Source organism: Isoptericola sp. b408, assembly GCF_030588085.1.
GTDB classification, from domain to species: domain Bacteria; phylum Actinomycetota; class Actinomycetes; order Actinomycetales; family Cellulomonadaceae; genus Isoptericola; species Isoptericola sediminis.
Genome location: NZ_JAUQYQ010000001.1, coordinates 900,213 through 955,075, shown reverse-complemented (window position 1 = coordinate 955,075; position 54,863 = coordinate 900,213). Strand labels below are relative to the sequence as shown.

At 70.9% G+C, this 54,863-nt stretch carries 61 protein-coding genes, 1 tRNA gene and 1 riboswitch (1 of these 63 only partly in view); of the genes, 9 read left to right on the top strand and 53 right to left on the bottom strand.

Features of this window, described 5'->3' with window-relative positions; translation table 11 throughout:
• Nucleotides 1-256: the 5' portion of a 50S ribosomal protein L13 gene (gene rplM, locus Q6347_RS04510; protein ID WP_171246384.1), read on the bottom strand. The gene continues 194 nt to the left of window position 1, outside the view; 256 of the gene's 450 nt are visible here — the first part of the coding sequence; it begins with the start codon at nucleotides 254-256; the stop codon falls past the left edge of the window.
• A gap of 252 nt (nucleotides 257-508) precedes the next feature.
• Here rplM and Q6347_RS04505 point away from each other — a divergent pair, with 252 nt between their 5' ends.
• Nucleotides 509-922 (top strand): DUF5709 domain-containing protein, encoded by a 414-nt coding sequence (locus Q6347_RS04505; protein WP_304602513.1) that lies wholly within the window; start codon nucleotides 509-511, stop codon nucleotides 920-922.
• 237 nt (nucleotides 923-1,159) lie between these two features.
• Here the strand turns inward: Q6347_RS04505 and truA are convergent, their stop codons facing one another.
• Nucleotides 1,160-2,071, bottom strand: coding sequence for a tRNA pseudouridine(38-40) synthase TruA (truA, locus tag Q6347_RS04500; protein WP_304602514.1), 912 nt, complete (start codon nucleotides 2,069-2,071; stop codon nucleotides 1,160-1,162).
• Between the two features lie 40 nt (nucleotides 2,072-2,111).
• On the opposite strand from truA, the gene Q6347_RS04495 reads away from it, so the two are divergent.
• Nucleotides 2,112-2,858 carry an ROK family protein gene (locus Q6347_RS04495; protein WP_246246427.1) on the top strand — a complete coding sequence of 249 codons (747 nt, stop codon included), beginning with the start codon at nucleotides 2,112-2,114 and terminating at the stop codon, nucleotides 2,856-2,858.
• On the opposite strand, the gene Q6347_RS04490 is transcribed toward Q6347_RS04495, so the two are convergent.
• From Q6347_RS04490 to Q6347_RS04255, 48 genes are all read right to left on the bottom strand, one after another.
• Nucleotides 2,745-3,569: an alpha/beta fold hydrolase gene (locus Q6347_RS04490; RefSeq protein WP_304606772.1), complete on the bottom strand. Its 825-nt coding sequence runs from the start codon at nucleotides 3,567-3,569 to the stop codon at nucleotides 2,745-2,747. The genes Q6347_RS04495 and Q6347_RS04490 overlap by 114 nt on opposite strands.
• Nucleotides 3,570-3,707: 138 nt before the next feature.
• Entirely contained in the window at nucleotides 3,708-4,229 is a 522-nt protein-coding gene (gene rplQ / locus Q6347_RS04485; protein ID WP_171246388.1) for a 50S ribosomal protein L17, read from the bottom strand.
• A gap of 76 nt (nucleotides 4,230-4,305) precedes the next feature.
• Complete coding sequence (locus Q6347_RS04480) at nucleotides 4,306-5,319, bottom strand: DNA-directed RNA polymerase subunit alpha (RefSeq protein WP_171246389.1); 1,014 nt, start codon at nucleotides 5,317-5,319, stop codon at nucleotides 4,306-4,308.
• 137 nt (nucleotides 5,320-5,456) lie between these two features.
• The gene (rpsK, locus tag Q6347_RS04475; RefSeq protein ID WP_171246390.1) at nucleotides 5,457-5,861 is read right to left on the bottom strand and encodes a 30S ribosomal protein S11; all 405 of its coding nucleotides are present in this window, start codon (nucleotides 5,859-5,861) and stop codon (nucleotides 5,457-5,459) included.
• A gap of 80 nt (nucleotides 5,862-5,941) precedes the next feature.
• Nucleotides 5,942-6,316, bottom strand: a complete 375-nt coding sequence (gene rpsM / locus Q6347_RS04470) for a 30S ribosomal protein S13 (RefSeq protein WP_304602516.1) — start codon at nucleotides 6,314-6,316, stop codon at nucleotides 5,942-5,944.
• A gap of 160 nt (nucleotides 6,317-6,476) precedes the next feature.
• The gene (rpmJ, locus tag Q6347_RS04465; protein WP_171246392.1) at nucleotides 6,477-6,590 is read right to left on the bottom strand and encodes a 50S ribosomal protein L36; all 114 of its coding nucleotides are present in this window, start codon (nucleotides 6,588-6,590) and stop codon (nucleotides 6,477-6,479) included.
• Nucleotides 6,591-6,672: 82 nt separating this feature from the next.
• Nucleotides 6,673-6,894 carry a translation initiation factor IF-1 gene (gene infA, locus Q6347_RS04460; RefSeq protein WP_020016137.1) on the bottom strand — a complete coding sequence of 74 codons (222 nt, stop codon included), beginning with the start codon at nucleotides 6,892-6,894 and terminating at the stop codon, nucleotides 6,673-6,675.
• Nucleotides 6,895-7,117: 223 nt separating this feature from the next.
• Nucleotides 7,118-8,008, bottom strand: a complete 891-nt coding sequence (gene map / locus Q6347_RS04455) for a type I methionyl aminopeptidase (protein WP_304602517.1) — start codon at nucleotides 8,006-8,008, stop codon at nucleotides 7,118-7,120.
• Nucleotides 8,009-8,032: 24 nt separating this feature from the next.
• Nucleotides 8,033-8,590 (bottom strand): adenylate kinase, encoded by a 558-nt coding sequence (locus Q6347_RS04450; protein WP_304603078.1) that lies wholly within the window; start codon nucleotides 8,588-8,590, stop codon nucleotides 8,033-8,035.
• Nucleotides 8,591-8,670: 80 nt separating this feature from the next.
• Complete coding sequence (secY, locus tag Q6347_RS04445) at nucleotides 8,671-9,969, bottom strand: preprotein translocase subunit SecY (protein WP_171246394.1); 1,299 nt, start codon at nucleotides 9,967-9,969, stop codon at nucleotides 8,671-8,673.
• Between the two features lie 339 nt (nucleotides 9,970-10,308).
• Nucleotides 10,309-10,785: a 50S ribosomal protein L15 gene (gene rplO / locus Q6347_RS04440; protein ID WP_171246395.1), complete on the bottom strand. Its 477-nt coding sequence runs from the start codon at nucleotides 10,783-10,785 to the stop codon at nucleotides 10,309-10,311.
• A 2-nt stretch (nucleotides 10,786-10,787) separates the two neighbouring features.
• Entirely contained in the window at nucleotides 10,788-10,970 is a 183-nt protein-coding gene (gene rpmD / locus Q6347_RS04435; protein ID WP_171246446.1) for a 50S ribosomal protein L30, read from the bottom strand.
• A complete protein-coding gene (gene rpsE / locus Q6347_RS04430) occupies nucleotides 10,970-11,638 on the bottom strand; it encodes a 30S ribosomal protein S5 (RefSeq protein ID WP_171246396.1) in 669 nt (222 codons plus the stop codon). The genes rpmD and rpsE overlap by 1 nt, the downstream gene beginning before the upstream one ends.
• A 34-nt stretch (nucleotides 11,639-11,672) precedes the next feature.
• The gene (gene rplR / locus Q6347_RS04425; RefSeq protein ID WP_171246397.1) at nucleotides 11,673-12,044 is read right to left on the bottom strand and encodes a 50S ribosomal protein L18; all 372 of its coding nucleotides are present in this window, start codon (nucleotides 12,042-12,044) and stop codon (nucleotides 11,673-11,675) included.
• Nucleotides 12,044-12,580 carry a 50S ribosomal protein L6 gene (gene rplF, locus Q6347_RS04420; protein WP_171246398.1) on the bottom strand — a complete coding sequence of 179 codons (537 nt, stop codon included), beginning with the start codon at nucleotides 12,578-12,580 and terminating at the stop codon, nucleotides 12,044-12,046. Before rplF ends, rplR begins: the two co-directional genes overlap by 1 nt.
• A 20-nt stretch (nucleotides 12,581-12,600) precedes the next feature.
• Nucleotides 12,601-12,999 (bottom strand): 30S ribosomal protein S8, encoded by a 399-nt coding sequence (gene rpsH, locus Q6347_RS04415; RefSeq protein WP_171246399.1) that lies wholly within the window; start codon nucleotides 12,997-12,999, stop codon nucleotides 12,601-12,603.
• Nucleotides 13,000-13,076: 77 nt separating this feature from the next.
• The gene (locus tag Q6347_RS04410; protein ID WP_013837851.1) at nucleotides 13,077-13,262 is read right to left on the bottom strand and encodes a type Z 30S ribosomal protein S14; all 186 of its coding nucleotides are present in this window, start codon (nucleotides 13,260-13,262) and stop codon (nucleotides 13,077-13,079) included.
• 1 nt (nucleotide 13,263) lies between these two features.
• Entirely contained in the window at nucleotides 13,264-13,836 is a 573-nt protein-coding gene (gene rplE / locus Q6347_RS04405) for a 50S ribosomal protein L5 (protein WP_171246400.1), read from the bottom strand.
• Nucleotides 13,836-14,177: a 50S ribosomal protein L24 gene (gene rplX, locus Q6347_RS04400; RefSeq protein WP_171246401.1), complete on the bottom strand. Its 342-nt coding sequence runs from the start codon at nucleotides 14,175-14,177 to the stop codon at nucleotides 13,836-13,838. The genes rplE and rplX overlap by 1 nt, the downstream gene beginning before the upstream one ends.
• 2 nt (nucleotides 14,178-14,179) lie before the next feature.
• Entirely contained in the window at nucleotides 14,180-14,548 is a 369-nt protein-coding gene (gene rplN / locus Q6347_RS04395; protein WP_171246402.1) for a 50S ribosomal protein L14, read from the bottom strand.
• Between the two features lie 136 nt (nucleotides 14,549-14,684).
• The gene (gene rpsQ, locus Q6347_RS04390) at nucleotides 14,685-14,969 is read right to left on the bottom strand and encodes a 30S ribosomal protein S17 (RefSeq protein WP_171246403.1); all 285 of its coding nucleotides are present in this window, start codon (nucleotides 14,967-14,969) and stop codon (nucleotides 14,685-14,687) included.
• A gap of 7 nt (nucleotides 14,970-14,976) precedes the next feature.
• Nucleotides 14,977-15,216: a 50S ribosomal protein L29 gene (gene rpmC, locus Q6347_RS04385; protein ID WP_246246410.1), complete on the bottom strand. Its 240-nt coding sequence runs from the start codon at nucleotides 15,214-15,216 to the stop codon at nucleotides 14,977-14,979.
• A complete protein-coding gene (rplP, locus tag Q6347_RS04380) occupies nucleotides 15,216-15,635 on the bottom strand; it encodes a 50S ribosomal protein L16 (protein WP_171246404.1) in 420 nt (139 codons plus the stop codon). The genes rpmC and rplP overlap by 1 nt, the downstream gene beginning before the upstream one ends.
• A 3-nt stretch (nucleotides 15,636-15,638) precedes the next feature.
• Nucleotides 15,639-16,472 (bottom strand): 30S ribosomal protein S3, encoded by an 834-nt coding sequence (gene rpsC / locus Q6347_RS04375; RefSeq protein WP_304602518.1) that lies wholly within the window; start codon nucleotides 16,470-16,472, stop codon nucleotides 15,639-15,641.
• Nucleotides 16,472-16,840 (bottom strand): 50S ribosomal protein L22, encoded by a 369-nt coding sequence (gene rplV / locus Q6347_RS04370; protein ID WP_171246406.1) that lies wholly within the window; start codon nucleotides 16,838-16,840, stop codon nucleotides 16,472-16,474. The genes rpsC and rplV overlap by 1 nt, the downstream gene beginning before the upstream one ends.
• A gap of 54 nt (nucleotides 16,841-16,894) precedes the next feature.
• Nucleotides 16,895-17,176, bottom strand: a complete 282-nt coding sequence (rpsS, locus tag Q6347_RS04365; protein ID WP_171246407.1) for a 30S ribosomal protein S19 — start codon at nucleotides 17,174-17,176, stop codon at nucleotides 16,895-16,897.
• A 15-nt stretch (nucleotides 17,177-17,191) separates the two neighbouring features.
• Nucleotides 17,192-18,028: a 50S ribosomal protein L2 gene (gene rplB, locus Q6347_RS04360; protein ID WP_171246408.1), complete on the bottom strand. Its 837-nt coding sequence runs from the start codon at nucleotides 18,026-18,028 to the stop codon at nucleotides 17,192-17,194.
• Nucleotides 18,029-18,059: 31 nt separating this feature from the next.
• Nucleotides 18,060-18,362: a 50S ribosomal protein L23 gene (gene rplW, locus Q6347_RS04355; RefSeq protein WP_171246409.1), complete on the bottom strand. Its 303-nt coding sequence runs from the start codon at nucleotides 18,360-18,362 to the stop codon at nucleotides 18,060-18,062.
• The gene (gene rplD, locus Q6347_RS04350) at nucleotides 18,359-19,057 is read right to left on the bottom strand and encodes a 50S ribosomal protein L4 (RefSeq protein WP_304602519.1); all 699 of its coding nucleotides are present in this window, start codon (nucleotides 19,055-19,057) and stop codon (nucleotides 18,359-18,361) included. Before rplD ends, rplW begins: the two co-directional genes overlap by 4 nt.
• A gap of 5 nt (nucleotides 19,058-19,062) precedes the next feature.
• Entirely contained in the window at nucleotides 19,063-19,716 is a 654-nt protein-coding gene (rplC, locus tag Q6347_RS04345) for a 50S ribosomal protein L3 (RefSeq protein WP_171246411.1), read from the bottom strand.
• 14 nt (nucleotides 19,717-19,730) lie between these two features.
• Nucleotides 19,731-20,039, bottom strand: coding sequence for a 30S ribosomal protein S10 (gene rpsJ / locus Q6347_RS04340; protein WP_013837837.1), 309 nt, complete (start codon nucleotides 20,037-20,039; stop codon nucleotides 19,731-19,733).
• A gap of 460 nt (nucleotides 20,040-20,499) precedes the next feature.
• The gene (gene tuf / locus Q6347_RS04335) at nucleotides 20,500-21,696 is read right to left on the bottom strand and encodes an elongation factor Tu (RefSeq protein WP_171246412.1); all 1,197 of its coding nucleotides are present in this window, start codon (nucleotides 21,694-21,696) and stop codon (nucleotides 20,500-20,502) included.
• Between the two features lie 126 nt (nucleotides 21,697-21,822).
• Nucleotides 21,823-23,928, bottom strand: a complete 2,106-nt coding sequence (fusA, locus tag Q6347_RS04330) for an elongation factor G (RefSeq protein WP_171246413.1) — start codon at nucleotides 23,926-23,928, stop codon at nucleotides 21,823-21,825.
• Between the two features lie 116 nt (nucleotides 23,929-24,044).
• On the bottom strand, nucleotides 24,045-24,515 hold the full coding sequence (gene rpsG, locus Q6347_RS04325) for a 30S ribosomal protein S7 (RefSeq protein ID WP_171246414.1): 471 nt from the start codon (nucleotides 24,513-24,515) through the stop codon (nucleotides 24,045-24,047).
• Nucleotides 24,515-24,889 (bottom strand): 30S ribosomal protein S12, encoded by a 375-nt coding sequence (rpsL, locus tag Q6347_RS04320; protein WP_106267324.1) that lies wholly within the window; start codon nucleotides 24,887-24,889, stop codon nucleotides 24,515-24,517. Before rpsL ends, rpsG begins: the two co-directional genes overlap by 1 nt.
• Before the next feature lie 596 nt (nucleotides 24,890-25,485).
• On the bottom strand, nucleotides 25,486-29,367 hold the full coding sequence (locus Q6347_RS04315; protein ID WP_304606771.1) for a DNA-directed RNA polymerase subunit beta': 3,882 nt from the start codon (nucleotides 29,365-29,367) through the stop codon (nucleotides 25,486-25,488).
• 57 nt (nucleotides 29,368-29,424) lie between these two features.
• Nucleotides 29,425-32,937 carry a DNA-directed RNA polymerase subunit beta gene (gene rpoB, locus Q6347_RS04310; protein WP_304602520.1) on the bottom strand — a complete coding sequence of 1,171 codons (3,513 nt, stop codon included), beginning with the start codon at nucleotides 32,935-32,937 and terminating at the stop codon, nucleotides 29,425-29,427.
• A 470-nt stretch (nucleotides 32,938-33,407) separates the two neighbouring features.
• A complete protein-coding gene (gene rplL, locus Q6347_RS04305) occupies nucleotides 33,408-33,797 on the bottom strand; it encodes a 50S ribosomal protein L7/L12 (RefSeq protein ID WP_171246417.1) in 390 nt (129 codons plus the stop codon).
• 81 nt (nucleotides 33,798-33,878) lie between these two features.
• On the bottom strand, nucleotides 33,879-34,409 hold the full coding sequence (gene rplJ, locus Q6347_RS04300; RefSeq protein ID WP_171246418.1) for a 50S ribosomal protein L10: 531 nt from the start codon (nucleotides 34,407-34,409) through the stop codon (nucleotides 33,879-33,881).
• A gap of 325 nt (nucleotides 34,410-34,734) precedes the next feature.
• Entirely contained in the window at nucleotides 34,735-37,281 is a 2,547-nt protein-coding gene (locus tag Q6347_RS04295) for a CHAT domain-containing protein (protein ID WP_304606770.1), read from the bottom strand.
• Nucleotides 37,282-37,312: 31 nt separating this feature from the next.
• Nucleotides 37,313-39,070: a S8 family serine peptidase gene (locus Q6347_RS04290; protein ID WP_304606769.1), complete on the bottom strand. Its 1,758-nt coding sequence runs from the start codon at nucleotides 39,068-39,070 to the stop codon at nucleotides 37,313-37,315.
• Nucleotides 39,071-39,125: 55 nt separating this feature from the next.
• Nucleotides 39,126-39,623 carry a hypothetical protein gene (locus tag Q6347_RS04285; RefSeq protein ID WP_171246421.1) on the bottom strand — a complete coding sequence of 166 codons (498 nt, stop codon included), beginning with the start codon at nucleotides 39,621-39,623 and terminating at the stop codon, nucleotides 39,126-39,128.
• Complete coding sequence (locus tag Q6347_RS04280; protein WP_246246411.1) at nucleotides 39,614-40,222, bottom strand: RNA polymerase sigma factor; 609 nt, start codon at nucleotides 40,220-40,222, stop codon at nucleotides 39,614-39,616. The genes Q6347_RS04285 and Q6347_RS04280 overlap by 10 nt, the downstream gene beginning before the upstream one ends.
• Before the next feature lie 251 nt (nucleotides 40,223-40,473).
• Nucleotides 40,474-41,181 (bottom strand): 50S ribosomal protein L1, encoded by a 708-nt coding sequence (gene rplA, locus Q6347_RS04275; protein ID WP_171246423.1) that lies wholly within the window; start codon nucleotides 41,179-41,181, stop codon nucleotides 40,474-40,476.
• A 153-nt stretch (nucleotides 41,182-41,334) separates the two neighbouring features.
• Nucleotides 41,335-41,766 carry a 50S ribosomal protein L11 gene (rplK, locus tag Q6347_RS04270; RefSeq protein WP_304602523.1) on the bottom strand — a complete coding sequence of 144 codons (432 nt, stop codon included), beginning with the start codon at nucleotides 41,764-41,766 and terminating at the stop codon, nucleotides 41,335-41,337.
• Nucleotides 41,767-41,863: 97 nt separating this feature from the next.
• On the bottom strand, nucleotides 41,864-42,661 hold the full coding sequence (gene nusG / locus Q6347_RS04265; RefSeq protein ID WP_171246425.1) for a transcription termination/antitermination protein NusG: 798 nt from the start codon (nucleotides 42,659-42,661) through the stop codon (nucleotides 41,864-41,866).
• 61 nt (nucleotides 42,662-42,722) lie between these two features.
• Nucleotides 42,723-42,971 carry a preprotein translocase subunit SecE gene (gene secE, locus Q6347_RS04260; protein ID WP_216077399.1) on the bottom strand — a complete coding sequence of 83 codons (249 nt, stop codon included), beginning with the start codon at nucleotides 42,969-42,971 and terminating at the stop codon, nucleotides 42,723-42,725.
• A gap of 141 nt (nucleotides 42,972-43,112) precedes the next feature.
• Nucleotides 43,113-43,188: transfer RNA gene (locus Q6347_RS04255), tRNA-Trp, on the bottom strand.
• A gap of 187 nt (nucleotides 43,189-43,375) precedes the next feature.
• Between Q6347_RS04255 and Q6347_RS04250 the strand changes: the two genes are divergently transcribed.
• From Q6347_RS04250 to Q6347_RS04225, 6 genes are all read left to right on the top strand, one after another.
• Nucleotides 43,376-44,281 (top strand): ABC transporter ATP-binding protein, encoded by a 906-nt coding sequence (locus Q6347_RS04250; RefSeq protein ID WP_304606768.1) that lies wholly within the window; start codon nucleotides 43,376-43,378, stop codon nucleotides 44,279-44,281.
• Nucleotides 44,278-45,129, top strand: a complete 852-nt coding sequence (locus Q6347_RS04245) for an ABC transporter permease (RefSeq protein WP_304602526.1) — start codon at nucleotides 44,278-44,280, stop codon at nucleotides 45,127-45,129. Before Q6347_RS04250 ends, Q6347_RS04245 begins: the two co-directional genes overlap by 4 nt.
• Nucleotides 45,116-46,360: a sensor histidine kinase gene (locus Q6347_RS04240; RefSeq protein WP_304606767.1), complete on the top strand. Its 1,245-nt coding sequence runs from the start codon at nucleotides 45,116-45,118 to the stop codon at nucleotides 46,358-46,360. Before Q6347_RS04245 ends, Q6347_RS04240 begins: the two co-directional genes overlap by 14 nt.
• A complete protein-coding gene (locus tag Q6347_RS04235; protein WP_304606766.1) occupies nucleotides 46,357-46,983 on the top strand; it encodes a response regulator transcription factor in 627 nt (208 codons plus the stop codon). The genes Q6347_RS04240 and Q6347_RS04235 overlap by 4 nt, the downstream gene beginning before the upstream one ends.
• 20 nt (nucleotides 46,984-47,003) lie before the next feature.
• On the top strand, nucleotides 47,004-48,020 hold the full coding sequence (locus Q6347_RS04230) for an adenosine deaminase (RefSeq protein WP_171246427.1): 1,017 nt from the start codon (nucleotides 47,004-47,006) through the stop codon (nucleotides 48,018-48,020).
• Between the two features lie 142 nt (nucleotides 48,021-48,162).
• Nucleotides 48,163-49,179 (top strand): L,D-transpeptidase family protein, encoded by a 1,017-nt coding sequence (locus Q6347_RS04225; RefSeq protein ID WP_304606765.1) that lies wholly within the window; start codon nucleotides 48,163-48,165, stop codon nucleotides 49,177-49,179.
• A 19-nt stretch (nucleotides 49,180-49,198) separates the two neighbouring features.
• Here Q6347_RS04225 and Q6347_RS04220 read toward each other — a convergent pair whose 3' ends face one another.
• Complete coding sequence (locus Q6347_RS04220) at nucleotides 49,199-50,413, bottom strand: UDP-N-acetylmuramate dehydrogenase (RefSeq protein ID WP_369810802.1); 1,215 nt, start codon at nucleotides 50,411-50,413, stop codon at nucleotides 49,199-49,201.
• Complete coding sequence (locus Q6347_RS04215; protein ID WP_304606764.1) at nucleotides 50,410-51,678, bottom strand: MFS transporter; 1,269 nt, start codon at nucleotides 51,676-51,678, stop codon at nucleotides 50,410-50,412. Before Q6347_RS04215 ends, Q6347_RS04220 begins: the two co-directional genes overlap by 4 nt.
• A 97-nt stretch (nucleotides 51,679-51,775) precedes the next feature.
• On the opposite strand from Q6347_RS04215, the gene Q6347_RS04210 reads away from it, so the two are divergent.
• Nucleotides 51,776-52,858: a LacI family DNA-binding transcriptional regulator gene (locus Q6347_RS04210; protein WP_304602531.1), complete on the top strand. Its 1,083-nt coding sequence runs from the start codon at nucleotides 51,776-51,778 to the stop codon at nucleotides 52,856-52,858.
• 15 nt (nucleotides 52,859-52,873) lie between these two features.
• On the opposite strand, the gene thiC is transcribed toward Q6347_RS04210, so the two are convergent.
• On the bottom strand, nucleotides 52,874-54,622 hold the full coding sequence (gene thiC / locus Q6347_RS04205; RefSeq protein WP_304606763.1) for a phosphomethylpyrimidine synthase ThiC: 1,749 nt from the start codon (nucleotides 54,620-54,622) through the stop codon (nucleotides 52,874-52,876).
• Nucleotides 54,618-54,724: riboswitch (TPP riboswitch) on the bottom strand. Its footprint overlaps the gene before it by 5 nt.
• Nucleotides 54,725-54,863 lie beyond the last annotated feature (139 nt).

Below are 54,863 nucleotides of genomic sequence, written 5' to 3'. Positions count from 1 at the left end.
AGCTCAGGCCACCCGGGTAGCCGGAGTGGCGGTAGGCCCGCTTCTTCTCGTGCTTGTTGCCGGAGAGCGCCACCTTGTCCGCGTTGATGACGACGACGAAGTCGCCGCCGTCCACGTGCGGGGCGAAGGTCGGCTTGTGCTTCCCGCGCAGGAGCGTGGCGACCTGGCTGGCCAGACGGCCCAGCACGACGTCAGAGGCGTCGACGACGTACCAGTCACGCTGGATGTCGCCGGGCTTCGGGGTGTAAGTACGCACGGTTGCGTCACCTTTTCATGTTCGGTGTCGTCGGGCGAGAAGCGCCGCCCGATGAAGACAGCTGTTGTGCGCGGGTGCCCCGGAGGCGTCCTGGCCGTGCGCGGTCTGGCGGTGGGATCGCCGACCACGCGGACGCTGGGGCATAGCACAACGACTGTTCAGTTTAGCGGTGCGTTCCAGCGAGGGCAAAGCGACCTCGGTCACGTCCGGTCCGGGCTGCAGACTTCGGTGCGGGGGTGCACGGTAGAAGGCATGAGCGAGGACACGACGGGCACCAGACCTGACCCGGAGACCCTGGCCGAGGGCGACAACGACCAGCTGTCGGCGGAGGACACCCTGCTCGACCGGGGCACCGAGAACATCCTCGACGAGGGGTACTCCCCGCCGGAACGACCGCGGGCGAACCACTGGGGCGAGACGGCCTGGGAGGAGATCACGGGTGAGCCGCTGGACCAGCGGCTGGCGGAGGAGCAGCCCGACGACTGGGAGCGCGACCCGCTGACCCACCCCGACACCACGCGGGCCGGGCGGCTCGTGGCCGACGACGACGCCGACCCCAGCCAGGACGGCTACCGGTCCAACGACCTGTACGGCACCGACGCCGGCGTCGACGGGGCGGGTGCGAGCGCCGAGGAGGCCGCCGTGCACTGGGTCGAGGAGCCGTAGGCCCGGACCGCGAGCCACGCCGCACGACGCCGTGAGGGAACAGCGCGACCCCGGCACGCCGGTGCGCGCAGCCGGGGTCGCGATGCCCCCGGAGGACGGGCTCCCCCAGTCGACCATCCCCGGAGCTCTGGCCGGACGGAGTCTCCTCGGTCGCGGCGTCGAGTCCGCTTCCAGCCTACGCAGCGCGGGACCACGGAGGTCGCGTCCGTCGGGTGAAGGCGGGGGTGAAAAGGTCGCTCAGCGCGGCCCGACCTCGTCCGGTCGACGACGGGCCCGGATCCGTCGCGCGCGCAGGCCGAGCTCGGCGGTGACCGGGTAGGCGACGTGCTCCAGGGTCAGCCCGCGCGCCGGGGCGACGGCACCGGCGGCGGCCCGGTCGCCGGCGGCGAGCACGGACGCGGCGTCGGCCGCGGGCCGCCGTCCCTCCCCCACCGCGAGCGACATGCCCACCAGCGCCCGGACCATCGAGTGGCAGAACGCGTCCGCCACGACCTCGGCGACGACCAGTCCGGCGTCGGGGCCGTCCTCGGGACGGGACCAGGCGAACCGCGTCAGCTCCCGGATCGTGGTCGCGCCCTCGCGCGGCTTGCAGAATGCCGCGAAGTCGTGCAGGCCGGTCAGGGGCCGCGCCGCCTCGTCCATGGCCGCCACGTCCAGCGGTCGCCGGTGCCACAGCACGGACTCGCGCCGCAGGGGATCGCGCAGCACGTGCTCGTCGGCGATGCGGTAGCGGTAGGTCCGTGACAGGGCGGAGAAGCGGGCGTCGAAGCCGGGCGGGGCGACCTCGGCCTCCCGCACGACGACGTCGGCCGGCAGGACCCCGGCGAGGCGGTCGACCAGCGCCCGCCCCGGGTCCCGGTCCGACCGTCCCGGCATGGCGTCCCACCGGTCGCGCGGCACGTCCACGTGCGCCACCTGACCGCGGGCGTGCACGCCCGCGTCCGTCCGGCCGGCGACGGTGAGGCGCGGCCACGGCAGCTCCAGCGGGCCCGTGCGCAGGATCGTCGCGAGCGCCTCCTCCAGGACGCCCTGGACGGTCCGCAGGCCGGGCTGGGTGGCCCAGCCGGCGAAGTGCGTGCCGGCGTAGGCGAGGTCGAGGCGGACCCGCACGGTCCCGACCTCGACCTCCGGCGCGTTCGTGATGCTCACCCGGCCATTGTGCCCGGATGATGGTCCCGTGCCCGACCTCATGACTCTCGCCGTGGACTGCGGCGGCGGCGGCATCAAGGCCACCGTGCTCGACGACGCCGGCACCGCGCACGCCGACCCCGTGCGCGTGCCGACGCCCTACCCGCTGCCGCCCGACCTGCTGGTCGACACCGTCGCGGACATCGCGGCCGCCCTCCCCCGGGCCGAGCGGGCCACCGTGGGCCTGCCGGGGATGATCCGTCACGGCGTGGTGGTGCACACCCCGCACTACGTGACCCGGTCCGGACCCCGGTCCCGGGTGGACCCCGACCTCGTGGACCGGTGGCGCAACGTCGACCTGCGGGCCGCCCTGCACGCCCGCCTCGACGTGCCCACGCTGGTCCTCAACGACGCCGAGCTGCACGGCGCCGGCGTGGTGGCCGGCAGCGGCGTGGAGCTCGTGCTCACCCTCGGCACCGGCCTCGGGTCCGCCCTCTTCGACGGCGGCCGGCTGGCGCCGCACCTGGAGTGGTCCCGCGCGCCCCTGCGCCGGGGCACCACGTACGACCAGTACGTGGGTGAGCCGGAGCGACGACGGCTCGGCAACGGCCTGTGGTCGCGCCGGGTGGTCACCGTCGTCGAGGGGCTGCGCCCCGTGTTCTGGTGGGACCGCCTGTACCTCGGCGGCGGCAACTCACGGTGCCTGGGCCCGGCGGCGCTCGCGCGGCTGGGCGACGACGTCGTCGTGGTCCCGAACACGGCCGCCCTCGTCGGCGGTGTCCGGGCCTGGGACCTCGCCGAGGGCTGAGCGCGCCGCGGCGTGCGCCTCGAGCAGCACCCGGGAGAAGGCCACCGGGGCGTCCAGGCTCACCAGGTGCTTCGCACGCGGCACGACCACCAGCCGGGCGTCCGCCCCGGTCGACCGCGCCGCGGCGAGCAGCGAGCGCTCCTGACCGCGGAAGTGGTCCCACTGCCCGTTGACGAGGAGGACGGGGCTGTCGGCCCGCCGCAGCGCCTCCCGGACGTCGATGCGGCCGACCTCCTCGAGCACGTCCCCCATGACGTCGAGCGCGAAGCCTCCCGCCGCGAGGTCGACGGCGGACTCCGGGTCGACCAGGGCGCGCACGAAGGTGTCGTTCAGGTGCGCGCCGCTGTCCCCCCACCGTTCGATCCGGCGGGCCAGCACGAGCCACCCGGCGCGCAACGGAGAGGCGGGGTCCGTCGAGCACGACGCCGCGACGAGTCCGGCGACCTGCTCGGGGTGCCGGGCACGGTGCTCGATCCCGACGTACCCGCCGAGGGACAGGCCCACCACGAGGGCCCGACCGCCGACGTCGTCGACGGCGTCGCGCACGGTGGCGATCGCACCGTCCAGGGTGAACCGTGTCCCCCGCCGCGCGCCGTGGCCCGGCAGGTCCGGCGCGACGGCGGGGATACCGGCCGCGGCGAGCGTCGCCAGCTGCCGGCGCCACATCGTGCGCGACGTGCGCGAGCCGTGCAGGAGGACCACCGGGAGCATGTCCCCACCGTAACCAGGCGCCGCCGGGCGCACGCGGCGGGCGTCGCTGTCGACGGGTGGCACCGTGAGCACGACGAGGGCCCCGCACCATCGGTGCGGGGCCCTCGTGCGTGCAGCCGGCCGGGAAGCCGGAGGACGTCAGTCCTCCTTCTTCTCCTCGGTCGTCGCCTCGGTGGACTCGGTCGCCTCGGCGGCCTTCGTCTCCTCCGTGGTGTCGGCAGGCTTGTCGTCGGCCTTCTTCGAGGCGGCCGACTTCTCGGCGGCCTTCGTGGCCTCCTTGACGACGGCCTGCTTCGGGCTCACGGGCTCGGTGATGAGCTCGATGACCGCCATCGGGGCGTTGTCGCCCTTGCGGTTGCCGACCTTCGTGATGCGCGTGTAGCCACCGTTGCGCTCGGCCATGGCCGGAGCGATCTCGGTGAACAGCGTGTGCACGACGGACTTGTCGCGCACGACCCGCTGGACGCGGCGACGGGCGTGCAGGTCACCGCGCTTGGCGAAGGTGATCAGACGCTCGGCGACCGGGCGCAGGCGCTTGGCCTTCGTCTCGGTGGTCGTGATGCGGCCGTGCTCGAAGAGGGCGGTCGCCAGGTTCGCGAGCATCAGCCGCTCGTGCGCCGGGCTCCCGCCGAGCCGCGGACCCTTGGTGGGGGTAGGCATAACTGGTTCTCCTTGGGTGTCGTTCCACGCCGCGCGGCCCCGTCATGTCGAGCGGTGCCGCTGCGGGCGCGGTGCGTCAGTACGGCTGCTCGTCGGTGTACGAGGTCTCGTCGTCCCCGCCGGCGAAGTACTGCGCCGAGGGGTCGAAGTCGAGCGGCGAGTCCTTGAGAGCAAGGCCCAGCTCCGCGAGCTTCTCCTTGACCTCGTTGATCGACTTGGCACCGAAGTTGCGGATGTCGAGCAGGTCCGCCTCGCTGCGCGCCACGAGCTCACCGACCTGGTGGATGCCCTCGCGCTTGAGGCAGTTGTACGAACGGATCGTGAGGTTGAGCTCCTCGATCGGCAGCGCCAGGTCCGCGGCCAGCGCGGAGTCCGTGGGCGACGGGCCGATCTCGATGCCCTCGGCCTCGACGTTCAGCTCGCGGGCCAGGCCGAACAGCTCGACGAGCGTCTTGCCGGCCGAGGCGAGCGCGTCGCGCGGGGCGATCGCGTTCTTCGTCTCGACGTCGACGATCAGCTTGTCGAAGTCCGTGCGCTGCTCGACACGGGTCGCCTCGACCTTGTACGTGACCTTGAGGACGGGCGAGTAGATCGAGTCCACGGGGATCCGACCGATCTCGGCGTCCAGGGTCTTGTTCTGCGCGGCGGACACGTAGCCACGACCCCGCTCGACGGTCAGCTCGATCTCGAGCCGGCCCTCGTCGTTGAGCGTGGCGATGTGCAGGTCGGGGTTGTGCACCTCGACGCCCGCGGGCGGGACGATGTCCGCCGCGGTCGCCGCACCGGCGCCCTGCTTGCGCAGGTACATCACGACCGGCTCGTCGTTCTCGGACGAGACGACGAGGTTCTTGATGTTGAGGATGATCTCGGTGACGTCCTCCTTGACACCCGGCACGGTGGTGAACTCGTGGAGCACACCGTCGATGCGGATGGAGGTGACCGCCGCGCCCGGGATGGACGACAGCAGCGTGCGACGCAGCGAGTTGCCGAGCGTGTAGCCGAAGCCGGGCTCGAGCGGCTCGATGGAGAAGCGCGAACGGTACTCCGAGATGACCTCTTCGGTCAGCGAGGGGCGCTGTGCGATGAGCACTGTGATGGTCCTTTCAGTGTGCGTCCGCCATATGACGCATCACGGATCCGCGGTCTACGCGGTCCGGACGGGACTCGGTCCACCCGCCCGGGCAGGGCTGGAACCGACCGGGCACGAGGCCCGGTCGGTTCGAGGGGTCAGACGCGGCGGCGCTTCGGGGGACGGCAGCCGTTGTGCGCCTGGGGCGTGACGTCCTGGATCGAGCCGACCTCGATACCGGTCGCCTGCAGCGAGCGGATCGCGGTCTCACGACCGGAGCCCGGGCCCTTGACGAAGACGTCGACCTTCTTGACGCCGTGGTCCTGGGCACGGCGCGCAGCGGACTCGGCGGCCAGCTGGGCGGCGTACGGCGTGGACTTGCGGGAGCCCTTGAAGCCGACGTGGCCGGCGGAGGCCCACGAGATCACGGCGCCCGACGGGTCGGTGATCGACACGATCGTGTTGTTGAAGGTGCTCTTGATGTGCGCCTGGCCGTGCGGGACGTTCTTCTTGTCCTTGCGACGCGGCTTGCGCGCGGCGGTCGAGCGGGACTTGGGAGGCATATGCGTTGATACTCCTGGTCTGAGGTCGTCGGACCGGGGCGAGGGTCAGCGGTGCTGACCCGCTCCACGGACTGCTGACGTCAGCGGGACTTCTTCTTGCCCGCGACGGTGCGCTTCTTGCCCTTGCGGGTACGCGCGTTGGTCTTGGTGCGCTGACCACGCACCGGCAGTCCGCGACGGTGACGCAGACCCTGGTAGGTACCGATCTCCACCTTGCGGCGGATGTCGGCCGCGACCTCGCGGCGGAGGTCACCCTCGAGCTGGTAGCTGCCCTCGAGGTGGTCGCGCAGCGCGACGAGCTCGGCGTCGCCGAGGTCCTTCACGCGCGTGTCCGGGGAGATCCCGGCGGCCGCGACGGTCTGCTCGGCGCGGGTGCGCCCGACGCCGTAGATGTAAGTGAGTGCGACGACGACCCGCTTCTCGCGCGGGAGGTCGACGCCGATCAGACGTGCCATTCCTGGCGACTCCTGTCCTTCGTCCAGAGGTCTGCCGCACCACCCTCCCGCGAGGACCGCGGGCCCCGGCCCCTGGACCGGAGGTTCGGCCGCTCGATGAGCGGCTCCGTGATGGTGCGCTGAGCCACGGCGTCCGAGGACGGCGCGGCGACGGGCGTGATCAGCCCTGGCGCTGCTTGTGGCGCTGGTTCGAGCAGATCACCATGACGCGACCGTGCCGGCGGATCACCTTGCACTGGTCGCAGATCTTCTTGACGCTCGGCTTGACCTTCATCAGTGTTCCTCTGCCGCCGGACGCCCGGGCCACCAGGGCCGGACGCTCGCGCGGCGATGTCGATCGGGTGGGGGGATGACGACTACTTGTAGCGGTAGACGATCCGGCCACGGGACAGGTCGTACGGGCTGAGCTCCACCACGACCCGGTCCTCGGGGAGGATCCGGATGTAGTGCTGCCGCATCTTGCCCGAGATGTGGGCGAGGACCTTGTGACCGTTGCTCAGCTCCACGCGGAACATCGCGTTCGGCAGCGCCTCGATCACGCTGCCCTCGATCTCGATGACACCGTCCTTCTTTGCCATGTCCTCCGCTAACTCTCGTCTGTGTCTTTCGACGGACTGCAGCCACGCCCGTCCGACCGCGGTCGGGGCACGAGACGGATCTCGCGAGGACGTGGATCGCGTGCTTCCGTTGGCCAGGGCCGCGCCCCGTCGCTCTCGACGAGCGGGGGACGGGGCACACGAACGGACTACACCCGACTAAATATCGTACCCCATCGATGCGACCTGGCAAGCCTGGCGTACGTCACACCGGGGCCGGGCCGTCGAGGTCGACGGGGACGACCTCGAACGGCGCCAGACCGGCACGGCCGAGGTCCGGGGCCGTGAGCACGGCGATCCCGTCCTCGAGCACCGCGACCGTGTGCTCCCAGTGCGCGGCCCGCGAGCCGTCGCCGGTCACGACGGTCCAGTCGTCACCCAGCACGCGGGTGACCTCCGACCCCCGGGTCAGCATCGGCTCGACCGCCAGGCACAGGCCGGGGCGCACGCGGGGGCCGCGGTCCGTCGCCCGGAAGTTGAGGACCTCGGGCGGCTGGTGCATCGCGGTACCGATCCCGTGGCCCGTGTACTCCTCGACGATGCCGTAGGACGTGCCCGCGAGGTCGCCCGCCGTCTCGGCGGCCATCTCGACGGCGTCGCCGACCTCCCCCACACGCCGTGCGGAGGCCAGGGCGGCGATACCCGCCCACATGGCGCTGCGCGTCGCCCGCACGAGCGCGGCGTCGTCGGCGTCGAGCTCCACCGCACCGGCCTCGTCGGGGCCGAGCGCCCCGTCCGGGCCGACCTGGAAGGAGATGGCGGAGTCACCGTGCCAGCCGTCGACGATCGCGCCGCAGTCGACGGACACCAGGTCCCCGACCGCCAGCACGCGCGGGCCAGGGATCCCGTGGACGACCTCGTCGTTCACCGACGTGCAGATCGTCGCGGGGAAGCCGTGGTACCCGAGGAACGACGGCGACGCCCCGGCCGCCGCGATCGCGTCGGCGGCCACACGGTCGAGGTCAGCCGTCGACGCCCCGGGGCGGGCGGCGGCGCGCACCTGCGCCAGCGTGTCGGCGACGACCAGGCCGGCGCGACGCATCCTGAGGATGTCGTCGCGCGACTTCAGCTCGATCCGGGGACGGGAACGGAACACCTCGTTCAGCCTGCTCGCTGCCCGTCAGCCGAACTGCTGCTCGAGCGAGGTGACGATCCGGTCGGTGACCTCCGAGATCTCACCGATGCCGTCCACCTGCACCAGCAGGCCGCGCTCGGCGTAGGCAGCGGTCAGCGGGGCGGTCTCGGCCTCGTAGATGTCCAGCCGGCGGGCGATCGCCTCCGGCGTGTCGTCCTCGCGACCCTCGACCTCGGCGCGCTTCGAGATGCGCTGGAGCAGCTCCTCGCGCTCGGCCGTCAGCTCGATGACCCCGTCCAGCTCCCAGTCGAGCTCGCCGAGGATCGCGTCGAGAGCCTCCACCTGGTGCGCGTTGCGGGGGTAGCCGTCGAGCAGGAACCCGCCCTTGACGTCCTCCTCCCCGAGCCGGTCGCGGACCATCGAGTCCGTGACCTCGTCCGGGACGAGCTCGCCCTTCGAGGAGTACTCCTGGGCGAGCCGGCCGAGCTCCGTGCCGCCCTTGATGTTCGCCCGGAAGATGTCACCGGTCGAGATGGCGGGGATCCCGAAGACCTCGGCGAGCCGAGCGGCCTGGGTGCCCTTGCCCGCGCCCTGCGGTCCCATGATCACCAGGCGGGTCACCCGTGCCTCGGGACGCTGGGAGCCGTGCAGCTCGCGACGGGTGGTCGGGGTGGTCGTCTCGGTCAACGGAGGAACCCTTCGTAGTGGCGCTGCTGGAGCTGGGAGTTCACCTGCTTCACGAACTCCAGCCCAACACCGACGATGATGAGGATCGACGTCCCGCCGAACGGGATGTTCGTGGTCACGCCGAGGAACACCAGCACCAACGTCGGGATGAGGGCGACGATGGCGAGATACAGCGAGCCGGCCGACGTGATGCGGGTGATCACGTAGTCGAGGTACTCGGCCGTGGGGCGCCCGGCACGGATGCCGGGGATGAAGCCCCCGTACTTCTTCATGTTGTCCGCGACCTCGTCCGGGTTGAACGTGATCGACGTGTAGAAGAAGGCGAAGAAGATGATCATCGCGATGTACAGCGCGACGTAGAGCGGCTGGTCCTGCTGCGCCAGGTTGTTCGAGACCCACACGACCCAGTCCGCCGTCTGGTCGCCGAACTGGGCGATCAGTGCGGGGATCGCGAGGATCGACGCCGCGAAGATGACCGGGATGACGCCCGCCATGTTGATCTTGATCGGGATGTAGGTGCTCGTGCCGCCGTACATCCGGCGCCCGACCATCCGCTTGGCGTACTGCACCGGGATGCGGCGCTGGGACTGCTCGACGAACACGACCATGCCGATGACCAGCACGATCACGGCGATCATGATGATGAAGTTCAGCGCGCCGTTGGCACCGCCGGCGATCGACCAGAGGGCCGTCGGGAAGCTCGCCACGATCGAGGTGAAGATCAGCAGGGACATGCCGTTGCCGATGCCCTTCTCGGTGATGAGCTCGCCGAGCCACATCACGAGACCGGTGCCGGCCGTCATGGTGATCACCATGAGGGCGGCGGTGACGAACCGGTCGTCGACCACGACGTCGAGGTTGCAGCCCGGGAACAGCAGCCCGGTGCGGGCCGTGGTGACGATGGTGGTCGACTGCAGGATGGCCAGGGCGATCGTCAGGTAGCGGGTGTACTGCGTCAGCTTCGCCTGACCCGACTGCCCCTCCTTGTGGAGTGCCTCGAACCGCGGGATGACCACGCGCAGGAGCTGCGTGATGATGCTGGCGGTGATGTAGGGCATGATCCCCAGCGCGAACACCGACAGCTGCAGGAGTGCGCCACCACTGAACGTGTTGACGAGACCGAGCAGCGAGGTGCTGTCCTCGAGGGAGGCCACGCACTGCTGGACGTTGCCGTAGTCGACGCCCGGCGTCGGGACGAACGACCCCACGCGGAACAGCGCCATGATCGCGATCGTGAACAGCAGCTTGCGCCGCAGGTCCGGTGTCCGGAAAGCCCGGCCGAATGCGCTGAGCACCTATCCTCCTGACCCGCCGGGGCGGGATGTCGTGTCGCCGGTCGCCCGACGAGGTGTGGCGCGCGACGCCCGCGGGACGGCCCCGCGACGTCGAGACGCCGACTCGGTCGTGGTCCGGCCGGGATGCTCCGACACCTCGGCACGCGGGGCGTGCAGAAACGGACCGTGACGGATTCTACGTGTCCCGGTGAGTGATCTGGACCACTGATCCCGGTCGAAGGTAGCAGACCAGGACAATCCGACTCCCGGGACGTCGCTCCTCGAGGTGATCGTCACCCCCACCCCGAGGAACGCGCAAGGGCCGGTGGCGCGACTGCGCCACCGGCCCTGCGACGGACCTCAGTCCTCCGAGACCGAGCCGCCGGCCGCCAGGACCTTGTCCTTGGCGGAGCCGGAGATCGCGTCGACCGCGACGTCCAGCTTGACGGTGATCTCGCCCGTACCGAGAACCTTCACCGGCTGTCCGGAGCGGACCGCGCCCTTGGCGACGAGATCGTCGACCGTGACGGAGCCCCCCTCCGGGTACAGCGCGGCGAGCTTGTCCAGGTTGACGACCTGGTACTCGACGCGGAACGGGTTCTTGAAGCCACGCAGCTTCGGCAGCCGCATGTGGAGCGGGATCTGCCCGCCCTCGAAGCCCGCGGGCACCTGGTAACGAGCCTTCGTCCCCTTGGTACCGCGACCCGCCGTCTTACCCTTCGACGCCTCACCGCGACCCACACGGGTCTTGGCGGTCTTGGCGCCGGGGGCCGGACGCAGGTGGTGGACCTTGAGCGGCTTCGACTGCGCGCCGTTGTCCTTGGTGCTGTCGGCCATGATCAGTCGACCTCCTCGACGGTGACGAGATGCGCCACCGTGGTGACCATGCCACGGATCTCCGGACGGTCCTCCTTCACGGCGATGTCGCCGATCCGCTTGAGGCCGAGGGACCGCAGCGTGTCACGCTGGTTCTGCTTGCCGCCGATGGCGGACTTGACCTGGGTGACCTTGAGACGGGCCATCACGCACCCACCTTCTCGTCGGACTTCTTCTCCGCCTGCTCGGCCCGGCCGGCGGCCTGGGCGCGGAGCAGCGGAGCCGGTGCGACGTCCTCGAGCGGCAGACCGCGGCGAGCCGCCACGGCCGCCGGCTCCTCGAGACCCTTCAGGGCCGCGACGGTGGCGCGCACGATGTTGATGGCGTTCGACGAACCGAGCGACTTGCTCAGCACGTCGTGGATGCCGGCGCACTCCAGCACGGCACGCACCGGACCACCGGCGATCACACCGGTACCCGGGGAGGCCGGACGCAGGAAGACGACACCGGCCGCCTCCTCGCCCTGGACCTGGTGCGGGATGGTGCCCTGGATGCGCGGGACGCGGAAGAAGTTCTTCTTCGCCTCCTCGACACCCTTGGCGATCGCCGAGGGCACCTCCTTCGCCTTGCCGTAGCCGACACCGACGGTGCCGTCGCCGTCGCCCACCACGACCAGCGCGGTGAAGCTGAAGCGGCGGCCGCCCTTGACGACCTTGGCGACGCGGTTGATCGTCACCACGCGCTCGACGAAGGCGTTCCGGTCGTCACCGCGGTTGTTGCTGCGGCGGTCGTCGCGCCGGTTGGAGCGGCGACCGTCGTTCTTGGACTCGTTGGCGCCCTGGGGGGCGCCGGTGTTGCGCTGCCCTGCAGCCATCAGAGGATCCTCATCTTCCGTGCGAACGTGGTCATCACAGCGCCAGACCGCCTTCGCGCGCGCCGTCGGCGACCGCAGCCACCCGACCGTGGTACTTGTTGCCGCCACGGTCGAAGACCACGGCGTCGACACCGGCAGACTTCGCACGCTCGGCGACGAGCTCGCCGACCTTGCGGGCCTTGGCGGTCTTGTCGGCGTCCATCGCACGCAGGTCGGCCTCGAGCGTCGAGGCGGAGGCCACGGTCTTGCCGACCGTGTCGTCCACGACCTGCGCCACCATGTGACGCGACGAACGGGTCACGACGAGGCGGGGACGCTCCGCGGTGCCCTTGATCTTCTTGCGCAGGCGAAGGTGACGACGCTGACGAGCGACGCTCTTGCCCTTGCCGAGAACCTTGAGAGCCATCACTTACCAGCCTTTCCGACCTTGCGACGGACGACCTCGTCGGCGTACCGCACACCCTTGCCCTTGTAGGGCTCGGGGCGGCGGATCTTGCGGATGTTCGCGGCGACCTCGCCGACCTGCTGCTTGTCGATGCCGGAGACCGAGAACTTCGTGGGGCTCTCCACCGCGAAGGTGATGCCCTCCGGCGGCGTGACCTTGACGGGGTGCGAGAACCCGAGCGCGAACTCGAGGTCCTGCCCCTTGGCCACGACGCGGTAACCGGTGCCGACGATCTCGAGCTTGCGCTCGTAGCCGTTGGTCACACCGGTGACCATGTTCGACAGCAGGGTGCGGGTCAGGCCGTGCAGCGAGCGCGACTCGCGCTCCTCGTCGGGACGCGAGACCTTGAGGCCGTCCTCGGTCTGCTCGACGGTGATCGGTGCGGCGACCGTGTGCTCCAGGGTGCCCTTCGGGCCCTTGACGGTCACGAGCGCACCGCTGATGGTGATCTCCACGCCGGACGGGACCGGAACGGGGAGCTTGCCGATTCGAGACATGGGCGTCTCTCCTTTCCGGATTACCAGACGTAGGCGAGGACTTCGCCGCCCACACCCTTGTCCTGCGCCTGACGGTCGGTCAGGAGGCCGGAGGAGGTGGACAGGATGGCCACGCCGAGGCCACCGAGGACCTTCGGGAGGTTGGTGGACTTCGCGTAGACGCGCAGGCCGGGCTTGGACACACGGCGCACGCCGGTGAGCGCGCGCTCACGGCTCGGGCCGTACTTGAGGGTCAGGGTGAGGTCCTTGCCCACCCGGGCGTCCTCGACGGTCCAGCCGCTGATGTAACCCTCGGCCTGCAGGATCTCCGCGATGCGCGACTTCAGCTTCGAGAACGGCATGGTGACCGTGTCGTGGTGCGCCGAGTTCGCGTTCCGCAGACGCGTCAGCATGTCTGCGATCGGGTCGGTCATAGTCATCGGGCTCTAGCCCTTCCTCGCCGGGGTATCCGTGCGGCGCCGCGGTGGGCGCCGCACGGACCTACGGCGTAGTTGTTTTACCAGCTGCTCTTGGTGACGCCGGGGAGCTCGCCGCGGTGGGCCATCTCCCGCAGGCAGATCCGGCACAGGCCGAACTTGCGGTAGACCGAGTGCGGACGCCCGCACCGCTGGCACCGGGTGTAGGCACGCACGGCGAACTTCGGCTTGGCGTTCGCCTTGTTGATCAGGGCCTTCTTCGCCATATCAGTTCTCCTTGAAGGGGAAACCGAGACGGCGCAGCAGGGAGCGGCCCTCGTCGTCGGTCGTCGCCGTCGTCACGATCGTGATGTCCATGCCCCGGACACGGTCGATCTTGTCCTGGTTGATCTCGTGGAACATCGACTGCTCCGTGAGACCGAACGTGTAGTTGCCGTGGCCGTCGAACTGCTTCGGGCTCAGACCGCGGAAGTCGCGGATGCGCGGCAGCGCGATCGAGAGCAGGCGGTCGAGGAACTCCCACATGCGGTCACCGCGGAGGGTGACGTGCGCGCCGATCGGCATGCCCTCACGCAGCTTGAACTGCGCGATGGACTTCTTGGCACGGTTGATCGCCGGCTTCTGGCCGGTGATCGCCGTCAGGTCGCGGATGGCGCCCTCGATGAGCTTGGAGTCGCGCGCGGCGTCCCCGACACCCATGTTGACGACGACCTTCGTGAGGCCGGCGACCTGCTGGACGTTCTGGTGGTCGAACTCGTCCTTGAGGGCGGAGAGGATCTCCTCGCGGTACTTCTGCTTGAGGCGCGGCAGGGCCGGGGCCTCGAGAGTCGTCTCGGTCATCAGATGTCCTTCCCGGAGCGCTTGGCGTAGCGGACGCGCACCGTGCGGGTACGGCCGTCCTGCTCCACCTCCTCGAGACGGAAGCCCACACGGGTCGGCTTCTTCGTCTCGGGGTCGACCAGCATCACGTTCGACACGTGGATCGGTGCCTCGACGGTCTCGAGGCCACCCGTGCGGGTGCCGCGAGCCGACTGGCCGGCCTTCACGTGCTTGGTCACGCGCTGGATGCCCTCGACCACGATGCGGTCGGAGTCCTTGAGCACCTCGAGCACGCGGCCCGTCTTGCCCTTGTCGCGACCTGCGGTGACGATCACCTGGTCGCCCTTCTTGATCTTCGCCATGGTCAGAGCACCTCCGGAGCCAGCGAGATGATCTTCATGAACTTCTTGTCACGCAGCTCACGCCCGACCGGGCCGAAGATGCGGGTTCCACGGGGGTCGCTGTCGCCCTTGAGGATGACAGCGGCGTTCTCGTCGAACTTGATGTAGGAACCGTCGGGACGACGGCGCTCCTTGGCGGTCCGGACGATGACGGCCTTGACGACGTCGCCCTTCTTCACGTTGCCGCCCGGGATCGCGTCCTTGACGGTGGCGACGATGGTGTCGCCGATACCGGCGTAGCGACGGCCGGAGCCTCCGAGAACACGGATGGTGAGAATCTCCTTCGCACCCGTGTTGTCGGCGACTCGCAGTCGCGACTCCTGCTGGATCATCGATTGATCTCCTGTCGTCGAGCTGGTTCTCTGCCCGGGAGGTCCCGGACGAGCCTGGCCGAACGGATAGTTGCTGTGGTGGGGACCCGGCGCATACGTGTGTCACACCGCGGCCCCCACCGAGGAAGGTCTGTGCTTACTTGGCCTTCTCGAGGATCTCCACCAGGCGCCACCGCTTGGTCGCGGACAGCGGGCGGGTCTCCATGATGACGACGAGGTCGCCGCGGCCCGCGGTGTTCTCCTCGTCGTGCACCTTCACCTTGTTCGTGCGGCGCATGACCTTGCCGTAGAGCGGGTGCTTCTTGCGGTCCTCGACCTCGACGACGATGGTCTTCTCCATCTTGTCGCTGACGACGTAGCCGCGGCGCACCTTGCGGCTGGACCGCTCCTCGGTGGTCACCGTCTCGGTGTTCTCGCTCATCAGTGCCTCACTCACTCACGCTCGGGGCCGTACGGATGCCGAGCTCGCGCTCCCGCAGGACCGTGTAGATCCGCGAGATGTCGCGCTTGACCGCCTTGAGGCGGCCGTGCGACTCGAGCTGGCCGGTGGCGGCCTGGAAGCGAAGGTTGAAGAGCTCTTCCTTCTGCTCCTTGAGCTTCGCGACGAGGGTCTCGTCGTCGAAGCCGTCGAGGTCGGCGGGGGCCAGGCCCTGGGTACCGATAGCCATCAGTTCGCACCACCTTCGCGCACCACGAAACGGCACTTCATCGGAAGCTTGTGCATCGCGCGGCGCAGGGCCTCGCGTGCCAAGTCCTCGGGGACGCCGGCCAGCTCGAAGACGATGCGGCCGGGCTTGACGTTGGCGACCCACCACTCGGGCGAGCCCTTGCCGGAACCCATGCGGGTCTCAGCCGGCTTCTTGGTCAGCGGGCGGTCCGGGAAGACGTTGATCCAGACCTTGCCGCCTCGCTTGATGTGGCGGGTCATCGCGATACGAGCAGCCTCGATCTGGCGGTTCGTGACGTAGGCGGGCTCGAGAGCCTGGATGCCGTAGTCGCCGAAGGAGATCGTGGTGCCACCCTTGGCCACGCCGGAGCGCTTCGGGTGGTGCTGCTTGCGGTGCTTGAGCCTGCGCGGGATCAGCATGACTCAGGCCTCCGTTCCGGACTCGGGGGCCGCGGCCTGGTCGGCCGGGGCCGGCGCGTCGGACGCCTCGGCAGCGTTCTGCTGCTTCGGCTGCGACGGACGCTCGTTGCGGTCGTTGCGACGACCACCACGACGCTCGCCACCACGGCCACGGCCCTGGCGGGGCGCGGCGGCCGCCTGCTGTGCGGCGAACTCCTTCTCGGTGAGGTCGCCCTTGTAGATCCAGACCTTCACGCCGATGCGACCGAAGGTGGTGCGGGCCTCGAAGAAGCCGTAGTCGATGTTCGCGCGCAGGGTGTGCAGCGGCACGCGCCCCTCGCGGTAGAACTCCGACCGGCTCATCTCGGCGCCGCCGAGACGGCCCGAGACCTGGACCCGGATGCCCTTCGCGCCGGCACGCTGCGCGGACTGGATGCCCTTGCGCATGGCGCGACGGAAGGAGACGCGGCTCGCCAGCTGCTCGGCGATGCCCTGCGCGACGAGCTGCGCGTCGATCTCGGCGTTCTTGACCTCGAGGATGTTGAGCTGGACCTGCTTGCCCGTGAGCTTCTCGAGCTCGCCGCGGATGCGGTCGGCCTCGGCGCCGCGACGGCCGATGACGATGCCCGGACGCGCCGTGTGGATGTCCACACGGACGCGGTCCCGCGTGCGCTCGATCTCGACCTTGGCGATACCGGCCCGCTCGAGACCGGTGCTCATGAGCTTGCGGATCTCGACGTCCTCGCGGACGTAGTCGCGGTACCGCTGACCAGGCTTGGTGCTGTCGGCGAACCAGCGCGACCGGTGGTCGGTGGTGATGCCGAGGCGGTACCCGTGCGGGTGAATCTTCTGCCCCACTATCGGGCCCCTTCCTTCTGCTCGCGCGGTGCGACGACCACGGTGATGTGGCTGGTGCGCTTGAGGATGCGGCTGGCACGCCCCTGCGCACGGGGGCGGAACCGCTTGAGGGTCGGGCCCTCGTCCACGTACGCCATCGAGACCACGTAGTCGGCCTCGTCGAAGCGCTCGTTCGCGCGGTCGGCCTTCACCCGTGCGTTGGCCACAGCGGACTCGACCACCTTGCGGACGGGCTCGCTCGCCGCCTGCGGCGCGAACTTCAGCACCGCGACGGCCTCAGCGGCCTGCTTGCCACGGATGAGGTCGACGACGCGCCGGGCCTTCATGGGCGTGACACGGACGAACCGCGCCTGCGCCTTGGCTTCCATTGCTGTCCTGCTTCCTTTTCTCAGACAGTCCGAGTCGCTACCGACTGACCGGGGTCAGCGGCGGCGACCCTTCCTGTCGTCCTTCACGTGGCCGCGGAACATCCGCGTGGGGGCGAACTCGCCCAGCTTGTGACCCACCATGGCCTCGGTCACGAAGACCGGGACGTGCTTGCGACCGTCGTGGACGGCGAAGGTGTGGCCGAGGAAGTCGGGCGTGATGACCGACCGGCGGGACCACGTCTTGATGACGTTCTTGGTCCCCTTCTCGTTCTGAGCGTCCACCTTCTTCTGCAGGTGGTCGTCGACGAAGGGGCCCTTCTTCAGGCTACGAGGCATCTGTCAGGCTCCTTTTCAGCGCTTCTTGCCGGTGCGACGACGGCGGACGATCAGCTTGTCGCTGGGCTTGTTCGGACGACGGGTCCGGCCCTCGGGCTGGCCCCAGGGGCTCACCGGGTGGCGGCCACCGGAGGTGCGGCCCTCGCCACCACCGTGCGGGTGGTCGACGGGGTTCATCACGACACCGCGGACGGTCGGGCGGACGCCCTTCCAGCGCATGCGGCCGGCCTTGCCCCAGTTGATGTTCGACTGCTCGGCGTTGCCGACCCAGCCGATCGTGGCGCGGCAGCGCAGGTCCACGTTCCGGATCTCGCCGGACGGCATGCGCAGCTGGCCGTAGGGGCCGTCCTTCGCGACGAGCTGGACCGAAGCGCCCGCGGAGCGGGCGATCTTCGCGCCGCCACCGGGGCGGAGCTCGACGGCGTGGATGACGGTACCCGTCGGGATGTTGCGCAGCGGCAGGTTGTTGCCGGGCTTGATGTCGGCGCCGGGGCCGGCCTCGACGGTGTCACCCTGCGCGAGCTTGTTCGGCGCGATGATGTAGCGCTTCGTGCCGTCCGCGTAGTGCAGGAGCGCGATGCGCGCCGTGCGGTTCGGGTCGTACTCGATGTGCGCGACCTTCGCCGGCACGCCGTCCTTGTCGTGACGACGGAAGTCGATCACGCGGTAGGCGCGCTTGTGGCCACCGCCCTTGTGCCGGGTGGTGATCCGGCCGGAGCTGTTGCGGCCGCCGGTCTTGGACAGCGGACGAACCAGCGACTTCTCCGGCTCCGAACGGGTGACCTCGACGAAGTCGGCGACGCTCGAGCCGCGGCGGCCGGGCGTCGTCGGCTTGTGCTTACGGATTCCCATGGAAGTAGTCCTCGATCTGCTCTCGTGCGGCTCAGCCGACCGGACCGCCGAAGATGTCGATCGACCCCTCGCGGAGGGTGACGATCGCACGCTTCGTGTCCTTGCGCTTGCCCAGGCCGAAGCGCGTACGACGCGCCTTGCCCTTGCGGTTGATCGTGTTCACCGAGGCGACCTTCACGCCGAAGACCTTCTCGACCGCGATCTTGATCTCGGTCTTGTTGGCGTCCGGGTCCACGACGAAGGTGTACTTGCCCTCGTCGAGGAGGTTGTAGGACTTCTCGGAGACGACCGGCGCGATCAGGATGTCGCGCGGGTCCTTCGTCACGGCGGTCACTTGGTGGCCTCCTTCTCGGACGCGGCCTCGGTCTCGGTCGCGACGGCCTTGGCCGACTTGCCCGTCGCCGGGCCGGCCAGGAACGCCTCGAGCGCACCGGAGGTGAAGACGACGTCGTCGGAGACGAGGACGTCGTAGGTGTTGAGCTGGTCCGCGGTCAGCAGGTGGACCTGCTCCAGGTTCCGCAGCGACTTGATCGTCAGCTCGTCCGAACGCTCCGTGACGACCAGCACGTGCGTGCGGTCGGTGAGCGCCGAGATGGTGCCGAGCGCGGCCTTGGTCGACGGCTTGTCGTCGATGCCGAACCCGGAGACCACGTGGACGCGGCCGGCGCGGGCACGGTCGGAGAGGGCACCGCGCAGGGCGGCGGCCTTCATCTTCTTCGGCGTGCGCTGGTCGTACTTGCGCGGCTGCGGGCCGTGGACGGTGCCACCACCGGCGAACTGCGGGGCGCGGATCGAACCCTGGCGGGCGCGACCGGTGCCCTTCTGCTTGTAGGGCTTCTTGCCACCGCCGCGCACCTCGGCGCGGGTCTTGGTGGCGGCCGTCCCCTGGCGGGAGGCCGCGCGCTGCGCGACGACCACCTGGTGGATCAGCGGGACGTTCGTGGCGACGTCGAACACCTCGGCGGGGAGCTCGGCGGTGCCGGCCTTCTTGCCCGTGGCGTCGAGCACGTCGACGGTCAGGTTAGCCATCGGTCTCAGGCTCCCTTCGCGGCGGTACGGACGAGGACGATGCCGCCCTTGGGACCCGGGACCGCGCCCGTGACGAGCAGCAGACCCTTCTCCGCGTCGACCGCGTGGACGGTCAGGTTCTGGACGGTCTTGCGGGCGTTGCCCATGCGACCGGCCATCCGCATGCCGCGGAAGACGCGCGAGGGCGTGGCGGCGCCACCGATCGAACCCGGCTTGCGGTGGTTGCGGTGCGCACCGTGGGAGGCACCCACACCGGAGAAGCCGTGGCGCTTCATGACACCGGCGGTGCCCTTGCCCTTGGTGGTGCCGACGACGTCGACCAGCACGCCGGCCTCGAAGGCCTCGGCGGTGATCTCCTGGCCGAGCGTGTACTCGGCGGAGTCGTCGGTACGGATCTCGGCCACGTGACGGCGCGGCGTGACGCCGGCCTTCTCGAAGTGGCCCTTGAGCGGCTTGGTGACCTTGCGCGGGTCGATCTGGCCGGCGGCGAGCTGGACGGCCGCGTAGCCGTCGGAGTCCGCGTTGCGGACCTGCGTCACCACGTTGGTGGGGACGGCCACGACGGTGACCGGGACGAGCTTGCCGTCCTCGTTCCACGTCTGCGTCATGCCGAGCTTGGTGCCGAGCACCGCGGTCACGTTCTTCTGCTGGTTGGTCATGATCTCTTCCAGCCTCAGAGCTTGATCTCGATGTTCACGTCGGCCGGCAGGTCGATGCGCATCAGCGAGTCGACAGCCTTCGGCGTGGGGTCGATGATGTCGATCAGCCGCTTGTGAGTACGCATCTCGAAGTGCTCACGGCTGTCCTTGTACTTGTGAGGCGACCGGATGACGGTGAAGACGTTCTTCTCCGTCGGCAGCGGCACCGGGCCCACGACCGTCGCACCAGCGCGAGTGACCGTGTCGACGATCTTGCGCGCCGAGCTGTCGATCACCTCGTGGTCGTAGGACTTGAGCCGGATGCGGATCTTCTGTCCCGCCATGGCGTCGTCTGACTCTCTCTCTCGAACCGCTACTGTCCGACCCCCGCGCTCGGGCGTGTCGCTTTGTGCGACAGAACCGTGCGCATACCTGTCCGGCATGGGGGCCGTGGGTGTGGCCCGCGGTGCGGGCCACGACGTATGCCAAGCCTGTCGAAGACATGTGTCCGTGGGGCGCTCGTGCGCGTCGACAGCCGGCATCCCACGACTCCCCCGGGGGGAGGTCGCGCCCGACGCCACCGCAGACCAGAGGTCCCGGCGGCACCGTGGTGCTACACACTGTTCGACACGAGAAAGAACGCGCCCGTGACAGGCAACTTGTACATCTTGCCATACGAGGAGCCGGGAAACCAACCCCTCGTACTGTGACGCCGGACGCATCCGAGGCCCGGACCCGCGCGGGGCCCGGGCCTCGGAGGACCGGCGGAGCCTAGGGCTCCGGGATCACCAGGTGATCAGCAGATCACTTGAGGATCTTGGTGACACGGCCGGAACCGACCGTGCGGCCACCCTCGCGGATGGCGAAGCCGAGGCCCTCCTCCATGGCGATCGGCTGGATCAGCTCGACCGTCATGTCGGTGTTGTCGCCCGGCATGACCATCTCGGTGCCCTCGGGCAGCTCGATGACACCGGTGACGTCCGTGGTCCGGAAGTAGAACTGCGGACGGTAGTTCGAGTAGAACGGGTTGTGACGGCCGCCCTCGTCCTTGGCCAGGATGTAGACCTGGGCCTCGAAGTTGGTGTGCGGGGTGATCGAACCCGGCTTCACGACGACCTGACCGCGCTCGACGTCCTCACGCTTGAGACCGCGCAGCAGCAGACCGGTGTTGTCGCCCGCCTGGGCCTGGTCCATCTGCTTGTGGAAGGTCTCGATACCGGTGACGGTCGTCTTCTGCGGCGAACGGATGCCGACGATCTCGACCTCGGAGTTGATGTCGAGCGAGCCGCGCTCCACCTTGCCGGTGACGACGGTGCCGCGACCGGTGATGGTGAAGACGTCCTCGATCGGCATGAGGAACGGCTTGTCGAGGTCACGCTGCGGCTCGGGGACGTTCTCGTCCACGGCCTCCATGAGCTCGAGGACCTTCTTGGTCCACTCGGGGTCGCCCTCGAGGGCCTTGAGGCCGGAGACGCGGATGACCGGGGCGTTGTCGCCGTCGAAGTCCTGCGACGACAGCAGCTCGCGGACCTCCATCTCGACGAGCTCGAGGAGCTCCTCGTCCTCGACCATGTCGGACTTGTTCAGCGCGACGAGCAGGTACGGGACGCCGACCTGGCGGGCCAGGAGGACGTGCTCGCGGGTCTGCGCCATCGGACCGTCGGTCGCGGCGACCACGAGGATCGCGCCGTCCATCTGGGCGGCACCGGTGATCATGTTCTTGATGTAGTCGGCGTGACCCGGCGCGTCGACGTGCGCGTAGTGACGGTTCGGCGTCTCGTACTCGATGTGCGCGATGTTGATCGTGATACCGCGCTGCTTCTCCTCCGGCGCGGCGTCGATCTCGTCGAAGGCGCGGAGCTGGTTCGCCGGCAGGTCCGGGTACGTCTCCGCGAGGGTCTTCGAGATCGCGGCGGTCAGCGTCGTCTTACCGTGGTCGACGTGACCGATCGTGCCGATGTTGACGTGCGGCTTGGTCCGCTCGAACTTGGCCTTAGCCACTGGGTCCTCCTGGGACTTGGGTAGATGTTCCGAACGATTGCGAGTGTCGGCCGATCAAGCCTAACCCTCGGGGCGTTGCGGTTTCCTACAGGTTGATGGTTGTGCAGGTGTTCGACCTGTGGGGACTCACTCGCCCCGGGTCTTCTTGATGATCTCGTCAGCCACGGCCTTGGGGACCTCGGCGTAGCTGTCGAACTGCATCGAGTACACGGCGCGGCCCTGCGTCTTGGAACGCAGGTCACCGATGTACCCGAACATCTCGCTCAACGGTACCTGGGCGCGCACGACCTTGACGCCGGTCGCGTCCTCCATGGACTGGATCAGTCCACGCCGCGAGTTGATGTCGCCGATGACGTCGCCCATGTACTCCTCGGGCGTACGGACCTCGACGGCCATGACGGGCTCGAGCAGGACCGGGTCGGCCCGCTTGACGCCCTCCTTGAACACCATGGAGCCGGCGATCTTGAACGCCATCTCCGAGGAGTCGACGTCGTGGTACGCACCGTCGAGGAGCGTGGCCTTGACGCCGACGACCGGGAAGCCGGCCAGGACACCCTGCTGCATGGCCGCCTGGATACCGGCGTCCACCGACGGGATGTACTCGCGCGGCACACGACCACCGGTGACCTCGTTGGCGAACTCGTACAGCTCGCCCTCGGCGGTGGTCTCCAGCGGCTCGAAGTTCACGATGACCTTCGCGAACTGACCCGAACCACCGGTCTGCTTCTTGTGCGTGTAGTCGATCTTCTCCGCCTTGCGACGGATCGTCTCGCGGTACGCGACCTGCGGCTTGCCGACGTTGGCCTCGACCTTGAACTCGCGCTTCATGCGGTCCACGAGGATGTCCAGGTGGAGCTCGCCCATACCGCCGATGACGGTCTGGCCGGTCTCCTCGTCCAGCTTGACGCGGAACGTCGGGTCCTCGTCGGCGAGCTTCTGGATCGCCGTCGAGAGCTTCTCCTGGTCGGCCTTCGTCTTCGGCTCGATCGCGACGTCGATGACCGGCTCGGGGAAGGTCATCGACTCGAGGATGACCGGCGCCTCGGGCGCGCTCAGGGTGTCACCGGTGGTGACGTCCTTGAGCCCGATGAAGGCGTAGATGTGACCGGCCTGCGCCTCGGGGACGGGGTTCTCCTTGTTGGAGTGCATCTGGAAGAGCTTCCCGATGCGCTCCTTCTTCCCCTTGGTGGTGTTGAGCACCTGGGCGCCCTGCTCCACCTTGCCCGAGTACACGCGGACGTAGGTCAGCTTGCCGAAGAACGGGTGCACGGCGACCTTGAACGCCAGGGCCGAGAACGGCTCCGTGGCGTCCGCGTGACGCTCGATGACCTTCTCCTCGTCCTTGACGTCGTGGCCCTGGACGGCCGGGACGTCGAACGGGGAGGGCAGGTAGTCGATCACGGCGTCGAGCATGGGCTGCACGCCCTTGTTCTTGAACGCCGAGCCGCACAGCACCGGGAAGGCCTCGGAGTTGACCGTCATCTTGCGGATGCCGGACTTGATCTCGTCGACCGTCAGCTCTTCGCCGCCGAGGTACTTCTCGAGGAGGTCCTCGTCGGACTCCGCGACGGACTCGATGAGCTCGTTGCGGTACTCCTCGGCCTTGGCCTGGAGGTCCGCCGGGATCTCCTCGACCTCGTAGGTCTCGCCCAGCTGGGTCTCGCCGTGCCAGACCAGCGCCTTCATGGTCAGCAGGTCGACGACGCCGATGAAGTCGTTCTCGGCGCCGATCGGGAGCTGGAGCACGAGCGGCTTGGCCTTGAGGCGCTCGACGATCGTCTTCACCGTGAAGTAGAAGTCGGCACCCAGCTTGTCCATCTTGTTGACGAAGCAGATGCGCGGCACGTCGTACTTGTCGGCCTGGCGCCAGACGGTCTCCGACTGGGGCTCGACGCCCTCCTTGCCGTCGAAGACGGCGACGGCGCCGTCCAGGACGCGCAGCGAGCGCTCCACCTCGACCGTGAAGTCGACGTGGCCCGGGGTGTCGATGATGTTGATCTGGTTGTCGTTCCAGTAGCACGACGTCGCGGCGGACGTGATCGTGATGCCGCGCTCCTGCTCCTGCTCCATCCAGTCCATCGTCGACGCACCGTCGTGCGTCTCACCGATCTTGTAGTTCACACCCGTGTAGTACAGGATGCGCTCGGTGGTGGTGGTCTTGCCGGCATCGATGTGAGCCATGATGCCGATGTTGCGGACCTTCTTCAGGTCGGTCAGCACGTCGAGTGCCACGGTGTCTTACCCCTCGGGTCAGTGGGACGTCGGAAACCGGTGCCGGAGGCCGGCCGGCAGCCGGATCCGGGTGCGGCTGACGACCCCGGGGAACTCCCCGAGGTCGTCAGCACGCATCACCAACGGTAGTGCGCGAAGGCCTTGTTGGACTCGGCCATCTTGTGCATGTCCTCGCGACGCTTGACCGCGGCACCCAGGCCGTTCGACGCGTCGAGGATCTCGTTCATGAGTCGCTCGGTCATCGTCTTCTCGCGGCGGGCCCGCGAGAAGTCGGTGAGCCACCGCAGGGCGAGCGTCGTGGAGCGCGAGGGGCGCACCTCGACCGGCACCTGGTAGGTCGCACCGCCGACACGGCGGGAGCGGACCTCGAGAGCCGGGCGGACGTTCTCCAGCGCGCGCTTGAGAACGACGACCGGGTCCTGGTCGGTCTTGGTACGCACACCCTCGAGGGCGCCGTACACGATCGCCTCGGCGGTGGACTTCTTGCCGTCGAGCAGGACCTTGTTGATCAGCTGCGTGACGATGGGCGACCCGTAGACGGGGTCGACGATGAGCGGCCGCTTGGGGGCCGGACCCTTGCGGGGCATCAGGCCTTCTCCTTCTTCGCGCCGTACCGGGAACGTGCCTGCTGGCGGCCCTTGACACCCTGGGTGTCGAGCGCGCCACGCACGATCTTGTAGCGGACACCGGGGAGGTCCTTCACACGACCACCGCGGACGAGCACGATGGAGTGCTCCTGGAGGTTGTGGCCGACACCGGGGATGTAGGCGGTGACCTCGATGCCGGAGGAGAGCTTCACACGCGCAACCTTGCGGAGCGCCGAGTTCGGCTTCTTGGGGGTGGTGGTGTACACACGGGTGCACACGCCGCGCCGCTGCGGGGAACCCTTGAGCGCCGGAGTCTTCGACTTCCCGGCCTTCGAGGTCCGGCCCTTGCGGACGAGCTGCTGGATCGTAGGCACTACGTCTCCGTCGTCTCTCGAGCTCTCGAGGACCGTCGTCCGGCCCTCGACTGGTGGTCTGTACTGGCTTGTGCGCGCCGATCGCATGCGGCACCCGCGGCCCTCACGGACCGCCACGCCACGTACCACCGGCTCGATGGCCCGGGGTGCGCCCACGATCCCCACGGAGGAGCGGGCGTTCTTCCCGGGATGCTCGTGCGATCGTCGGCGGCGTGTTCGTCGGGTCGTCCGGACAGAAGCTCGGATGACCCTCGGGATGCACGGCGCGACGGCACGGGCACGGCTTCCAAGATTACCCGCGGAAGCAAGCGGGGTCAAAGGATGAGACGAGGGCGGCACTGTGACCTCCGTCGCCCACCCGCACGCCGCGCCGCCGGCCCGGCACCCGCGGGACGCCGGCCCACGGTCGCCGGGTCGTACCCCGCGTCGCCCCGTCGTACCCGGCGGGTACGACGGGGCGACGGCCGGTAGGACCGCGCGGGCCGAGGTGGCCGGTCGGGTCGGGTGGTCGATCGGGACGGGGCCGGCCCAGGACGCGGGAAGGCCCCGCCGTCGCGCCTCGCGGCACGACGACGGGGCCTCTCCGTCGAACAGGATCAGCGGAAGTCGCCGAAGTCCAGGTCCTCCAGCGGGATCGCCTCGCCCGAGCCCATGCCGAGCGTCGGGAAGTCGATCTCGTCGTAGCCGAAGCTCGGGTAGAGCTCCGCCTTGGCCTGCTCGGTCGGCTCGACCTCGATGTTCCGGTAGCGGGACAGCCCCGTACCGGCCGGGATGAGCTTACCGATGATGACGTTCTCCTTGAGGCCCAGCAGCGGGTCACGACGCCCGCTCATCGCCGCCTCGGTGAGCACCCGGGTGGTCTCCTGGAAGGAGGCCGCCGAGAGCCACGAGTCGGTGGCGAGCGAAGCCTTCGTGATACCCATCAGCTCCGGACGGCCGGCGGCCGGCTGGCCACCCTCCGCCACGGCCGCACGGTTGGCGTCCTCGAAGCGGACCCGCTCCGCGAGCTCACCGGGCAGCAGGTCGGAGTCACCGGCGTCCAGCACGGTCACGCGACGCAGCATCTGGCGCACGATGACCTCGATGTGCTTGTCGTGGATGTCCACGCCCTGCGACCGGTAGGTCTCCTGGACCGCGTCCACGAGCTGCTTCTGCGCGGCGCGCGGGCCGAGGATGCGCAGCACCTTCTTCGGGTCCACGGCGCCCTGCACCAGCTGGGTACCGACCGCGACGTGGTCGCCGTCGGCGATCAGCAGGCGCGCACGCTTGGTGACCGGGTACCGGATCTCCTCGCCGCCGTCGTCCGGGGTGAGGACCAGGTGCCGCGTCCGCTCGGTGTCCTCGATGGCCACCCGACCGGTGTACTCGGCGATCGGCGCCTCACCCTTCGGGGTACGGGCCTCGAACAGCTCGGTCACACGGGGCAGACCCTGCGTGATGTCGTCCGCGGAGGCGACACCACCGGTGTGGAAGGTACGCATCGTCAGCTGCGTGCCCGGCTCACCGATCGACTGCGCCGCGATGATGCCGACGGCCTCGCCGATGTCCACGAGCTTGCCCGTGGCCAGGGAGCGGCCGTAGCACTTGGCGCAGGTGCCGACGCGCGACTCGCAGGTCAGGACCGACCGGACCTTGACCTCCTCGATGCCGGCGGCGATCACCTGGTCGATGATCACGTCGCCCGCGTCGCTGCCCGGCTCCGCGAGGACCGTGCCGTCGGGGGCGACGACCTGCGTGGCGAAGGTGCGCGAGTAGATCGAGGTCTCCACGCGACCGTCCGGCACGAGCTGGTCGCCGATGCGCTCGGCGACCGGCAGCATCAGACCACGCTCGGTCCCGCAGTCCTCCTCGCGGATGATGACGTCCTGGGAGACGTCCACGAGACGACGGGTGAGGTAGCCGGAGTCCGCGGTACGCAGCGCCGTGTCGGCCAGACCCTTGCGGGCACCGTGCGAGGCGATGAAGTACTCGAGGACGGACAGACCCTCGCGGTAGTTGGACTTGATCGGGCGCGGGATGATCTCGCCCTTCGGGTTGGCCACCAGACCGCGCATACCGGCGATCTGACGCACCTGCATCCAGTTACCGCGCGCCCCGGAGGAGACCATCCGGTAGAGCGTGTTGCGGGTGTCGTTCTCGAGGTTGTCCCGCATGACGGCGGCGATCTTGTCGGTCGCCTGCGTCCAGATCTCGATGAGCTCCTGGCGACGCTCGTCGTCGGTGATGAGGCCCTTCTCGTACTGGCCCTGCACCTTCAGCGCACGCGCCTCGTGCTCGTCGAGGATCTCGTTCTTCTCCACGGGCATCGCCACGTCGGAGATCGAGATCGTCACGCCCGACCGCGTGGCCCACCGGTAGCCGGCGTCCTTGAGCGCGTCCAGCGACGTCGCGACGTCGACCTTCGGGTAGCGCTCGGCGAGGTCGTTGACGATCGCCGAGAGCTCCTTCTTGCCGACGACCTCGTTCTGGAACGGGTAGTCGGTCGGCAGCGCCTCGTTGAACAGCGTCCGGCCGAGGGTGGTCTCGAACAGCAGCTGCTGGCCGGGCTCCCAGCCCTCGGGGGCCTCGAAGCCGTGGCGCGGCGGCACCAGGTCGGACATGCGCATCTTGATCGACGCGTTGATGTCCAGCTCGCCCCGGTCGAAGGCCATGATGGCCTCCGCCTGGGTGCCGAAGACGCGACCCTCACCGACGGCACCGGGCCGCTCGGCCGTCAGGTGGTGCAGACCGATGATCATGTCCTGCGACGGCATGGTCACCGGACGGCCGTCCGACGGCTTGAGGATGTTGTTGCTCGAGAGCATGAGGATGCGGGCCTCGGCCTGCGCCTCCGCGCTCAGCGGCAGGTGGACCGCCATCTGGTCACCGTCGAAGTCGGCGTTGAACGCGCCGCACACGAGCGGGTGCAGGTGGATGGCCTTGCCCTCGACGAGCTGCGGCTCGAACGCCTGGATGCCCAGACGGTGCAGCGTGGGCGCACGGTTGAGCAGCACCGGGTGCTCGGTGATGACCTCTTCGAGGACGTCCCACACCACGGGGCGGGTGCGCTCGACCATGCGCTTGGCCGACTTGATGTTCTGGGCGTGGTTGAGCTCGACCAGACGCTTCATGACGAACGGCTTGAACAGCTCGAGCGCCATCTGCTTCGGCAGACCGCACTGGTGCAGCTTGAGCTGCGGGCCGACCACGATGACCGAACGGCCCGAGTAGTCGACGCGCTTGCCGAGCAAGTTCTGACGGAACCGGCCCTGCTTGCCCTTGAGCATGTCGGAGATCGACTTCAGCGGTCGGTTGCCCGGCCCGGTGACCGGACGGCCACGGCGGCCGTTGTCGAACAGCGAGTCGACGGCCTCCTGCAGCATCCGCTTCTCGTTGTTGACGATGATCTCCGGCGCGCCCAGGTCCAGGAGCCGCTTGAGGCGGTTGTTCCGGTTGATGACGCGGCGGTACAGGTCGTTCAGGTCCGACGTCGCGAAGCGGCCACCGTCGAGCTGCACCATCGGGCGCAGGTCCGGCGGGATGACCGGCACGGCGTCGAGCACCATGGCCGTCGGCGAGTTCGTCGTCGTCAGGAACGCGTTGACGACCTTGAGCCGCTTGAGGGCACGCGTCTTGCGCTGGCCCTTGCCGCTGCGGATGGTCTCGCGCAGCGACTCGGCCTCGGCGTCCAGGTCGAAGCTCTCCAGACGCTTCTGGATCGCCTGGGCACCCATGGCGCCCTCGAAGTACGTGCCGTAGCGGTCCACGAGCTGCCGGTACAGCATCTCGTCGCCCTCGAGGTCGGCGACCTTGAGGTTCTTGAACCGGTCCCAGACCTGCTCGAGGCGGTCCAGCTCCTGGTCGGCACGCTTGCGCAGCTGCGCCATCTCGCGCTCGGCGGCGTCGCGGACCTTGCGGCGCGCGTCCGCCTTGGCCCCCTCGGCCTCGAGCTCGGCGAGCTCGCTCTCGAGCTTGGTGGCACGGATGTTGATGTCGTTGTCGCGCCGGTCGGTGATCTCCTTCTTCTCCAGGTCGATCTCGTTCTGGAGGTTCGGGAGGTCTTCCTGGCGGGCCTCGTCGTCGACCCACGTGATCATGTAGGCCGCGAAGTAGATGACCTTCTCCAGGTCCTTCGGGGCGAGGTCGAGCAGGTAGCCCAGGCGGGACGGCACACCCTTGAAGAACCAGATGTGCGTGACCGGGGCGGCCAGCTCGATGTGCCCCATGCGCTCACGGCGCACCTTGGAGCGGGTGACCTCCACGCCGCAGCGCTCGCAGATGATCCCCTTGAAGCGCACGCGCTTGTACTTGCCGCAGTAGCACTCCCAGTCCCGGGTGGGGCCGAAGATCTTCTCGCAGAAGAGCCCGTCCTTCTCCGGCTTCAGGGTGCGGTAGTTGATGGTCTCGGGCTTCTTCACCTCACCGTGCGACCAGGAACGGATGTCGTCGACCGTGGCCAGGCCGATACGCAGCTCGTCGAAGACGTTGACGTCGAGCAAGATGTCCTACTTCCTCAAAGCTTTTCGGATGATTCCGTGGATCAGCTGGTCGCTGGATCAGATCTCGTCGACGGTGGTCGCCGAGTTCGGGCGGCGGGAGAGGTCGATGCCGAGCTCCTCCGCGGCGCGGTACACCTCGTCGTCAGACTCCTTCATCTCGATCGAGGAGCCGTCGCTGGACAGCACCTCGACGTTCAGGCAGAGCGACTGCATCTCCTTGAGGAGGACCTTGAAGGACTCCGGGATGCCCGAGTCGGGGATGTTCTCGCCCTTGACGATCGCCTCGTAGACCTTGACGCGGCCCGGGATGTCGTCGGACTTGATCGTGAGCAGCTCCTGGAGGGTGTACGCGGCGCCGTACGCCTCGAGCGCCCACACCTCCATCTCGCCGAAGCGCTGACCGCCGAACTGCGCCTTACCACCGAGCGGCTGCTGGGTGATCATCGAGTACGGGCCGGTCGAGCGCGCGTGGATCTTGTCGTCGACCAGGTGGTGGAGCTTCAGGATGTACATGTAGCCCACCGCGACCGGGTCCGGGAACGGCTCGCCGGAACGACCGTCGAACAGCGGCGCCTTGCCGTCCAGGCCGACCATGCGGTCGCCGTCGCGGTTCGGCAGCGTGGTCGAGATCAGACCGCGGAGCTCGTGCTCCTCGAGACCGTCGAACACCGGCGTCGCCACCGGGCGGCCGGGCTCGGAGGTGCGCGCGTGCTCGGGCAGCTCGTCGCGCCACTCGAGGTCGTCGCCCTCGGCCAGCTCGACGTCCCAGCCACGGCTGGCGACCCAGCCGAGGTGCGTCTCGAGGACCTGGCCGACGTTCATGCGGCCGGGCACACCGAGCGGGTTCAGCACGATGTCCACCGGGGTGCCGTCCGGCAGGAACGGCATGTCCTCCTGCGGCAGGATCTTCGCGATGACGCCCTTGTTGCCGTGACGGCCGGCGAGCTTGTCACCGACGGTGATCTTGCGGCGCTGGGCGATGTAGACCCGCACGAGCTGGTTCACGCCGGCGGGCAGCTCGTCGCCGTCCTCCCGGTTGAACTCGCGCACGCCGATGACGGTGCCGGACTCGCCGTGCGGCACCTTCAGGGAGGTGTCGCGCACCTCGCGCGCCTTCTCGCCGAAGATCGCGCGCAGCAGGCGCTCCTCGGGGGTCAGCTCGGTCTCGCCCTTGGGGGTGACCTTGCCGACCAGCACGTCGCCGGCGCCGACCTCGGCACCGATGCGGATGATGCCGCGCTCGTCGAGGTCGGCCAGGACGTCCTCGGAGACGTTCGGGATGTCCCGGGTGATCTCCTCGGGCCCGAGCTTGGTGTCGCGGGCGTCGACCTCGTGCTCCTCGATGTGGATCGAGGACAGCACGTCGTCCTCCACGAGGCGCTGCGACAGGATGATCGCGTCCTCGTAGTTGTGGCCCTCCCACGACATGAACGCCACGAGCAGGTTGCGGCCGAGCGCGAGGTCGCCCTCGTCGGTGGCCGGGCCGTCGGCCAGCACGGAGCCGACCTCGACCCGCTGGCCGGCGTCGACCAGCACGCGCTGGTTGTAGTTCGTGCCCTGGTTCGAGCGGCGGAACTTGGCCACCCGGTAGGTGGTCGTCGTCGCGTCGTCGTTCTCGACCGTGATGAGGTCCGCCGACACCTGGGTGACGACACCGGGCTTGGTCGCGACGATGACGTCGCCGGCGTCGATCGCGGCGCGACGCTCCATGCCGGTGCCGACCAGCGGCGCCTCGGAGCGCACGAGCGGCACGGCCTGACGCTGCATGTTGGCGCCCATGAGCGCACGGTTGGCGTCGTCGTGCTCGAGGAACGGGATGAGCGCGGTGGCGACCGAGACCATCTGCCGCGGCGAGACGTCCATGTAGTCGACCTCGGACGCCGGGACGTCGTCGGTCTCGCCGCCCTTGGTGCGGACCAGGACGCGGTCGAACGCGAAGGAGCCGTCCTCGTTCAGCGTCGTGTTCGCCTGGGCGATGACGTAGCTGTCCTCGTCGTCCGCGGTGAGGTAGACGACCTCGTCGGTGACCTTGCCGGCCAGGACCTTGCGGTACGGCGTCTCGATGAAGCCGAAGGCGTTGATCCGGCCGAACGAGGCCAGCGAGCCGATCAGACCGATGTTCGGGCCTTCCGGCGTCTCGATCGGGCACATGCGGCCGTAGTGCGACGGGTGGACGTCGCGGACCTCCATGCCGGCGCGGTCACGGGACAGACCGCCCGGACCCAGCGCCGACAGACGCCGCTTGTGCGTCAGACCGGCGAGGGGGTTGTTCTGGTCCATGAACTGCGACAGCTGGGAGGTGCCGAAGAACTCGCGGATCGAGGCCACGACGGGACGGATGTTGATCAGGGTCTGCGGCGTGATCGCCTCGACGTCCTGGGTCGTCATCCGCTCGCGGACCACGCGCTCCATGCGGGACAGGCCCGTGCGGACCTGGTTCTGGATGAGCTCGCCGACCGCGCGGATGCGGCGGTTGCCGAAGTGGTCGATGTCGTCGGTCTCGACGCGCACGTCGTGCGGCTGCCCGTCCCGCGTGCCCGGGATCGAGGTCTTGTCGGCGTGCAGCGCGGCGAGGTACTTGATGGTCGCGACGACGTCGGCCAGGGACAGCGTGCTCTCGTCCAGCTCGGCCGTGACGCCGACCTTCTTGTTCAGCTTGTACCGGCCGACCTTCGCGAGGTCGTAGCGCTTCGGGTTGAAGTAGAAGTTCTCGACCAGCGCACGACCGGCCTCGACCGTCGGCGGCTCACCCGGACGGATCTTGCGGTACAGGTCCACCAGGGCCTCGTCCTGGGTGTGGACGTGGTCCTTCTCCAGGGTGTCGAGGATCGTCGGGAAGTCGCCGAACTCCTCGCGGATCTCGGACTCGGTCATCCCGAGCGCCTTGAGCAGCACGGTCACGGGCTGCTTGCGCTTGCGGTCGACGCGCACGCCGACGGCGTCGCGCTTGTCGATCTCGAACTCGAGCCAGGCACCGCGCGACGGGATGATCTTCGCGGAGAAGACGTCCTTGTCGCTGGTCTTGTCCGGCGTGCGCTCGAAGTAGACGCCCGGCGAGCGGACGAGCTGCGACACCACGACACGCTCGGTGCCGTTGATGACGAAGGTGCCGCGGTCGGTCATGAGCGGGAAGTCACCCATGAACACCGTCTGGCTCTTGATCTCACCCGTCGTGTAGTTGACGAACTCGGCCGTCACGAACAGCGGCGCCGAGTAGGTGAAGTCCTTCTCCTTGCACTCCTCCACCGTGTACTTCGGCGGCTCGAAGCGGTGGTTGGCGAAGGACAGGGACATCGACTGACCGAAGTCCTCGATCGGGGAGATCTCCTCGAAGATCTCCTCCAGACCGGAGGTACCAGGGACGTCGTGGCGTCCGGCCTCGATCGCGGCCTCGACCCGAGCTCGCCAGGACTCGTTGCCCAGCAGCCAGTCGAAGCTGTCGAGCTGGAGGCCGAGCAGGTCCGGCGCCTGAAGGGGCTCGTGGATCCGGCCGAACGAAAGTCGGCGGGAGGCGGTACGGTTCGCGATAGCGTCGGCGGACGGAGCAGAAGGGGTGCGCGAGGCAGCCAAGAGGGGTCCTTCCCTGCAGTTCGATGGCACGCTGTACGCTCAGTCGTGCCGCGGACGTCCGAACCGCGGGCGAGGAGACCGTCCCAGGGGTCACGACAGGTGATTCGGGAGGCGGGGTGTCATCGGCGGGGGGAACGTCTGGGCACAGGCGAGCGCAAAGCGCTAGCGTAGCCGAAACCTTCGGACTTGTCCACCCCGCGCCGGCACGCGAGCAGGACGTCCTCGGGTTCCGTCGGTTCTGAGGACGTTGTCTCGGTGGCCGCCATATGCCGCCCAAGAAACGGTGCCTCATCACGTTACTCCGCCGGGCACGAAGTCGCCAGACCCCTCGGACGAGCCGTGCGTCACACCGGGGTGGCACCGCCGGCCCACCCCGTGCACAACGAAGGCCCGCACCCCCGGGGGGTACGGGCCTTCGTGCGACGTCCGGCGGACCGGATCATCGGTGGGTGCGGCTCATGCCGCGAGCCTCACTTGAGGGAGACGGTGGCGCCGGCGCCCTCGAGCTGCTCCTTGGCCTTCTCGGCGGCGTCCTTGTCGACACCCTCCAGAACCGGCTTCGGCACGCCGTCGACCAGGTCCTTGGCCTCCTTCAGGCCGAGGGACGTGAGCGCGCGCACCTCCTTGATGACCTGGATCTTCTTGTCGCCGGCACCCTCGAGGATGACGTCGAACTCGGACTGCTCCTCCTCGGCGGGGCCCTCGTCGCCACCGGCGGGGGCGCCGGCCACGACCGCGGCGGCCGGAGCGGCAGCGGTGACGTCGAACTTCTCCTCGAAGGCCTTCACGAACTCGGAGAGCTCGATGAGGGTCAGCTCCTCGAAGACGGACAGGAGCTCTTCGGTGCTGAGCTTCGCCATGATGGCGTTCCTTTCATTCAGCGCTTCGCGGGCCGGTCGGCCCACCAGAAGCAGGGGTTGTGTTCCAGCGCGTCCGCCTGATCAGGCGGCAGCGCCCGCCGATTCCTGCTTCTGACGCAGGGCATCGATGACTCGGGCGACCTGGGTCGGCTTGGCGTTGAAGGCGTAGGCAGCCTGGCTGATCTTCGCCTTCATCGCGCCGGCCGCCTTGGCCAGCAGAACCTCGCGGGACTCGAGGTCCGCGAGCTTCGTGATCTCCGCAGCGGTCAGGGCGTTCCCCTCGAGGACACCGCCCTTGATGACCAGTGCGGGGTTCGCCTTGGCGAAGTCACGCAGACCCTTCGCGGCCTCGACCGGGTCACCGGTCACGAACGCGATCGCGGAGGGACCCTGGAGGTCGGCGTCGAGACCCTCGACACCGGCTTCCTTGGCCGCGATGCTGGTCAGCGTGTTCTTCACCACGGCGTAGGTTGCGTTGCCGCTGAGCGACCGACGCAGCTCCTGGAGCTGGGCGACGGAGAGCCCGCGGTACTCGGTCAGCACGGCCGCGTTGGAGTCGCGAAGCCTGTTCGCGATCGCTGCGACAGCGGCTGCCTTGTCCGGCCTCGCCATGGCAATCCTTCCGGTGGTGGAGCCACCGGTCACCCCGGAAACGAGAAAGAGCCCCGGCGCAGGCGCACGGGGCTCGGATGCTCACGGCCGGAACCGGGAGATCGTCGTCGTGTCACCTGCGCAGGCCTCCGCACGTTGGCGGGACTTCGGTCTTCGGCGTCTCGGAGCGAGCTCCGGGCAGCCTGGGACGACCGGCGGTCTTGGGTTACCCGAGCACTCTACACGACGCGCCACGAGGCGTCGTCCGTCCCCGACGAGGCGCTGGTCACACCCCGCCGCACCGGCCGGACCCGGTCGGGACGCCCCCCGCGGGCCGGGCGGGGGGTCAGCCCACGTCGAGCGGGCCGAAGCAGACGAGGGGGATCGGCTCCTCCTCGCCGGCCACCGCCGTGGCGAGAGCCGTCGCGGGTGACGCACCGCCGCACAGCTCGCGGTGCAGCACCGGCATGACCCGACGAGCCACGTCGTCCCGCAACGGGGCGACCGAGGCGATGACGGCCCGCGCCCCGAGCCGCAGCAGGACGCTCGTCAGGCCGAGCGGCTCTCCCCCGACGTGGGTGCTGCCGACGCCGACGTCGCAGGACGAGAGCACCACGACCATCCCGCCGAGGTCGGTGCCGTCCAGCTCGTGGGCGAACAGCGGGCCGTCGGCGAGCCGGACGCTCGAGAAGACCGGGTTGTCCTGCTCGTGCGTACCGTGGGTGGCGAGGTGCACGATCGAGGCGTCCGCCATCCCCGCGCGGACGGCGTCGCACGTCGCCTCCGCACCCACCAGCACCGTGGCGTCGTGCCACACGTCCGCCACCGCCCACGCCTCCCGGTCGGCGTCCGCCAGGTCCGGGCCGGCCACGACCAGCGCGGGGCCGGACCGCCGCCCCTGCCGTGCCGGCGCCACCCACGAGTTGACGAGCGTGGCCGCCCCCCGGCGCGACGGCAGGGCACCCCAGGGCAGCGAGGCCAGGCGGTCCCGCGCCGCCACGTACAGCGGCCGACCCGCCAGGTCGAGCTCTCCGAGCAGCGTGCGGTCGAGCCAGTCGAGATCCGTCGCGAGCGAGCCGAGAGCCGCCTCCCGCAAGGGCTCCGGGATCAGCCGGTTCGCGAGGATCCGCTGGTCCGCCTGGACCCGCCGGCACCGCTCGCGTACCTCGTCGACGTCGACGACGTCGTGGAGCGACGTCCCGCTCGCGTCCACCCGGACCGCGAGCACCCGGCCGCGGTACAGCGCCAGGTCGACGACGGCCCCCTCGGACCCGGCGTCGCGCAGGGCGCCCCGCAACCGGCGCACCGTCGTCGGGAGCGGCACCTCGGCGTCGCCGCTCGCGTGCCACGCGCGGTGGCGGGCACGGTCCTGCAGGCGTCGGGCGTCCCGCAGCAGTCCGGCCTCCTCGTCCGTGTCGTCGGCACCGACGACACGGGCCCTCTCCAGGAGCCGGCGTGCCTCGACGACGAGGGCCGCGGTCTCCTCGTCGGCCGACGGGCGCACCCGGCCGGCACCCGCGAAGGTCGCCCGGCCCCGTTCCACCGCGTCGAAGACGGCGTCCGCACGCCCGGTGCGCAGGGCCGCCTCGACGTCCACGGCCTGCAGCCGCACACCGTGCGCGGCCGCCGCCGTGACGGCCTCCACCGCCCCGAGCCGGAGCCGCTGGCTGGCGAGCAGCCGCTGGCCACGTCGCACGGCGGCCAGACCTGCGCGGCGGTCGCCCGCGCCGAACGCCTCCCGGGCCCGCACGACCTCGACGCTGACGCGTGTGCCGAGGGGCAGCTCCGCAGCACGGGGCAGTCGTGCCAGCCACGCGTCCGCCTCGGCGGGCCGCCCGGTACGGACCAGCACGTCGGCCGCGATCAGCGCCACGTCGACCCGCGCACGCTCCGTCCCGGGGACCCGGCACGCGGCGTCGTGGAGCTCGACCGCGTCGGCCGCCAGCCGATCGAGGTCCCGGTGCTCCCCTGACTCCAGCAGCAGCCCGTGCCGCGCCTCGAGCACTGCCACGGCGGCCACGATCTCGAGCACCTGGTGCCCGGCCCGGCGTGCTCTCCCCCGCGCATCGCGGGCCAGCTCGAGCGCCTCGTCGTGCCTTCCGAGGCCCACGAGGCAGCGCGACCGCGCGAGCAGGGCGTCGAGCAGGTCCCGGGAGGCACCGTCCACGGTGAGGAGGTCGACGGCGCGCCGCAGCGTGTCCTCCGCGTCGGTGAGGAGCCCCGCCTCGAAGAGCACGACCGCCTTGTCCATGAGACCGACGCCCGCGTGCTCGGGCGGAGCCACCTGTGCCGCGTCGTCCATCGAGCGCAGTGCGGCGGGCAGGTCACCGCGCAGGTACCGGGCGTAGCCCAGGTTGTGCTCGGCCATCGGACGGAACACGGCCTCGGCGGCGTTCGTGGCGAGGTCCCGGCAGCGCTCGAGGTCGGCGACCGCCTCGTCCAACGCGCCGGTCTCGAGGTGGAGCGTGCCCCGGTTGAGCAGCACGGGCACCAGCTCGCGCGGGTCGTCGAGGCCGGCGACGGCGGCGTCGAACTCACGGCGGGCCGCCACGACGTCGCCGGTGCGCAGGAGCAGGAGACCCCGGTTGCCGCGCACCGTCGCCACCATCGCGGTGTCGCCCCCCTGCGACGCGCAGCGCTGCGCCTCGTCCAGGAGCGCCAGCGTCCGGGACGGTTCGGTACCCCGCTCCGTCTCGCACGACGCGAGTCCGATCAGGGCGCGCGCCCGGACCGCGCGGACGTCGTCCGCCCCGGCCCTCGCCGCCCCGAGCCCGTCGAGCCGCTGCAGCGCCGCCCGGTACTGACGGGCCGCCCGGACGAAGCGGCGGCGGCTGCGCGCCTGCTCGCGCGCGGCCTCGACCTCGCTCCGGATCGATGCCAGCTCGCCGTCCACGTCCACATCCCCTGGTTCGAGGGCGGACCGCCTAACGTGCGCCGGCAGGCCCGCCCGTGACCTGCGCGATCGCCCCCCATACATCTTCGCGTCGACGGGCCCGGTCGTCCAGTCGTCTCCCGGCACGCCCCCGGCGACCTCCGGCACCCGATCGGGCGTCGAGCAGATGCTGCGCGATCTCGGCCGCGACCACCGGCGCGGCGAACGAGGTGCCGCTCCAGGAGGCGAACCCGCCGTCGAAACCCTCGGGGTCGATGGTGGCCCGGTGCCCGTCGCCGAGCCGCTCCTTGAGCCGGACGGACGGGGTCAGCGGTCCGTCGAGGGTCGTCGGAACGGTGCTGACGACCGCCGCCCCGGGTCGCATGTGGGTCACCCACTCGCCGTCGTTGCTGAAGAGGGCGGTGGTCCCGTCCGGGTTGAGCGCGCCGACGGCCAGCACCGCCGGCAACGGGGTGCTCCGCCGCTCACGCTCCTCCGGGACGGTGACGGGCGGCTGGGCGCGCCGGTCCCCGGCAGGCGCGAACGCCGCGGGGTACTCGGGACGGGTCGACCCGTCGTTGCCCGAGGCGGCCACGACGGCAGCACCCGACTCTCCGAGGGCGTCGAGGACGCGACGGAGCGGATGGTCGATCTCGAGGTCCTCGGGACGCTCGTGGTAGTAGCCCATGGAGATCACGACGACGTCGACGGGCTCGCCGTCGCCCTCGAGCGCCGCACGCTGGTACGCCACGAGCCGCTCCAGGGACTCGATGACCTCGGACTCGATGCCCACGCCCGTCCCGCCGACGGCCCGGACCGGCAGGATCCGCGCGTCGGGACAGATCTGGTGGACGATCCCGGCGATGAAGGTGCCGTGCCCCGCGACCGGGTCGAGCGGCCCCGTCAGGGGCGCCGCGGACGTGCCCCCGATCTCGGCGTCGTCCTGCCCCTGGCCGGGCACCGGATAGGTGCCGATCGGTCGGCCGTCGGGATGGAGCACGTCGCGCAGGACGACCCCGTTCCCGGTGCTCCCGCCCGGCTGGAGGCTGTAGGTGCCGAACCAGGGGTGGCTCCCCAGGCCGGTGTCGACGACGGCCACCACCGGCCGAGGGGTGCCGTCGGGCATCCGGCGCTCGTCGTCGTGCGGCGTCCGGGCGGGGCGTCCCCCCTGCCAGGCGACCGGCGTGCGGCCGCCCCGGCCCGGCACGGCGTACTCGGCCATGCCGCTGAACGGGTGCGACGTGAAGGGATGGGAGGTGAAGGGGTGCGACGTGAACGGGTGCGACGTGAAGGGATGGGAGGTGAACGGGTGGGAGGTGAACGGGTGCGACGTGAACGGGTGCGACGTGAAGGGATGGGAGGTGAACGGCTGGGTGGTCATGACGTGGTCGAGGCTGAGCCGCCACGCCGTGGACTCGTCGTCGAGGTCCGCCTCCCGCAGCTCCCAGGCGTCCGGCTGGACGTCCGGCCTCTCGGTGAGCAGGTAGAGGCTCTGCACGGTCTCGTCGGCGCCCTCGCGGACGCCGAGCCGGATCCGGCACCCCTGACGACGGGACTCGGCCTCGACACGGGTGGCGGGAGACTCCGCCGGCTCGACCTCGTACAGGGTGATGCCGGGCGCCCCGGGATCGGGGATCCGGCGGCTCCGGGCCCACATCTCCGGCGGGACCTCGCCGTGCACGATCAGCCGGTCGGCGACGTACCAGGTCGACTCCACACCGCCACGCCCCGGTCGGCGGCGGACGGTGCTCGGGTCGAGGTACCTGATCGGCGGGTCGACGGGTGCGGTGGGACCAGGGGTCTCCGTCACGGTGTCCTCCAAGGACGGCGGCGCGCGTCGGTGCGCGCCGGGAGCTGGATGCAGGTCAGAGCTCGATCACCGGTGTCGTCACCGGCGTCTCGCCCTGGTGGACGAGGAGGCTCGCAGGCCCGCGCGGGACGTCGTCGAGGACGAACCGGCCGTCCGCGTCGGACAGCGTGGCGCGGGTGCCGTCGGGCCGGCGCAGCTCGACCTGCAGGACCTCGGCCGGGGCCATCCAGCCGTCGACACGCACGGTCCCGGCAGCCGAACCTACGGAGAGCGCGATCATCACCGTGAGGCGTTCGTGCGTGAAGGTGATCGTGCGGGTCTCCACCGGCGCCTCGCTGCGGACCGAGCCGACGGGGGCCTCGACGACCTGCAGCTCCATGACCTCGGTCTCGAGCCCGGCCAGCGTCATGGCGAAGAGAGCCCGCTCGGCCAGCCCGTCCGGGACGGGGTCGAGGCGGTCGTCCAGCTCCGCGACACGCGCGAGCAGGGCGGCGTCGGACGCGTCCAGCGGTGCGTCGGCACCCGGCACGTCGTCGAACTCGGTCATGTCCATGAGGTCTCCCCTCGTTCGGTCAGGACGGTGCGCAGCTTGGCCAGGCACCGCCCCCGGGTGGCGCCGATGCTCCCGACCGGCATCCCGATCGCGGCGGAGATGGCCTTGTAGTCGGGGCGGTCGGCGAGCGACACGAGGCGCAGCAGCTCCTGGCACCGTGCCGGCAGCTCACGCAGCGCGTCCCACAGGGTCCGGTCACGCTCGTTGCGCAGCAGCTCCGCCTCCGGACCCGGCGCGGCGTCCGGCAGCGTCGTCGTGGTCTCGGCGTCGTCGTCGGGCAGTCCCGTGCGACGCATGTCGTCGGTCCGGTGCTTGCGCACCGACTCCCACGCGGCACGGCGCGCGGTGACGAGGAGCCACTTCAGCGTCGCCTGCGGCTCGCTGATCGAGTCCGCGTGACGCACGAGCGCCGCCCACGTCTGCTGCACCACGTCGTCGGCGGTCTCCCGGGGCACGCCCTGCGAGCGGACGGTGCGCCAGAGGATCGGCGTCGCCTCACGGACGAAGTCGGTCAGGGCGTCGGACCGGCCCTCGCGGTACTCGACCAGCGCCTCGGCGGCGCGGTCCCCCAGGCTGGAGGTCTCGGCAGGACGCGTCATGTCTCCTCGCGGTGTAGGCGTGGTGCTGTCCGGCTCCGGCGGACACCACGAGCCTAGGGCGGCCTCCTGCCGCCCGCGGTCGCCGGTGTCGTGACCCATCCGATTTCACCCCCGCTCGGCGTTCGTCATCAGCAGGGAGGTGGCGTCGAGCCTGGTGATACATCCCGGTCGGAGAAAAGTCCGCCCTGCACGACGAAGGGCCCGGCACCCTCACGAGGAGGATGCCGGGCCCTTCGGACGGTGACCGAGGATCAGGCCTCGGTGAGCTTCGTCGTCTTGGACGGGTCGAGCGGGATGCCCGGACCGAACGTCGTCGACAGCGTCGCCTTGGAGATGTAGCGGCCCTTCGAGGCCGACGGCTTCAGACGCAGGATCTCGTCCAGCGCGGCGCTGTAGTTCTCCACGAGCGCGGTGTCGTCGAAGGAGGCCTTGCCGATGATGAAGTGCAGGTTCGCGTGCTTGTCGACGCGGAACTCGATCTTGCCGCCCTTGATGTCGGACACGGCCTTGGTGACGTCCATGGTCACGGTGCCGGTCTTGGGGTTCGGCATGAGACCACGCGGGCCCAGGACCTTGCCGAGACGACCGACCTTGCCCATGAGGTCGGGGGTCGCGACGGCCGCGTCGAAGTCGGTGTAGCCACCGGCGACCTTGGCGATGAGCTCGTCGCCGCCGACCTCGTCGGCGCCGGCCGCAACGGCCTCCTCGGCCTTGGCCGCGTTCGCGAACACGATCACGCGGGCGGTCTTACCGGTCCCGTGCGGCAGGTTCACGGTGCCGCGGACCAGCTGGTCCGCCTTGCGGGGGTCGACACCCAGCCGCAGGACGACCTCGACGGTCGCGTCCGCGTTCTTCGAGGCGGTCTCCTTGGCGAGCTTCACGGCCTCGAGCGGCGTGTACAGGTTGTCGCGGTCGATCTTCGCCGCGGCGGCGCGGTACGCCTTGCTGCGCTGTGCCATCTGCGTTCTCCTTGCTGCAGTCGTGGTCGTCGGGTCGGCGCGGACCCTCCCACGTGCCCGACGGCGGTCGTCGGGTCTTCGTCGTCCGTCCGGCCCCGCAGGGGGCCGGACGGTGCGTCGCTCGGCGGCTCGTGCGGCCGCCGAGCGACTCCGTCACTCCGCGACGGTGATGCCCATGGAGCGGGCGGTGCCGGCGATGATCTTCTTCGCGGCCTCGATGTCGTTCGCGTTGATGTCCGGCATCTTGGTCTCGGCGATCTCGCGGACCTGGTCCTGCGTGAGCTGGGCGACCTTGGCGCTGTGCGGGGTCGACGAACCCTTGGCCACGCCGGCGGCCTTCTTGATGAGCTCCGCGGCGGGCGGCGTCTTCGTGATGAAGGTGAAGGAGCGGTCCTCGTAGACCGTGATCTCCACCGGCACGACGTTGCCGCGCTGCGACTCGGTCGCCGCGTTGTAGGCCTTGCAGAACTCCATGATGTTCACGCCGTGCTGACCCAGCGCGGGGCCGATCGGCGGGGCCGGGTTCGCGGCCCCGGCCTGGATCTGGAGCTTGATGAGGCCGGCGACCTTCTTCTTGGGAGGCATGGTGCATCTACTTTCTGATCGTGGGCCGACGCCGTGGGCGATGACCCGGTTGCAGGGGTTGCCGCTCGGGCGGCGCACCGGAGGACCGGTGCGTCGGTCAGAGCTTGGCGACCTGGTTGAACGACAGCTCGACCGGGGTCTCCCGGCCGAAGATGGAGACGAGGACCTTGAGCTTCTGGGCCTCGGCGTTGATCTCGGAGATCGTCGCGGGCAGCGTGTCGAACGGGCCGTCCGTGACGGTGACCGACTCGCCGACCTCGAAGTCGACCTCGATGGCGGGCTGGGCGGCCGCCCCACCGCTCTTCGCGGCGGCCGCGGCGGGCTTCGCCGGCGCCTCCTCGAGCATCGTGGGGGCGAGCATCCCGAAGACCTCGTCGATGGACAGCGGGACGGGCTGGTGGGTGTGGCCCACGAAGCCGGTCACGCCGGGCGTGTGGCGCACGGCGCCCCACGACTCGTCGGTGAGGTCCATCCGCACCAGGACGTACCCGGGGATCCGCACGCGACGGACGGACTTCTTCTGCCCGTTCTTGATCTCGGTCACGTCCTCCATGGGGACCTCGACCTGGAAGATGTAGTCCTCCATGTTCAGGCTCTGGGTGCGGTTCTCCAGGTTGACCTTCACACGGTTCTCGTAACCGGCGTACGAGTGGATGACGTACCAGTCGCCGAGCTGCCCGCGCAGCGTGCGGCGCAGCTCCTCGGCCGGGTCCTCGACCTCGTCGGCGCTCGCGTCGTCCGTGCCCTCCTCGGGCTCCGACGTCTCGGTCGCGCCGTCCTCGGCCGGCTCGGTGGTGTCCGCGTCCGCGGGCACGTCGAGGTCAGCCTCGGCGCCGTCGGCGTCGGGCTGGGTGGGGTCGACGTTCTCCGTCTGCTCCAGAGGATCCTGGGACACGAACGAACCTGCTTTCTGGCTTCGGATGGGGTGGTGCGGTCCGGGGCCGGGTGGGGCCGGCTCAGCCGTCCCCGAAGAGCCAGAAGGCTCCGAGACCGAGGACGTAGTCGAGCGCGGTCACGAACAGCATCGCGATCGTGACGAACACGATGACGACGATGGTGTAGTTGATCAGCTCCGAACGGGTCGGGGTGACGACCTTCCGGAGCTCACCGACCACCTGGCGGACGAAAAGAGCGATCCGGGCGAAGACGTTGCGACGCTCCTTGCCCGAACCGGCGTCGTGGGTCCTGCTGGCCTCAGCCGGCAACTCGCTCACTTCGACCTACCCCGTTTCGCGATCACACCGCAGCCACGCCGCCTGCCGACGACGCACCCACGGCACAGACTCCTGGCGTTCCGGGTCACGCGTGCACGTGGCCCCGCTGCGCGGCCCCGCGGGGGATCACGCTGGCAGGGTAGACAGGACTCGAACCTGCAACCTGCGGTTTTGGAGACCGCTGCGCTACCAATTGCGCCACTACCCTTCGTGCTCGACGACACCTGGTCGGCACCCGCGAGGGCGCGATCCAGCATGGTGATCGTCAACCACCGAGGGACTACTGTACGCGACGCGAGAGGCTGGGTCGAACCACGCCCGTCCACCGATCGGTGGACGCACCGGTCCGCCGACCGGTCGTCCCGCGTCGGGACGTCCGCCAGCAGCCTGGACGGATGACGAGCACCGCATCCTCGACCAGCGCCCGCCGGGCGTCGGAGCCCTCGGCCGGCCTCGCCGTCCTCGCCACCGGTCTGCGCAAACGGTACGGCACGCGACAGGCCCTGGCCGGGGTCGACCTGCACGTCGACCGGGGCGAGCTCGTCGCCCTGCTCGGCCCCAACGGTTCGGGCAAGACCACGACGATCGAGATCCTCGAAGGGTTCCGCACCCCCGACTCCGGGACGGTCCGGGTGCTCGGCGAGGACCCCGCGACGGCCGGACGCCGATGGCGGTCGCGGCTCGGCGTGGTCGGGCAGGACTCGGACGACCGGGCCGAGGTGACGGTCTCGGAGGCCGTACGGGACACCGCACGCTGCTACCCCGACCCGGTCGACCCCGACGGGGTGATCGACGCCGTGGGCCTGCGTCAGCAGGCCGACGTCAGGGTGCGGCGCCTGTCCGGCGGGCAACGGCGGCGGCTCGACGTCGCCCGCGGGATCGTGGGACGGCCCGAGCTGCTGTTCTTCGACGAGCCGACCACGGGGTGGGACCTCCGGGCACGACACGACTTCCGGGATCTGTGCAGGCGGCTGCGTGCCGCCGGGACCACGATCCTGCTGACCACCCACGACCTGCACGAGGCCGCCGCCCTGGCCGACCGGGTCGTCGTGATGCTCGGCGGGCGGGTCCTCGCGGAGGGGACTCCGGACACGCTGGGCGGCCAGGACGCCAGGACCCCCGTGGTGGGGTGGACGGTCGACGGCGTCGAGCACGGGCGCCGGACACCCGCCCCGACCGCCCTCGTGTCCCGGCTCGCCGCGGCCGTCGGTCACGGCGGGGAGATCCCGGACCTGTGCGTCACGCGTCCCGGCCTCGAGGACGTCTACCTGGCGCTCGTCGGGCCGGAGGACGTCCGATGACCACGACCGGACGGACCGTCGGCAAGCAACCGGTGCCGCCCCTGCCCGGGACCGCACGGCTGGCGCTGGTCCGCGGCGCCGTCGAGCTCCGCCAGTTCTGGCGAGAGCGCGACGCCGTGGTCTTCGTCTTCGCCTACCCCGTGGCGATGCTCGCCGTCTTCTGCACGGTGTTCGAGGGGACGGAGCAGGGCGACAGAGGCGTCGCGGTCGACTACGCGCAGTACTTCCTGCCCGGGATGATCGCCACCGGGATCATGCTGACGAGCTTCCAGGCGCTGGCGACGTCGATCGCCGTCGAGCGTGACGACGGAACGTTGCGCCGGCTCCGCGGAACCCCTCTCCCCGCGGCGTCGTACCTCGGCGGCAAGGTGGTGCTGACCCTGGTGACGTCGACCCTCCAGACCACCCTGCTGCTGGGCGTGGCAGCCGTCGTCCACGACGTGGCGATGCCGTCCGAGGTCTCGCGCTGGGCGACGTTCGCGGTGGTCTACGTGCTGGGGGCGGCGACCGGTGCCGCGTGCGGCGTCGCCTTCGCGTCCCTGCCGCGGTCGGGCCGGTCCGCGAGCACCGTGGTGATACCGGTCGCGGTCGTGCTGCAGCTCGTCTCGGGGGTCTTCCTGCCGTTCTTCGCCCTGCCGGGCTGGATCCAGGCGCTCGCGTCGGTGTTCCCCCTCAAGTGGCTGGCACAGGGCATGCGGGCGGTCTTCCTACCGGACGCCGCAGCCGCGTGGGAGACCGGAGGAAGCTGGCAGGTCGGGACGGTCGCTGCTGTACTGAGCGCATGGCTGGTCCTGTCGGTGGCGGTCGCGGTGCGCACGTTCCGGTGGCGACGCCGTGACGACGGCTGACCCGGCGTCCGGCCGGTCCCTCGAGGGCGCGCGGGTCGCACCCCCGGAGGAGGTCGACGACTGGGAACGCCAGGTGGTCTGGTGGGACGCCGTCTTCGTCGCGCTCGTCGTCCTGACCGCCGTCGCGCTGCCGCTCGGCGGCCAGTCGGGACGTCAGCTGTGGGTGGCCTACGCCGCCATGGCGGTCGTTCTCGTCGCCTACGCGGCCCTCGGGGCGCCGGCCGCCCGCTCGGGCGACCGGGGCCGGTCCGTCGCCTACGTCGTGGTGCTGATCGTCGCCACCACGGTGGCCGTGTCCCAGGGCGGTCTGGCGACGTTCCTGCTCCTCGGGGCGTTCGCCCAGCTCTGGTTGTTCCTCCAGACCCGCCGCGAGGCGGTCCTCGCCTCCGCGGTGCTGACGGTGGCGGCGACCGCCGCCCTCGCCTCCGTGGACGGGTTCTCGGCGGGGAGCCTGCGCTCCGCGGCACCGCAGATGGCGATCGCCCTCGGCTTCGCCCTCGCGCTGGGGCTGTGGACCGCGACGTGGATGCGGCGCTCCGAGGAGCGCGCCCGCCTCCTGCGCACGCTGCGGGCGACGCAGGACGAGCTCGCGCGCACCCATCACGCCGCGGGTGTCACCGCGGAACGGGAACGCGTGGCCCGCGAGATCCACGACACGCTCGCCCAGGGGTTCATCAGCGTCGTGACGCAGGCACAGGCCGCCGCAGCCGCGCTCGACCGGGGCGAGGTGGCCGCGGCGCACCGGCGGCTCACCGTCGTGGAGACCACCGCGCGCGACAACCTCGCCGAGGCGCGTGGGCTGGTGGCGGCCTTCTCCCCCGCCCCGCTGCAGGAGGGTTCCCTGGACGAGGCGCTGCGACGTGTGGCCGACCGGTTCGTGGCGGAGACGGGCACGGCCGCACGCGTCGACGTCGGCGACCGGTCCGACGGCGGTGCGGGAGCGAGCCCCACGGCGGACGTCGTGCTGCTGCGGGCCGCCCAGGAGGCGCTCGCGAACGTGCGTCGGCACGCGGGGGCGACCGCCGTGACCCTCCGGCTGTCCCGCCGTGCGGACGGCGTCGAGCTCGAGGTCTGCGACGACGGCCGCGGGCTGCCGGAGCCGGTCGTCGAGGGGTTCGGGCTGGCCGGCATGCGCGAGCGTGCGGCCGCCGCGGGCGGGAGCCTCGAGCTCGGGACCGGCGCCGCCGGCGGGGCGCGCGTGCTGGTCCGGCTCCCCGGGAGTACGGCGTGACCGGGGTCCGGGTGGTCGTCGCCGACGACCACCCGGTGGTGCGCTCGGGGATCCTCGGCATGCTGGCCGGGGTGCCGGGCCTCGAGGTGGTCGGAGAGGCCGCCGACGGCGAGCGGGCCGTCGCGCTCGCCCGGGACCTGTCCCCCGACGTCGTCCTGATGGACCTGCGGATGCCGGTGCTCGACGGCGTCGGCGCCACCGCGCAGATCGCGGGGCCGGGGCCCGGGCGCCCTCGGGTCGTGGTGCTCACCACCTACGACACCGACGGCGACATCCTGCGGGCCGTCGAGGCCGGGGCGACCGGCTACCTCCTCAAGGACGCCACCCGCGCCGAGCTGGTCGCCGGCGTACGAGCCGCCGCACGCGGGGAGACCGTCCTGGCGCCGTCGGTGGCGACCCGGCTGGTGTCCTCCGTGCGCATCGCCGGGGAGCGGCCGACCCCCCGCGAGGCCGAGGTGCTGCGGCTCGTGGAGCGCGGGGCGTCGAACGCCGCGGTCGGCCGCGAGCTGTTCATCGCCGAGGCGACCGTCAAGACGCACCTGCTGCGGGCCTTCGCCAAGCTGGGGGTCGACGACCGCACGGCGGCCGTCACCGTGGCACGGCAGCGCGGCTGGCTCGGCTGAGGGGTGCCACACTGTGCAGGGTGCGTGACCTGGCAGACCTCCCCAAGGCCCACCTGCACCTGCACTTCACCGGATCGCTGCGGGTGTCCTCCCTGCGCGACCTCTCGGCCGCCTACGGCGTCCGGCTGCCGTCGGCGCTGACCGACGGGGTCGCGCTGCGTGTCCCGGCGACGGAACGCGGATGGTTCCGGTTCCAGCGCCTGTACGACGCCGCCCGCCACTGCGTGCGGTCCGAGGCCGACATGCGCCGTCTCGTCGACGAGGCCGCCGCCGACGACGCCGCGGAGGGTTCCGGACGCCTGGAGCTGCAGGTCGACCCGACCTCCTACGCGCCCTTCGTGGGCGGCATCACCCCGGCGGTGGAGATCGTCCTGGACGAGGCCAGGGCCGCGAGCGCCCGGCACGGGCTGGAGGTCGCCGTCGTCGTGGCGACCTCCCGGATGAAGCACCCGCTGGACGCCCGGACCCTCGCGCGGCTCGCCGCCCGGTACGCCGGCGAGGGCCCCGGGGAGGTGGTCGGCTTCGGGCTGAGCAACGACGAGCGCCGCGGCGACACCGGCGACTTCGCCCGGGCGTTCGCCATCGCCCGGCGCGCGGGGCTCGCCTCGGTGCCGCACGGCGGCGAGCTGCTCGGTCCGGCGCACGTGCGCGAGGTCGTGGGGGCCCTGGCACCGGACCGTCTCGGGCACGGCGTGCGGTCCATCGAGGACCCGGCGCTCCTGGGCTCGCTCGTGGAGTCGGGGGTGGCCCTGGAGGTCTGCCCGGCGTCCAACGTGTCCCTCGGCGTGTACGAGCACGACGAGGACGTACCCCTGCGCCAGCTCGTGGACGCGGGAGCGCAGGTGGCGCTCGGCGCCGACGACCCGCTGCTGTTCGGATCCCGCCTGCTGGACCAGTACGAGACCGCCCGCACCGTGCACGGGTTCTCCGACCCCGAGCTGGCCGAGCTCGCCCGGTCCTCGATCCGGGCCTCCCGCGCGACGGAGGGCACCAAGAAGCGTCTGCTGGACGGCGTGGACGACTGGCTGACCACCTGAGACGCCCGTCCGCAGGTCACGGGACGGTGTCGATCGGGTGCCGGTCGGTCGCGTCGGCTCGCCGCCCCGCACCGGACGGTGCACGGTAGGAGTCCACGGCCGGTCCCCCACCACTGGCCGCCGGACCGGGAGAGGTGGCGGCATGGTCTCGACGCACGCGGTGCGACGTCGCCGGGGCGCCGTGGCGACGGCGGTCGCCGTGATGCTGCTCCTGCCCGGGTGCGCGACGCTGTCCGAGCTCACGGCGGCGGACCAGCAGCCGGCCTCCTCCCCGTCGGCCGGGGTGCTGCCGTCGCCGATCGACCCCGGACCGTCGCAGCGGCCGGCCGGGTCCGCGCAGGAGGCGGCCCTCCCGACGCCGCCGCCGGACCCGACGCCCTCCGCCCCGCCGCCCCCGACGAGCCCGGCACCGTCCGCACCCGCTCCCTCCGCCACGCCGGAGCAGGAGGTGCCGGACGCGGAGCAGGACGAGCAGCAGGGGACGCCGAAGGAGGAGAAGAAGAAGGAACCCGCGGTCGAGGAGACCCGGGAGACCGAGGAACCGCCCGCGCCGGAGCCGCAGTACCTGGAGGTCGGCTCCAGCGGCCCCGCCGTGCGCGACCTGCAGGAGCGCCTCGTCGAGCTCGGGTACTTCCTCCCGGCCGTCGACGGGGAGTTCGGCCCCCAGACCCAGCAGGCCGTCTGGGCGCTGCAGAAGGCCGGCGGACTGTCACGCGACGCCGTGGTCGGCCCGCGGACGCGGGCGGCGCTCGCCGACGGTGTCCGCCCGGCCCCGGTGTCCTCCGCGGGCAAGGTCGTCGAGATCGACCTGGACCGCCAGCTGCTGCTGGCCGTGCAGGACGGCAAGGTGGTGCGCACGTTCAACGCCTCGTCCGGCAACGGGGAGACGTTCGAGGCGAAGGGGCGCTCGTACCGGGCGCGCACCCCCACCGGCACGTACGCCGTCTACATGGAGCGCGACTACCTGCACGAGTCCACGCTCGAGCTCGGGGCGATGTACCGGCCGAAGTACTTCACCGGGGGCATCGCCGTGCACGGTTCACCCTCGATCCCGCCGTGGCCGGCCTCGCACGGGTGCATCCGGGTGTCGAACTCGGCGATGAACTGGCTGTGGGACGCGTGGGGCGTCCCGCGGGGCACGACCGTCGTCGTGCACTGACCCCCGCGTCCGCAGGAGGTCAGAGGGCGAGGCCGACCAGGACCGGTTCCGGCTCCAGCTCGATCCCGAACTCGTCGCGCACGCCGTCACGCACGGCGCGGGCGAGGGACACGACGTCCTGCGCCGTCGCGCCCCCACGGTTGGTCAGCGCCAGCGTGTGCCGCGTCGACAGCCGCGCCGGGGAGTGCTCGCCGGCCAGCCCGAAGCCCTTGGTGAACCCGGCGTGCTCGATCAGCCACGCCGCCGAGGTCTTGACCCAGCGCGGGTCGATCTCGTCGGCGGCCGTGCCGGGCGTCACGGTGCGCACGGGGAAGCGCGGGGCGTCGGCGGGGAGGTCCTCGGCCGCCGACGCGGGCACGATCGGGTTGGTGAAGAACGACCCGGCCGACCAGCGGTCGTGGTCCGGCGTCGGGGCGCCGCCCACGCCGTCGAGCAGCATGCCCTTGCCGGCGCGCAGCTCGAGGACCGCCTCGCGCACCGCGGTCGACGGCGCGCGCTGCCCGACCTCGACGCCCAGCCGCTTCGCCAGCTCGGCGTACCCGATCGGGGCCGAGAGCGATCCGAGGCGCATCTGCAGCCGGACGTCGAGGACGACGTACCGCGGCGTCGGGTACCAGAGGTCCTCGCCCGGGGCGCGTTCGCCCCGCATGGTGCGCTTGAGCAGGCTCGTGCGGTAGCCGAAGCCCAGCTCGCTGAGGGTCAGGGTGCGCCGCTCTCCCGCGGCGCGGTCCCAGACCCGCACCGCCGCCACGACCCCGGAGACCTCCTGCCCGTAGGCGCCGATGTTCTGCACGGGTGCGGCGCCCAGGGTCCCGGGGATCCCGGACAGCGCCTCGACGCCCACCCACTCGTTGGCGACGGCCTGGGCGACGAAGGTGTCCCAGTCCTGCCCGGCCGGGAGGGTCAGCGTCGCTCCGCCGCACGCGCCCTCGTCGACGTCGCAGGAGGCCGACAGGTCCGCGTCCAGCCCCTGGCGGACGTCCCGCACGACGACACCGTCGAACCCCTCGTCCGAGACGAGCAGGTTGGACCCCCCGCCGACGACGAGCAGCGGCGCCTCGGCCTCGTCGGCCGTCCGGACCGCGTCGATGAGCTCGGCCTCGCTGGTGACCTCGACGTACCGGTCCACGGGCCCGCCGACGCGCAGCGTCGTGAGGTCGGACAGGTTGGGGGCGGCGTCCGGGCCGAGGGCGGTGGGGGTCGCGCCGCCAGGGCGCGCGGCGGTCTGGCTCACGGGTCCAGCGTAGACGCGCGCTCGGGGGGTCGTGCCGCACCGGCCGCGAACAGGCCGACCACGACCGGCACCGCCAGCACCAGCAGCGCGAGCCGGTAGCCCGTGTAGTGGGCGAGGAAGCCGATGAGCGCGGGGCCGACGAAGAAGGCGGCGTAGCCGATCGTCGCGACCACCGAGACGCGCAGCGCCGCCCGCGAGGGCTCGTCGGCCGCCGCGGACATGCCCATCGGGAACCCGAGCCCGGTGCCGACGCCCCACAGGAACACGCCGGCGAGCGCGAGCGGCAGGGACGGCAGCAGGGCGAAGAGCGAGACCCCGGCCAGCGCCGCGAGACCGCCGCCGCGCAGCACCGCCACGCGTCCGAAGCGGTCGATGATCTGGGTGCCCACCAGCCGGGTGACGGTCATGGCGACGAGGAACACCGCCAGCGCCAGCGCCCCGACGCCTCCGCCGGTGTCGAACCCGTCGACGGTCGCCAGGCTGACCCAGTCGTTGGCGGCACCCTCGGTGAGGGCCGCCGCGAGCACGACGAGCCCGATGAGCAGGGTGCGCGGCTCGCGCCAGGTCGCCAGGGTGTCCCGGACGGAGTGCCCGCGGGCCGGCTCGACGGCGGTGGCGGGGTCGGCCGCGGCGTCCAGGCCGCCGGGGTCCGTCCCGTCGGCCCCGGGGTCACGGGCCGGCAGGAAGGCACGCACGCACAGCGCCACGGCGACGGCCTGCAGCACGACGACGGTGACCAGGTGCGCGGTGAGGGGGACCCGCGCCCAGGCCGCGAGCGCCCCGGCGCCCGCGCCGGCCACCGTGCCGAAGGAGAAGGCGGCGTGGAACCGGGGCATGATCGCCTTGCCGAGGCGTTGCTCGACGACGGCGCCCTCGAGGTTCATCGCGGCGTCCCACACGCCCATGCCCGTGCCGGCGACGAACAGTCCGACCCGGACCAGCCAGGGCAGCCCCGCGTCGATGGCGAGGGTGGCGAGGGTGAAGCCGACGGCCGACAGCACCGCGAAGCCCAGGACGGTCCGCGCGGCGCCGAGCCGCGAGGTGATCATCCCGGACAGCGGCAGGGCGCAGATCGACCCGAGCGAGGCCGTGAGCAGCAGGACGCCCATCTGGGCCTCGGAGAAGTCGAGCCCGTCACGGACGGCGGGGATGCGCGAGGCCCAGGTGGCCATACCGAACCCGGCGGCCACGAAGACCCCGTAGACCGCCACGACGGCGGCACGGAGCGGGCGCGGGGCGACACCGGTGGGGACGGAGGTGCTCACCTCTCGACGATCCCCGATGGCACCGGCGCGGTCAAATCGATTCGACATGCGCTCACGGGTAGGCTGGCGCCACTCGTCGGGCCGCAGGAGGAGAGGCATGGGCCGCCGCACACCGAGCAACAGACCGACGCTCGCCCGCGTCGCCGAACGCGCCGGCGTCTCCGTCTCCACCGCCTCCCTCGCCTTCTCCGGGTCGGGGCCGATCACCCCGGAGACCCGGGACAAGGTCTTCGCCGCGGCCACCGACCTCGGCTACACCGGCCCGAACCCCCTGGGCCGCCAGCTGCGCCGCGGGCGGTCCGGCATCATCGGCGTCGTCATCGGCGACCACCCGCGCCGCGCGTTCCGCGACCCGGTCGCGGTCCAGGTGCTCGACGGCCTGGTCGACGCCCTCGGCACCGAGAAGCTCGGCGTCCTGCTCATCCCCGGCGTCGACGGGGGCGAGGACGCCGTCGACCCGTTGATCGAGACCGCGGCGATGGACGTCGCCGTGCTCGTGTGGGGCGTGCTGACCAAGGACCCGACCCTGGCCGCCCTGCAACGCCGCGACGTGCCCGTCGTCGTCGGGGAGGGACGAGCCGTCGAGGGGGCTCCCCTCGTCGCGCTCGAGGACCGGGCCGGCGCCGCCGAAGCGGTGCGCCACCTGGTCGAGCTGGGACACACGCGGATCGCCGAGATCTCCCTGCCGTTCGGGCGCGGGGAACGCTCGGGTCCGGTCGACGCCGACCGGATCGGCCGGGCCGACCGGACCCCGACCGTGCACCGCATGGCCGGGATCCGGGACGTCGTCGAACCCGTCATCACCTGGGAGACGCCGGCCTCCCTGGTGGAGCACGGGCGGGACGCGGCCACCGAGATCCTCGGCACCTGGGTGCCGGCCTCGGAGCGGCCGACCGCGATCGTCGCCCACTCCGACCTGCTGGCCGCGGGTGCCGTCATCGCGGCCCGCGAGCTCGGCCTGCGCATCCCCGAGGACGTCTCCGTCGCCGGGTTCGACGGCCTCGACCTGCCGTGGCTGTCCCCCGACGTGCTGACCAGCGTCCACCAGCCGCTGCGCGAGAAGGGCACCCGGCTCGGCCAGGCCGCGATCGGCCTCCTCGCCGGGGAGGAGCCGACGTCGGTCTCCCTGCCGGTCGGGCTCGTGCCCGGCACGACGACCGGCCCGGCACCCGTCGGCTAGCGCCCCCGCCGCCGGCTAGCGCGGCGGCATCACCGGCGTCGGCAGGTAGACCTCTCCCCCGGCCGCCCGGAACTCGGCCGACTTCGCGGCCATCCCCGCCTCGGCGGCCGCGACCCGCTCCTGCTGCGCGGCGGCGTCGCCGAACTCGTCGCGGATGTCCTGCGAGATCCGCATCGAGCAGAACTTCGGGCCGCACATGGAGCAGAAGTGCGCCGTCTTGGCGGCCTCGGCCGGCAGCGTCTCGTCGTGGTAGGACTCGGCCAGCTCGGGGTCGAGCGACAGGTTGAACTGGTCCCGCCAGCGGAACTCGAACCGCGCCTTGCTCAGGGCGTCGTCACGCGCCGTCGCGCCGGGGTGCCCCTTGGCGACGTCGGCGGCGTGCGCGGCGATCTTGTAGGTGACCACGCCGGTGCGCACGTCGTCCCGGTTCGGCAGGCCGAGGTGCTCCTTGGGCGTGACGTAGCAGAGCATCGCCGTGCCGTAGCGCGCGATCTCCGTCGCGCCGATGGCCGAGGTGATGTGGTCGTAGCCCGGCGCGATGTCGGTGACCAGGGGGCCGAGCGTGTAGAACGGGGCGCCGTCGCACAGCTCCTGCTGCCGCTCGACGTTCTCGCGCACGAGGTGCAGCGGCACGTGCCCCGGCCCCTCGACCATCACCTGCACGTCGTGCTCCCACGCGCGCCTGGTCAGCTCGGCCAGGGTGTCGAGCTCGGCGAACTGGGCGGCGTCGTTCGCGTCCGCGATCGACCCGGGCCGCAGCCCGTCGCCGAGGGAGAACGCGACGTCGTACGCCGCGAAGATCTCGCACAGCTCGTCGAACCGCGTGTACAGGAAGTTCTCCTGATGGTGGGCCAGGCACCAGCCGGCCATGATCGACCCGCCGCGGGAGACGATGCCGGTCACCCGCTGCGCGGTCAGCGGCACGTACCGCAGCAGCACGCCCGCGTGCACCGTCATGTAGTCGACACCCTGCTCGCACTGCTCGACGACGGTGTCGCGGTAGACCTCCCAGGTCAGCCGCGAGGCGTCGCCGTCGACCTTCTCCAGGGCCTGGTAGATCGGCACCGTGCCGATGGGCACCGGGGCGTTGCGCAGCAGCCACTCCCGGGTCGTGTGGATGTCGTCGCCGGTGGACAGGTCCATCACCGTGTCGGCGCCCCACTTCGTGGCCCACTGCAGCTTCTCCACCTCCTCCGCGATCGAGGAGTGCACGGCGGAGTTGCCGATGTTGGCGTTGACCTTCACGGTGAACGCCTTGCCGATGATCATCGGCTCGGACTCGGGGTGGTTGACGTTGTTCGGGATGATCGCCCGCCCGGCGGCCACCTCCGAACGCACGAGCTCGACGTCGACCCCTTCGCGGATCGCGACGAAGCGCATCTCGGGGGTGATCTCGCCGCGGCGGGCGTACGCCATCTGGGTGATCCGGGCGCCGCCGGCGCTGCGGCGGGGCCGGCGGCGGGCACCCTGCCACTCGGCCGAGGCGGCCCCGCGGCGGGTGGCGCCGCGGCCGTCGTCGGCGAGGTCCCGGTCACGGCCGGTGTACTCCTCGGTGTCGCCGCGCTCGACGATCCACGCCGTGCGCAGCGCGGGGATGCCCCGGGTCGGGTCCCCGCCCGGGCCGTCCGTGCGGTAGACCCGCACCGGGGGGTTCGCCGACCCGTCGGGCGAGTCGGCCAGGGTGATCTCGGTGACCGGGACGGCGATCCCGGACTGGGGGTCGCGCTCGACGGCGAGCGCGCGTGACGGTGCGTCGTTCTGCATGTGTGCTCCTGCTTCCTACGCCGGCATGACCCGGTCAGGTTCGACGGTCCGGACGGCGACAGTCCGATCTCAGCCCTTGCCAGGGCTCCCGTGGGATCACGAGCAACGTAGCACGTCAGCGGTGTGCACTGCTGTGGGCATGGAATCGGGGGGGCGCCCCACCCGGGGGGGGCCCGCGGGACCAGCCCCCCCCGACCGGGGGGGGGGGGGGGGGGGGGGGGGCGCCCCCCCCCCCCCCCCC

What these genes read in the sequence shown, in the direction of transcription:
- Q6347_RS04505 (WP_304602513.1), top strand. Translation starts at nt 509, where the DNA reads ATGAGCGAGGACACGACGGGCACCAGACCTGACCCGGAGACCCTGGCC.
- Q6347_RS04495 (WP_246246427.1), top strand. Translation starts at nt 2,112, where the DNA reads ATGACTCTCGCCGTGGACTGCGGCGGCGGCGGCATCAAGGCCACCGTG.
- Q6347_RS04490 (WP_304606772.1), bottom strand. Translation starts at nt 3,569, where the DNA reads ATGCTCCCGGTGGTCCTCCTGCACGGCTCGCGCACGTCGCGCACGATG.
- rplQ (WP_171246388.1), bottom strand. Translation starts at nt 4,229, where the DNA reads ATGCCTACCCCCACCAAGGGTCCGCGGCTCGGCGGGAGCCCGGCGCAC.
- rpsK (WP_171246390.1), bottom strand. Translation starts at nt 5,861, where the DNA reads ATGCCTCCCAAGTCCCGCTCGACCGCCGCGCGCAAGCCGCGTCGCAAG.
- rpsM (WP_304602516.1), bottom strand. Translation starts at nt 6,316, where the DNA reads ATGGCACGTCTGATCGGCGTCGACCTCCCGCGCGAGAAGCGGGTCGTC.
- rpmJ (WP_171246392.1), bottom strand. Translation starts at nt 6,590, where the DNA reads ATGAAGGTCAAGCCGAGCGTCAAGAAGATCTGCGACCAGTGCAAGGTG.
- infA (WP_020016137.1), bottom strand. Translation starts at nt 6,894, where the DNA reads ATGGCAAAGAAGGACGGTGTCATCGAGATCGAGGGCAGCGTGATCGAG.
- Q6347_RS04450 (WP_304603078.1), bottom strand. Translation starts at nt 8,590, where the DNA reads ATGGGACCGCAGGGCGCGGGCAAGGGCACCCAGGCCGCTCGGCTCGCC.
- rplO (WP_171246395.1), bottom strand. Translation starts at nt 10,785, where the DNA reads ATGGCCGACAGCACCAAGGACAACGGCGCGCAGTCGAAGCCGCTCAAG.
- rpmD (WP_171246446.1), bottom strand. Translation starts at nt 10,970, where the DNA reads ATGGCCCGTCTCAAGGTCACCCAGGTCAAGTCCGCCATCGGCGGCAAG.
- rpsE (WP_171246396.1), bottom strand. Translation starts at nt 11,638, where the DNA reads ATGGCTGCAGGGCAGCGCAACACCGGCGCCCCCCAGGGCGCCAACGAG.
- rplR (WP_171246397.1), bottom strand. Translation starts at nt 12,044, where the DNA reads ATGGCTCTCAAGGTTCTCGGCAAGGGCAAGAGCGTCGCTCGTCAGCGT.
- rplF (WP_171246398.1), bottom strand. Translation starts at nt 12,580, where the DNA reads ATGTCTCGAATCGGCAAGCTCCCCGTTCCGGTCCCGTCCGGCGTGGAG.
- rpsH (WP_171246399.1), bottom strand. Translation starts at nt 12,999, where the DNA reads ATGACTATGACCGACCCGATCGCAGACATGCTGACGCGTCTGCGGAAC.
- Q6347_RS04410 (WP_013837851.1), bottom strand. Translation starts at nt 13,262, where the DNA reads ATGGCGAAGAAGGCCCTGATCAACAAGGCGAACGCCAAGCCGAAGTTC.
- rplE (WP_171246400.1), bottom strand. Translation starts at nt 13,836, where the DNA reads ATGACCGAGACGACTCTCGAGGCCCCGGCCCTGCCGCGCCTCAAGCAG.
- rplX (WP_171246401.1), bottom strand. Translation starts at nt 14,177, where the DNA reads ATGGCGAAGATCAAGAAGGGCGACCAGGTGATCGTCACCGCAGGTCGC.
- rplN (WP_171246402.1), bottom strand. Translation starts at nt 14,548, where the DNA reads ATGATCCAGCAGGAGTCGCGACTGCGAGTCGCCGACAACACGGGTGCG.
- rpsQ (WP_171246403.1), bottom strand. Translation starts at nt 14,969, where the DNA reads ATGAGCGAGAACACCGAGACGGTGACCACCGAGGAGCGGTCCAGCCGC.
- rpmC (WP_246246410.1), bottom strand. Translation starts at nt 15,216, where the DNA reads ATGGCTATCGGTACCCAGGGCCTGGCCCCCGCCGACCTCGACGGCTTC.
- rplP (WP_171246404.1), bottom strand. Translation starts at nt 15,635, where the DNA reads ATGCTGATCCCGCGCAGGCTCAAGCACCGCAAGCAGCACCACCCGAAG.
- rplV (WP_171246406.1), bottom strand. Translation starts at nt 16,840, where the DNA reads ATGGAAGCCAAGGCGCAGGCGCGGTTCGTCCGTGTCACGCCCATGAAG.
- rpsS (WP_171246407.1), bottom strand. Translation starts at nt 17,176, where the DNA reads ATGCCTCGTAGCCTGAAGAAGGGCCCCTTCGTCGACGACCACCTGCAG.
- rplB (WP_171246408.1), bottom strand. Translation starts at nt 18,028, where the DNA reads ATGGGAATCCGTAAGCACAAGCCGACGACGCCCGGCCGCCGCGGCTCG.
- rplD (WP_304602519.1), bottom strand. Translation starts at nt 19,057, where the DNA reads ATGGCTAACCTGACCGTCGACGTGCTCGACGCCACGGGCAAGAAGGCC.
- rplC (WP_171246411.1), bottom strand. Translation starts at nt 19,716, where the DNA reads ATGACCAACCAGCAGAAGAACGTGACCGCGGTGCTCGGCACCAAGCTC.
- rpsJ (WP_013837837.1), bottom strand. Translation starts at nt 20,039, where the DNA reads ATGGCGGGACAGAAGATCCGCATCCGGCTCAAGTCCTACGACCACGAG.
- rpsG (WP_171246414.1), bottom strand. Translation starts at nt 24,515, where the DNA reads ATGCCCCGCAAGGGTCCGGCCCCCAAGCGGCCGCTCATCGTCGACCCC.
- rplL (WP_171246417.1), bottom strand. Translation starts at nt 33,797, where the DNA reads ATGGCGAAGCTCAGCACCGAAGAGCTCCTGTCCGTCTTCGAGGAGCTG.
- rplJ (WP_171246418.1), bottom strand. Translation starts at nt 34,409, where the DNA reads ATGGCGAGGCCGGACAAGGCAGCCGCTGTCGCAGCGATCGCGAACAGG.
- Q6347_RS04285 (WP_171246421.1), bottom strand. Translation starts at nt 39,623, where the DNA reads ATGGACATGACCGAGTTCGACGACGTGCCGGGTGCCGACGCACCGCTG.
- Q6347_RS04280 (WP_246246411.1), bottom strand. Translation starts at nt 40,222, where the DNA reads ATGACGCGTCCTGCCGAGACCTCCAGCCTGGGGGACCGCGCCGCCGAG.
- rplA (WP_171246423.1), bottom strand. Translation starts at nt 41,181, where the DNA reads ATGGCACAGCGCAGCAAGGCGTACCGCGCCGCCGCGGCGAAGATCGAC.
- rplK (WP_304602523.1), bottom strand. Translation starts at nt 41,766, where the DNA reads ATGCCTCCCAAGAAGAAGGTCGCCGGCCTCATCAAGCTCCAGATCCAG.
- Q6347_RS04250 (WP_304606768.1), top strand. Translation starts at nt 43,376, where the DNA reads ATGACGAGCACCGCATCCTCGACCAGCGCCCGCCGGGCGTCGGAGCCC.
- Q6347_RS04245 (WP_304602526.1), top strand. Translation starts at nt 44,278, where the DNA reads ATGACCACGACCGGACGGACCGTCGGCAAGCAACCGGTGCCGCCCCTG.
- Q6347_RS04225 (WP_304606765.1), top strand. Translation starts at nt 48,163, where the DNA reads ATGGTCTCGACGCACGCGGTGCGACGTCGCCGGGGCGCCGTGGCGACG.
- Q6347_RS04210 (WP_304602531.1), top strand. Translation starts at nt 51,776, where the DNA reads ATGGGCCGCCGCACACCGAGCAACAGACCGACGCTCGCCCGCGTCGCC.
- thiC (WP_304606763.1), bottom strand. Translation starts at nt 54,622, where the DNA reads ATGCAGAACGACGCACCGTCACGCGCGCTCGCCGTCGAGCGCGACCCC.